The following is a 56059-nucleotide window of genomic DNA, read 5'->3' on the forward strand; positions in this document are numbered from 1 at the left end:
CAATCAGCCTGGCAAAGAGGGTCCAGGACCGATGTCGTGGCTGACATCGGTCCTGGAGGGACAAAACTCAACGCTGAGCTGAGCCGAGCTGGGCTGAGCTGAGCCGGGCCGAGCCGAAGTGAGCTGGGCTGAGCCGGGCCGAGCCGAAGTGAGCTGGGCTGAGCCGGGCCGAGCCGAAGTGAGCTGAGCTGGCTGAGGTGGGCTGAGCCCAGCGAGCGCGGCGGGGCCTGCGGTGCGCTGCCCCGCCCGCGCAGGGTCAGAGGGTGGTGGCGAAGGGGTCGAAGTCGGCCGGCATGGGCTCGACCTCGGCGAAGGTGGAGCTGATGTCCACGATCGAGCCCTCGGAGATCGCGGTCTCGATGGCCACCATGACGTCCAGGACATGCGCGGCGATCTCGCCCTGGGCGCGATGCGGGACGCCGGCGCGGATCGCGCGGGCCATCTCCAGCACGCCCAGGCCGCGGCCGGTGGTGGCGCCGGTGGCGGGGACCGGCGTGGGCTCTTCGCCGCGGTATGCGGTGAGGGCCGAGTCGCCGTCGAAGACGTTGGGATCCGGGAACGCGAGGGTGGCCTCGGTGCCGTAGACCTCGACGAAGCCGGTGCGCGTGTGCGGGGAGTCGAAGCTCAGCAGCACGGTCGCGTTCTGGCCCGACTCGAAGCGCAGCAGCGCTGCGACCTGGGTGGGCACGGTGACGTCGAAGACCTCGCCGGCCTTGGGGCCCGAGCCGATGGTGCGCTGCTCGCGAGCCTTGGAGCCCACGGCGCTGACCGCGCTGACCGGGCCGAGGGCGAGGACGAGCGTGGTGGTGTAGTACGGCGCGATGTCGTACAGCGGCCCGGCACCCTCCTGGAACAGGAAGGCGGGGTTGGGGTGCCAGCTCTCGGGACCGGGGGACTGGAACAGGGTCAGGGCGCTGGCCGGCGTGCCGATCGAGCCGTCGCGCAGAGTGCGCAGACCGGTCTGGATGCCTGCACCGAGCACGGTGTCCGGGGCGCCGCCCACGCGCACGCCGGCTGCGTCGGCCGCGTCGAGCAGGGCCTTCGCGTCGGCCGGAGCGGTGGTGATCGGCTTCTCGGTCCACACGTGCTTGCCCGCGGCGACGATGGCCTGGGAGACCTCGGCATGCGCAGTGGGGATCGTCAGGTTGATGACGATCTCGACGTCCGGGTGGTCCAGCACGTCCTGGGTGGTCCCGGAGTCGGGGATACCGAACTCCTCGGCGCGCTTCGCGGCGGCCTCGGGGTAGAGGTCGCCGATGATGTGCACCGTCACGTCCGGGAAGGAGGTGAGGTTCTCGAGGTACTGGCCGGAGATGGTGCCGGCACCGATGATGCCGACGCCGACGGGGCCGGTCGCGTTCTGAGCGGTCATGAAGAAGATCCTTTGTCGTGCGGAGTGCGGAGTGCGGAGTGCGGAGTGCGGAGTACGGGGTACGGGGTGCGGGTACGGGTGCGGGGTACGAGTACTGGGTGCGGAATGCGGGTTCTGGGTTCTGGGTGCTGGGAGCTGCGGAGTGCGTGGCGCGCGAGCCCGGGAGCGGACGCGCGTGCGGGAGCGGATGTCGAGCGAGCGTGGATGTCGTGCGGGTGGGACCGAGGAGATGGCCGCCGGGAGTCAGGCCGCCGTGTCGACCGTCCTGTTCAGATAGGCGAGCGAGGCAGCGATGCCCTCGAACATGTCTCCTGCGTACGCGTCGAACTCGATCACGCCGAAGGCCGCCTTCGCAGAGGCATCCAGAGTCTGGGCGAGCGGCATCTTCCCCTCGCCCAGCGGCAGCTGCGCTGCAGGGTCCGCCGAGAGGTCGCCGTCCTTGAGGTGGACCAGCTGCACGCGGTCGCCGAGGGCGTCCAGCAGGGAGGGGACATCGGCGCCGCCCACGGCAGCCCAGTAGGTGTCGACCTCGAGGATGACCTGCGGGTCCAGCTCGTCGGCGAACAGCTCCAGAGCGCTGCGGCCCTCCAGACGGGACTCCAGCTCGAACTGGTGGTTGTGATAGCCGACGCGGAGGCCCGCCTCGGCGGCCGACGCGGCGCGCGCGTTCAGCGTCGCGGCCAGCTCGCGCACCGCCGCCGCATCGGTCCAGTCCTCGGGCTTCCAGTGCGGGTCCACGAGGTACTGCACGCCGACGGCCTGGGCGGCCTCGAGGATCTCGTCGAAGTCGACGTCGCCGAGGAAGGACTGGTGGGCGCTGGGGAAATCGATCGCGAACTGCTCGCGGGCACGCACCAGCTCCTCGCGGAACTCGACGAGGTGGTACGGCTCGGCGTGGGTGAGCCCGAGGTCGACCAGGCGCGACACGGTGCCCTGGAAGTCGGAGGCGAGCGTCTCGCGGACGCTGTACATCTGGACGGAGAACTGCATGGGTGTCCTTCAGCGGGAGTGGTGGATCGAGGTCACTTCACGGCGCCGGCGGTGAGGCCCGCGACGAAGTTCTTCTGCATCATGAGGAAGCCGACGACCACCGGGATCGACACCGCCAGCGAGGCGGCGAGGACCTGGTTCCAGTAGACGTTGGTCTGCGTGGCGTACTGCCGCAGCCCGACGGCGAGGGTGCGGGTCTCCTCCGTGGTGAGCACGGAGGCGAACAGCACTTCGCCCCAGGCCGTCATGAACGCGTAGATCGCGACGGCGACGATGCCGGGCCGGGCCGCAGGCAGGATGATGCGCAGCAGGATGGTGAGGTTGCTGGCGCCGTCGACCTTGCCGGCCTGGTCGAGCTCCCGGGGGATCCCGTCGAAGTAGCCCACCAGCATCCAGATCGCGAAGGGCAGCGAGAACGTCAGGTAGGTGATGATCAGGCCGATGCGCGTGCCCACCAGCGGCACCCCGAAGGTGGCGTCGATGTTCACGAAGATCAGGTACAGCGGCAGCAGGAACAGCACACCGGGGAACATCTGGGTGGACAGCACGGTGGTCATGAACGGACCACGGCCGCGGAAGCGCCAGCGCGAGACCGCATAGGCGGCGAGCGTCGCCACGCCCACGCTGAACAGCGTCGCGACGGTGGTGACGATCAGCGAGTTCATGAAGTACTTCGCCAGCGGCACCGTCGACCACATCTCGATGAACGGGGTGATGGTGAGTCTGCTGGGAATCCAGGAGAACCCGGCCTGCACGTCGCCCAGGGGCTTGAGCGAGGTGGTGACCATGACGTACAGCGGCACCGCGACGAACACGGTGAGGCCGGCCAGCACGATGATGCGGAAGATCTTCTCCCCGACGGTCTCACGCATTGTTCTTCTCCTTCTTCCACTGGGTGAAGTAGAGGTACACCAGCGACACGACCAGCAGGAACAGCAGCAGGAGCACGCTCATCGCGCTGCCCACTCCGAAGTCCCAGGACAGGAACGAGGCGTTGTAGATGTGGAAGCTGATCAGGTCGCCGGCCGGAGGCTGGGCGGTCCCGAACAGCACGTACGGGGTGTTGAAGTCGTTGAAGACCCACAGGAACATCACCAGCAGCAGGGTCTGGTTGACCGGGGCCAGCATCGGCAGGGTCACCGAGCGCCACTGGCGCATCGGACTGGCGCCGTCCACCGCGGAGGCCTCGTAGAGCTCACCGGGGATCGACTGCAGGCCGGCCATGAACATGAGGAACGCGAACGGCCACATGCGCCAGATCGCGACGACGACCACCGAGATGAAGGCGTTGTCGCCGATCAGCCAGAACGGGGCGCCGTCGAGCAGGCCCAGCTGGTCCACGAGCACGTGGTTCACGGCGCCGGTGTCCCGCTGGAGCATGAAGTTCCAGGTGATCACCGCGGCGTACAGGGGCAGCGCGTAGGGGATCAGGAACAGGGTGCGGAAGATGCCACGGCCGGCGAAGGGACGCTGCAGCGCGACGGCTGCGGCCATGCCGAGCCCCCAGCTGAGGCCCACCACCAGCGCGGTGAACGCGAGCGTCACGACGAAGGAGTTCAGCAGCTCCTGGCCGACGGGAGTGTTCAGGTCGACCGCGATCCGGTAGTTCTCCAGGCCCGAGAAGGGTGCTTCCGTCCAGCGCCGGATGAAGAACTTGGTGAGCTCGATGAAGCTCATCCAGAACCCGGTGGCCATCGGGATGATGTGGATCAGCAGCTCGAGCAGCACCGCCGGCGCGATGATCAAGTACGGGAACAGGTGATGGCGCGGGCGCCGCGGCGTCGGCCGATCGGGACGCTTCGGGGGCGTCGCGGTGCCCTCCGGGGCGGTCAGGCTGGTCATGTGGCTCTTCTCGTCGAAATGGCGGGCGCACGAGGGCCGACGGGGGCTGAGCCCCCGTCGGCCGGACGCACCCTCAGGCGCGGATCGAGTCCTGCGCGGTCTGCATGGCGGTCATGACGTCGTCGCGGGTGACCTTGCCGCCGGTGGCGATGGTCGCGAACATGTTGTTCATGGCCTGGCCGACGGAGGTCTCGAACTGGTCCTCCCACGGCACCAGCGGCAGCGGCTCGGCGCGCTCGCCGTAGACCTCCATGAACATCTCCGCCTGCTCGGTGTCATCGGTGAAGGTGGGCTTCCCGTCCACCAGCACGGGCAGCGAGGCGAAGGGCTTGCCCAGCTCCGACTGCGTCTCGTCGGAGGTCATGTAGTTCAGGAACTTCAGGGAGCCGTCGACGTTCTCGGTGTCCTTCATGATCGCGAGGTTGATGCCCGCGAGGTGCGAGGCGCAGTCGCTGACGGCATCGGCCGGGGCGGGGAAGGGGATCGCCGCGAACTGCTCCGGGTCCATGCCGTTGTCCTCGATCGTGGCGTTGGCGTTGTTCTGGTTGATGATCATCGCCGCCTCGCCGTTCGCGAAGGCCGTGACCGACTTGGTGCCGTTGTCGAACTGCGCGTTGGAGGGGTTGACGACCTTGTGCTCCTGCATGAGGTCGAGATAGCGCATGATGCCGTCGACCACGCCGTCCTCGGTGAAGGAGGGCTTGCCGTCCTCGGTGTTCAGCGCAGCACCGTTCTGCGTGGCGTTGATGAACGCGAAATGGTTGTTCTCCGTGTAGGAGCCGGCTGCCAGGGACATGCCGTACACGCCCTCGTCCTCGTCGGTCAGCGCCTTGGCGGCCTCGACCATCTCCTCCCACGTGGTGGGCGGCTCGATGCCGGCGTCCTCGAACATCTGCACGTTGTAGTACATGCCGTAGGCGAGCCCATACAGAGGGATCGAGGTGGGATCGGTGCCCTCCGCGCCGCCGGTGGCCAGCGCCGCGGGGACGTAGCGGTCGCGACCGCCGAGGGCTTCGAACTGCTCGTCGCCCAGCTCCAGGAGGCCACCGGTCGCCTGGAGGCTGACGCCCCAGGTGTTGCCGATGTTGACCACGTCGGGCCCCTGGCCGGAGGTGATGGCGGTCTGGATGCGGGTCTGCAGATCGGCCCAGCCGATGACCTCGAGATCCACCTCGATACCGGTGTCCTCGGTGAACTTCTCCAGGACCGGGGTCAGCACCTCCTTGTCGTTCTCGAGGCTGGTGCCCTGGTTGGAGGCCCAGTAGGTGAGCTTGTCCGGGCTCTTGTTCGAGCCGCCGGAACCCGAATCGGAGCCGCAGGCGGCGAGGCCGGTCAGGCCCACAGCGGCGAGGGGGGCAGCGGTCAGAAGAGTGCGACGTCGCATCGGAAGACTCCTTGGCGCGCCATCATCGGTGCGCCGTCGAGGGAACGGGAGATGCGCGGGCTCCGCAGGGGAGCGACGCGCGGCAGAGCTGCTTAATCGATTCGAACTTAATCGATTCGGTGAGTATGGCTCGATGGAGAGCCGGGTGTCAACGGGATTGAGTCACGGAGCGGTCACGTTCTCAGAGGCCGCCGGTGGACTCCCGGATGATCAGCGAGGCCGGCTCCACCTGAAGCTCGGTGCGCGGGGTGCCGGCGTCCTCGATCTGGCGCACCAGGAGGTCCCCGGCGAGCCGTCCCATCTCGAACGGCCGGCGCGCCAGCGCGGTGACCGAGGGGACGGTGAGCTCGGCGATCAGCGAGTCGTCCCAGCTGACCAGCCCGAGCTGCTCCGGCACCGCGACGCCCCGACGCTGGGCCCCGCGCAGCGCGCCGATCGCGATCAGATCGCTCGAGGCGACCACGGCCGGCCGACTGCTGAGCAGCAGGTCAGAGGCCTCGAAGGCGGCGAGCCCGGAGTCGATCGTGTACGGGCCCGACGCTGTGGAATGGGGGATCCGGTACTCCTGGCACAGGCTGCGCAGCAGTTCGAGACGGCGGCGCTCGTGGGCGTACTGCGCGGGTCCGGTGAGCTGGATGCAGCCGTCGTAACCGCGTTCGATGATGTGCTCGACCACGGTCCTGGCGTCGTCGGCCTCGGCGGTCATGACCTTCGCGAACGACTCCGGGCCGCTGTAGTGGCCGAGCACGGCGAAGTCCATGGTCAGCGCCTCGAGCACGGCGGGCCGGTGGTCGTCCTCGGCGAGGTCCAGGAGCACGACGCCGTCCACCCGACGCTGATGGGACCAGGTGCGGAAGACGTCGCTCTCCGCGTCGGCCCCGCCGCGCACGAAGCGGATCATCAGCTCGTAGCCGTGCACCGAGGTGGAGGACTCGATCCCGGCCGTCACGGCGGAGTAGAACGGCTCGCGGGAGACCTCCTCCGGGTCCCTGACCAGGACCAGCCCGATGTTCCCGCTGCGGCCGCGACGCAGTGCCTGCGCGCCGGAGTGCGGGGTCCAGCCCACCTCCTGAGCATGCCCGACCACTCGCTCGCGCATCGCCGCGCTCACGCCGGGCTTGTCGTTCAGGGCATAGCTCACCGTCGCGGGCGAGATGCCGAGATCGCGAGCGATCGTGGCCACGGTCGGTCGGGAGGGTTTCCGCGTCATGAGCTGCTTCCGGGTCTGGGTGGCGATGACGCCGGGGAAGGGGGCTCCACCGCCGCATCGCCGCGGGCGGGCGAGGCGGGTGGATGCGCACATGATAGGTCCCGGATCTGCGCAGCTTCGGGCACGGGTTCGTGCGCAGGTCCGCTCACGGGCTCTGCGAGCGCCGTGCTACGCGCGACGCCGAGGGAGTGCTGCGGGACGTCCCCGTACGGCCCAGCCCATGGCATACGCCCAGGCCAAGCGGTGTCGCAGCGGTGATCTCAAGACGGCACGGATCACGGCGTCCCGTCCGCGGGCGAGCGGTCCGGACCGGGGCCGGCCGAGCACCATGTTCAGCTCGGCGAGTCGGCTGGCGAGGCGTGCCGCACGAAGACGACGACGCGCGGCCTCCCGCAGCAGCGGCATGTCCTCCAGTCGATGGCGCAGGTCCCGGGTGATGACCTGCTCGAGCAGCGGCGCCAGGGCCAGTGCGTCGAGCCACCCCAGGGTGATGCCCTGACCGCCGATGGGGCTGATCTCGTGGGCGGCATCCCCGATCAGCACCAGGCGGCCGCTCAGCATCGTCCGGACGGTCCGTCGGCGGACGGTGAAGGCGCTGACCATGGAACAGGTCAGGGGGTCGATCCGCTGCCCGGTCCGGGCTCTGACCAGGGCGGCGAGGTCCTCCGCGGAGGAGGCCGAGGGAGCGGTCCCGGTGTGCGCGACCCATCGCCGTCGCCCGTCGGGAAGGGGGAAGGACTCCACGACGCCGTCGGGGCCGAGGTGGATCGTGGCGGTGCTCGAGGTCCCGACGGGCGGTCCGGTGCCCGGCGGGTCCGCGGTGCGGGCACTGCCTTCGCTGCGTCCGTGGTCTTGGCTGCGTCCGTGGCCTTCGGAGCGTCCGGGAGGTGCGGGGTCGGCGACGTCGCCCATGAGGTAGGTGTCCGGGTAGGTGCGCAGCGCGGTCTCCACACCCGCCAGGGCACGGACCGTGCTGTGGCTGCCGTCCGCCCCGACCAGCACCGATGCGTGCCATCTCGTGACGCGGGCACGGGCCGCGGTCGCGTCCGTGCCGTCGCTCCGGCTCGAACGGGTCCACACTCGCATGCCGGTGGGCGCGTCCTCGAGGCCGACCACGTCCTCGCCGTGGCGCAGGGCATCGGGCGCCAGCTCCGCGAGCCGCGAGGCCAGCAGCTCCTCGGTGAGACTCTGCGGGAGCGAGAGCACGAAGGGGCGCGCAGGCCAGGAGCGCTCGAAGCTCAGCCAGCCCAGACTGTGCTCGTGCTCGTGCTCGTGCTCCCGACCCCGGTACTGGCCTCGGTCCTGGTCGTGCTCGCGGTGGTGGCTGGTGCTGCTGCCGTGGCGACGTGCGGTGCCGTGCGCGATCCGCGCGCCTCGGGCCAGAGCGATCTCCTCGAGGCCCACGGCCTGCAGTGCGTCGAGCGCCGGGGGATGCAGGCCGATGGCGCGGGAATGGGCCCCGGGCCGTTGCCGGCGCTCCAGCACCACGGCCTCCACGCCCCGCTGCCGCAGCAGGATCGCCAGCAGGAGTCCGGTGGGGCCGCCGCCGACGATCAGGACCTCGCACGACCGGCCGAGGCTGTCAGCAGCATCGGTCAGCATGCGGCTCACCGTGGATCCGGATCGTGGATCAGCAGGGCTCGCGAGGGGCGCTGCGGTGCGACGCGCCAGGTGGGCGGGACGGCAGCCCGCAGCTCGGGAACGGTGTAGCTGCGGCGGATCGAGATCAGCCCGTCCTCCCGGATGAACGAGCGGCGGAAGAACGGTCTGGTCCCGGCGGAGAAGAGCAGGTAGCCCCAGCGCTCGCGCCGGATGTCGCTGTGCACCGCACGGACCCTCGCGAGCTGCTGAGAGTCCGCCAGCAGCGCGGGGAACTGCTGCTCGTCGAGATGGTGGAGCAGGTGGTTGGAGAGCACGAGGTCGAAGGAGCGGCCTTCGTCGACCAGCTCGCGGCTCAGCGCGGGACGGAACGTGAGCTCGGGCACCGGCGGCCGACGTCGTGCCCAGGCGAGTGCCCGCGGGTCCGGATCGATGGCGGTGATCTGCAGGGAGAATCCGTCGCGCCGGGCCCAGCGGATCAGGTTCCGGGCCACGTCCCCGCCGCCGCACCCGATGTCGAGCACCGTGGCCGGTCGGTCACGGGGCAGCACCGGGCGCAGATGCCGTCGATAGGTCGCATGCCACCCGGCGACCAGGGCATTGACCACCCGGAACTGGGAATAGGTGCGGTCCAGGGTCTCGCGATCACAGCCCGGGTCATCCATCCACTCTCGCGCGTCGCGGTCCCGATGGGCCAGGGACGGGAGGATCACCGATCCGCCGCGGTGGCGGCGGCCGGCCCCACCGGGGCGATCCGCAGGGCCGCTGGCGAGACGGTGCGCCGACCGGCCCCGCGCGGGCTGCCGGGAACCCTGGTCATCAGGGCGGTCTCGACGGTCAGTCCCGGCCCGAAGGCCATCGCGCAGACGCGCTCATCGGCGTCGGCGTCGGCCGCACCGCCCTCGAGGATGTGCTTGAGCACGAACATCACGGTCGCACTGCTCATGTTCCCGTAATCGCGCAACGTGTCGCGGGCCGGCAGCAGCTGCTCGGTGCTCAGCCCCAGGCGCGCCTCGACCTTGTCCAGGATGCTGCGGCCGCCCGGGTGGATCGCCCACTGCTCGATCTCGGCGTGGGGTCGCGTGGCCAGGGACGGCTCGTGCGCGAGGAGGGGCTCCAGGGCGTCCGTGATGTGGTCATCGATGATGTGGGGCACGTAGGTGCCCAGCACCATCTCGAACCCGTGATCGCCGATGTTCCAGGCCATCGCTTCCTCGCCGACCGGGGTCAGGACGGTCTCGAAGTGGTCCAGCGTGAGCACCGGACGGTCCGAGGGGAGATCGCGGCCGGTGACCACGGCGGCCGCGGCGCCGTCGGCGAACAGGGACGAGCCGACGATGGTGTCCGGGTCGTTCGAGGTGCGCACGTGCAAAGTGCACAGCTCGACGGTCGCCACCAGTACCACGGCGTCGGGGTCCGCCCGGCAGATGGTCTGGGCCTGGCGCAGGGCGGGAAGCGCCGCGTAGCAGCCCATGAAGCCCAGGTGGTAACGCTGCACCGAGGGGTTCAGACCCAGGGCCCGCACGATGCGGTAGTCGGGGCCGGGGGCGAAGAACCCGGTGCAGGAGACGGTGATGACGTGCGTGACGTCCGCCGCCTCGAGACCCTCGCAGCCCTCCAGCGCGGCCTCCGCGGTGCGCACGTAGAGCTCGGTGGCCTCGCGGGCGAAGACCTCGTTGCGGGCACCGGTCGTCGGGTTCAGGAAGTCGTGGGTGCCGGCATCGAAGAACACCGGGTCCTCGTCGGCTGCTCCCTCTCCCCATTCGGTGAGTGCGGAGTAGCGGCGCTCGATCCCGGAGTTGTCGAAAGCGGAGGTGACCAGGCGGGACCCGAGCCGGCTCAGGTTCGGCTGGGCGAGGAAGACATCGCGCAGCTCCTGCTGGGCGAGTTCCGTGCTGGGTACCGCGAGTTCCAAGGATCTCAGTGTGACCGTCATGCTTCATTGTCTCGACGTGCCATCCGGCGCACAACGGGTCGCGCCGAGGGGCGTGCGCCTGGGAGGGCGTGAACCAGTGCCCGGCCGGGCCACCTGCCTGCGGGACGCGTCGGGAGGGGACGGAGGCGGAAGGGGACCGATCGGTCGAGGGTCGAGGGTCGAGGGTCGAGGGTCGAGGTGCGAGGTGCGAGGTGCGAGGTGCGAGGTGCGACGGGTGACGGGCGACGTGCGACGTGCGACGTGCGAGGGTCAGCCGCGCAGGACGATCCAGATCAGCAGCTGGGTGAGCAGGAAGCCGGTCAGCAGGTTCAGCACCAGGAAGCGCCGCCATCCGGGATGGGCCCGGTCGCCGTGCGCATCGGGCAGCGAGCGGTACCCCCAGATGCTCGCGACATACGGGATGACCAGCAGACCGGCCAGAGCGGCGGGCCATCCGGTGAGGAGCATGGTCAGTCCGGCGGCGAGGTACAGCGCGATCGCGAGGCGGACCGTCGTGCGGGCTCCGAGCTCGGTCGCGATCGACCCGATCCTCGCCTCCCGGTCGGGCACGATGTCCTGCACGGCCCCGAAGGCGTGCGAGGCCATGCCCCAGAGGAAGAACGCCGCCAGCGCCGCGAACGCGGTGACGCCGAGCGGTGCGCCGGACAGGGCGAGGCCCACCGCAGCGGGGCCCACGAAGTGCGTCGACGAGGTGAGCGAATCCAGCACCGGCCGCTCCTTGAGGCGGATCCCCGGGGCGGAGTAGCCGACCACCGCGGCCAGCACCACGGCGAGCACGAGGGTGGAGGCCACCGAGCCGAGCACCACGAGAGCGACCACGAAGGGCAGTGCGAGCAGGCCGGCGGACCACAGCGTGAGCGCGTGCCAGCGTCGGTCCAGCACGATCCCCTCGACGCCGCCCTTGCGCGCATTGCGCAGGTCCGATTCGTGATCGAAGACGTCGTTGATGCCGTACATGAGCAGGTTGTAGGGCACGAGGAAGAACACGGTGCCGAGCACCAGCGCGAGAGTGATCCCGCCGTCGGCCAGCAGGTACGCCGCCGCGAAGGGGTAGGCGGTGTTGATCCAGCTCAGCGGACGGGACGAGCCGACCAGTTGGCGCACGGCGCCGGGGGCATCAGTCACAGCGATCATCGGTCCTCCGGAGAGTCGAGCAGCAGGGCGAGCGAGGGCAGCAGCAGTCCGGCGGCGACCGGCCAGGCGAGGTCCTCCAGGGGGACGATCCCGATGAGCACGCCGCTCAGCTGGTCCTCGTCGTAGCGGAACAGATCTGCCGCGATCATCGCGGTGTCGAACACGATCGTGAGGAGCAGGAGCCCCGTGATCGTGGCACCGGTGATCGCCCACCAGCGCGGTCCGGGCCGTCGCACCACGACGGCGAGCACCGTCACCAGTACCGGGGGCAGGAGGAAGAGGGCGGCGAGCAGGCCATAGGTCATGGTGCCCTCCGTCCGCCCCGGGGCCCGCCGTGCGTGCGCCGACGGCGTGCTGCGAGATCGAGCAGGCCCCACAGCACGAGCGTCGTATAGGCGAGGAAGCTGACGAACACGAGCTCCTCGAGAGGCAGCTCGGGGGCGAGATGGACGCCCGTCATCGCCGGGCTCTGTCCCATGCGGTAGTGGCCGGAGGCGATCGCCGCGAGATCCCAGAGCAGGAAGAACCCGATCCCGATCGCCAGGGCGAGGGCGGAGCGCCGCGGCGCCCTCCACAGCACGAGGTGGAAGCGACGGTCCAGCAGCGCCATGCATCCCGTCGGGACCAGCAGCGCGGCGAGGTAGAGCCCGGGCATCAGGTCTCGTCCCCGACGCCAGCGGTCCGGGCCGCCGGTTCCGGCAGCGGCGCGGACGAGCGGTCGCCCCGCAGCCTCTTGGCGACCAGCTCCGCGCTGATCAGGCACATGGGCAGTCCGATTCCCGGGAGGGTGCTGGAGCCCGCGTAGAGCAGCCCGCGCACCCGGCGGGATGCGTTGCCGGCGCGGAAGAACGCGCTCTGCCGCAGCGTGTGGGCAGGGCCGAGCATGCTGCCCTGCCAGGCGCCGAGGTCCTCGGAGAACTCGGCGGGGCCCACCGTGCGGCGCACGACGACGCGCTCGTCGAGATCGGGGATCCCGGCCTGCTCGGCGATCCGGGCGATGGCCTCGTCGGCGATGCGCTCGATGGCCGGGGTGCCGGCGCCGTCCACGCCGCCGTGACCCAGCGACGGGTCCGACGGCACCGGCACCAGCACGAACAGATTCTCGTGACCGGCAGGAGCGACCGAGGGATCGGTCGCCGAGGGCCGGCAGACATAGGTCGAGGCCGGCGACGGGACCCGGCCCGCGCGGATCGCCCCGAAGTTCTCGCGCCAGTCCTCGGTGAAGAACAGCGTGTGATGCTCCAGCTGCGGCAGCGGACCGCGCACGCCGAGCATCACCAGCACGGCGCCGGGGCCGCTGGTGCGCCTGCGCCACCACGACTCCGGATACGTCTGCAGCGTGCGCGGCAGCAGAGTGGTCTCCACGTGGTGGAGGTCCGCGGTGGCGACGACGACGTCGGCGCGGAGGGTGCGGTGGCCGCCGTCGGCGGTCCGCACCTCGACCCCCTGCACCTCGGCGTCGCGCGCCGGCAGGTCGGTGCCTCGAAGCGCCCCGGGTCCCGATCGGCGCCGCCGGTGCCCGGCCGTGTCCCGCTGCGTCGTGAGGATCTCGGTCGCGCGGGTGCCGGTGTGCAGGCGCACGCCCTCGCGCTCGGCGAGAGCGACGATGGCATCGATCAGTCGGGCGAACCCGCCCTGCGGGTACTGCACACCGCCCGTCAGATCCAGGGCGCTCATCAGGTGGTACATGCTCGGGGTGCGGTCCGGGGAGGAGCCCAGGAACACCGCCGGATAGCCGAGCACCTGCCGCAGCCGTGGATCCTGGAAGCGTCGCGCGACGAATGTCTCGAGTGGCTGGAGGAGCAGGGTCAGCAGTCGGGGCGCTCGCGCGATCACGGCGGGATCGAGGGACCCCCGCAGTGCGCTGAACGAGGTGTACAGGAAGTGCGCGAGTGCCAGATCGTAGGTGGTCGCGGCGGAATCGAGGTACTCCACGAGCCGGTGCCCCGCGCCCGCTTCGATCCGCTCGAAGGCATCGGCGTTGCGGGCCGCGGAGGCGTGGACGTCGAGCGGTTCCTCGTAGCCGTCGTAGAGCACTCGGTATCCCGGGTCCAGGAGCCGCAGGTCCAGCTGCTCGGCGGAGGACGTGCCGAGCAGACGGAAGAAGTGGTCGAAGACCTCGGGCATCAGGTACCAGGAGGGTCCGGTGTCGAAGCGGAACCCGTCCTGCTCCCAGGAGCCGGCGCGGCCCCCGAGCTCGTCGCGGGCCTCGACCAGGTCCACGCTCCATCCGTCGTGAGCCAGCAGCGCCGCCGTCGCGAGACCCGAGATGCCGCCGCCGATCACGACGACCGCGGAGGCATCGGCGGGAGCGTCGGCGGGGGAGGCGGTCGGGTCGGTCCCCGGGCGAGGCATGTGCGCGGATCCGCTCATGGCCGCCTGCCCAGCAGGACGCCCGCGAGGATCCGCGCCTTCTCACGATCCGGGACCCGCACCCGGGTGCGGCGGATCTGCGCGGCGGGGGTCGCACGCAGCCTGCGGGACAGTGCGCTGTACAGCCCGTGCGCGGCGGCCACGGCCCGACGGCTGTCCGCGGGCAGGTGGGGGATCGCGGTGGCCGCTTGACGGAGCTCCGCATCGATGTCGTCGAGCAGCTGGTCGCGGTGCGCATCGGAGAAGTCCGAGGGGTCCAGGCCCGGGAAGTAGGTGCGCCCCAGCTGGTCGTGGTCCTCTGCGAGGTCACGCAGGAAGTTGACCTTCTGGAAGGCGGAACCCAGGCACTGGGCCGGTGCCCGCAGCCGGGAGTAGGCGGTCTCGTCCCCGGCGACGAAGACGCGCAGGCACATCAGCCCGACCACCTCGGCGGAGCCGTGCACGTACTCGTCCAGGCTGGCCTGATCGTGCTCGGCGACGGTGAGATCGGCGCGCATCGAGGCGAAGAACGGGTCGATCAGGTCGGCGCCGATCCCGTGGCGCCGCGCGGTGATCGCGAAGGCCTGCACCACGAGGTTGGTGGAGCGCCCTCGCTGCACGGCCCTCCCGGTCTCGGCGGCGAGGTCATCGAGCATCTGGGTGCGCACGGCGCGAGACAGCTGCGGGTCCGGATCGTCCACCGTCTCGTCGGCCACGCGCACCAGGGCGTAGATGCTGCGCACGTGGGTGCGCACCGGCTCCGCCAGGAGGCGTGCGGCCCAGCCGAACGAGGTCGAGTAGCCGGCGATCACAGTGCGGGCGCTGGCCTGGGCGACGTGGTCGTAGCGGGCATCGTCCGTCGCCGTTCCTCGCAGGATCATCGGCCTGGTCCCTCCGGTGCCGCCCGGCCGGATCCCGGTGCTGCCCGGCGGGTTCCCGGTGCTGCCCGGTGGGTCCCCGGCGTCGGCACCGGGTCAGGGCGCGGCCGCGGGTCCGGGCCCGCGGGTGAGCGACGGCCCCGGACCGCACCGATCACCGCCGCCACCGCGATCACGAGGGCCGCGACGACGGCGGCGATCGCGACGACGGGGGAGTGCGGGGCATCGGTCGCCCGGCCGACGGCGATCCAGGCCAGCCCCCAGATCATCGCGGCCGGTGCGGCGAGCGGGCGGCGCCCCAGCACCGTCAGCGCGATGCCGATGGCGGCGACCGCCGCGAGCACCACGACGGCGAACAGCTCGGGGACCCCGAGCCCCAGGAAACCGGAGCCCTTCAGTGCTGCGGCGATGTCTGCGCAGGTCGCCACGCTCACCCAGCCGAGGTACAGCCCGAAGGTGCCGTCGACCACGAGACATTCGACGAGGCTGCGGGGCGGATGCACCGTGATCCGGCGGAACAGAAGCGCGAGCACCGCGAGGAGCAGGGCGATCACCGGCACGCTGACCCACACCCAGCCAGCCTGGATCACGAGGATCCAGGCGGCGTTGAGCAGCATGGAGGCGATGGCCGGCATGGCGATCCCGCGGTCGTCGCGAGGATCCCACCACTGCCACAGGGTGTAGGCGCCGAGGCCGGCGTAGATCAGCGTCCAGATCGAGAACGCCGAGGAGGCAGGGGCGAGATGGGTGGAATCCGCGGCGAGGAGGCCGCCGGCGGCCTCCTCGATCGGGTCCCCGCCGAAGGCGCCCACGCCGACCGCGGTGCCGGCCATGGCGGCCAGGAACGCGATCGTCACCGCCGCGCGCCGCAGCAGGATGCGGGAGCGGCCGTCGGCGGCACGTCGGCGTCTCGCGGTGTCGGCTCCCCGAGGTGGGGCGGTCCGGCGGTGCGGGGTGGTCATGTGTCCGGCTCCTGGTCGTGTCGTCGCGTGGTGCCCTGCCCGGTGGGGCGGGTGGTGAACGGCGTGGGGGACGGTGAGGTGCGCCCGGGCGGGGGCTCGGCCGCGGCGCCGTCGGCGTTCTCGGCCGCGCGCGCGATATTGCGCTGCATGCCGCCGAAGACGATGCCGTGGAAGGGCCACACGGCCCACCAGTAGGCGTCCCCGAGCAGACCGCGAGGATGGTAGACGGCGCGCTGGTGCAGGATCGATCCGCCGTCGTCGGCGGACTCCACGCCGAGCTCGAGCCATGCCTCGCCGGGGACCCGCATCTCGGCGCGCAGGCGCAGCAGGCGGCCTGGTACGAGGCGCTCGACCCGCCACCAATCCAGCGCGTCGCCCACGGCGAGACGTTGAGGATGGCGACGGCCACGACGGAGGCCGGGACCGCCGACGATCCGGTCCATGAGTCCGCGGGCGACCCAGCCGAGCCGCCAGGAGTACCAGCCGTTCGTGCCCCCGATCCCCTCGATGACCGACCACAGCGTCTCGGGGGCGGCCGCGACGTGCCGACTGCGCTCGTCCCCGCGGACGATGCCGCCGGTCCACTCCGGGTCCTCCGGCAGCGGGGCCGACGGGGCCCCGGCCGGGGCGGCGGAGTGCCAGGCGGTGCTTACGTCGAGATCCCGGATCCGGGTCAGGGCGAGGGAGATGGCACGGTCCACATCGGTGAGTCCGCCCTCGGGGTCGGGGACGAGATCGCGGAGGTCGGACTCCGCGGCGACCGATTCATGGATCAGCGACTCGACCAGGGGGCGGGCGATCCCCGTGGGGACCGGGGTGACCAGGCCGATCCAATGGCTCGCCAGGCGCGGGGTGAGCACGGGCACGGCCTGGATCCGCCGCGGGCGGAGACCGGCGACGCGGGCGTAGGCCCGCAGCAGACCGGAGTAGGTGAGCACGTCCGGGCCGCCGATGTCGAAGGTGCGGTTCGGTGCGCCCTCGAGCCGGGCGGCGCCGACGAGGTAGTGCAGCACGTCGCGCACGGCGATCGGCTGGATGCGGTTGTGGATCCAGCGCGGGGCGACCATGACCGGGAGTCGTTCGGCGAGGTGCCGCATCACCTCGAAGGACGCGCTGCCGGAGCCGAGGATCACCGCCGCGCGCAGGACGACGGCGGGGACCGGGCCCGCCAGCAGGATGTCGCCGACCTCCTTGCGGGAGGCCATGTGCGGCGAGAGCTCCTCGTCGTCGGGGTGGATGCCGCCGAGGTACACGATCCGTCGCACCCCGGCTCGGGCGGCGGCGTCGGCGAAGTTCTGCGCGCCGGCGCGGTCGTGCGCGGCGAACCCCTTCCCGCCGCCCATCGCATGGATGAGGTAGTACGCGACGTCGACGCCGTCCAGGGCGTCCTCCAGCGTCGCGGGGTCCATGACGTCGGCCTCGACGACCTCGATGTCGCCCCGCCAGGGGCGTCCGTCGAGCCGGTCGGCGTGGCGGGCCATCGCCCGCACCCGCAGACCGGCGCGCAGCAGTTCGGGGACGACCCTGCCTCCGATGTACCCGGTGGCGCCGGTGACCAGGGCCAGCGGCGGGTCCGAGGGGTCGTCGGCGCGGATGTCGGGGGAGCTCATGAAGGGCGTCCTGTCGTCGCAGGGGTGCGGGCATCGGTCCGCTCGGCCGACGGGGCAGCCATGGAGTCATGGTTCGGGTTCGGGTTCGGGTTCGGGCTCGGGTTCGGGTCCGGTTTCGAGCGCGAGGCAGGGTTCGAGGTCGGGTCCGCGGTCGATCGGGACGCCGCGCTCGCCTTCTCCGTCGCCTTCTCCGTCGCCTCCGCCGTCACTCCGGCGTCCGTGTCCGTCGTCGCCGTCGACTCGGGTGGGAGCAGGAGGTCGGCGGTGCGGAGGATCTCGTCGGTCACCGTGCTCAGCGCATGCACCAGGGGGCTCGGCAGTCCGTGCTGGGACGCGGAGGAGACGGCGCTGGTCAGGTGCCAGCGGGCGAGCTCCTCGGTCCAGGCACGGGATCCGCTGTCGGTGAGCAGGGCACGGGCGCGTCGGGCATCGGCGGCGTCGAGGTCCGGCTCGCCCAGCAATGGCCGCAGCTGGGGCCACTGGGCGGTGGTGGTCGCGTGCGCGATGAGTGCGGTGCGCTTGCCCTCGCGCAGGTCGCCGAGGGCGCTCTTGCCGGTGAGTCGTTCGTCGCCGAACATCCCCAGCAGGTCGTCGACCAGCTGGAAGCCGATGCCGAGCAGGCCGCCGATCTCGTCGAGGACGCCGAGGGTCTCGCTGTCGGCGTCGGCGAGCAGCGCGCCCGCGTGGAGGGGGAACTGGAAGGAGTAGACGGCGGTCTTGAACTCGGCGACGGCCAGCGCCTCGCGGAGGGCACCAGGCTGCTCGGTCGGGCCCAGCTGCAGGCGCACATCGGCGAGCTCGCCGATCGCGGAGGAATGGACGGTGGTCTCGAAGAGGTCCAGGAGACGCTCGACCACGGGGGCGGGCGCGTCGCAGCGCGCGATCGCCCGGAACGCGGTGAGCAGGCCGAGATCCCCGGCGAGGATGCCCGCCGCATCTCCATAGCGGCGGGCCTCGGCGGCCGAGGTGCCGTGCTGCTGGACGTCCTGCGCGAAGCGGCCGGGCAGGCTCGGCACGCCGCGGCGCATCAGATCGCCGTCGATCACGTCGTCCTGGACGACGAAAGCCGTGTGCAGCAGCTCCAGCGCTGCGGCGACCTGCACTGCGGCTTCGCCGCGGAGACCGCCGAGGGCGCGATGCGTCGCGGTCAGCAGCGCCGGACGGAACCGCTTGCCGTCGTCGGTGGCCTGCGCGAAGGCTGACCACAGGTCACGCCGACCCGTGCTCGGGGCGGTGCCGTGCGCGGAGACGGCGCCGGTGAGCAGCCGCGCGATCTCGCGATCCACGGCGCGGTGGTCCGGGGTGCTCATGATCCGCTCGCAGGTGCAGGTGCAGGTGCAGGTGCAGGTGCAGGTGCAGCTGCGGGCGAGAGTGCGGGGGCGGACGCGGCGTCGGTGCCGCTCGCGGCGTGGGCGGCCGGTGCGGTCGCGGTCATGTCGCCTCCTCGAAGCTGCTTAGCCTATCTACGTAGTTTGACTGTAGCATCGGAGGATGGTCAAGAGCGCGGGGGAGCCGGGCGGTTCGTACTGGTACGACGGTGAGGATTCCGCCGTCGATCTCCTGTCGGCCCTGAGCGGGTTCCGCGCGGCCGATCACGAGCTGCGTCGGCGCCTCAGCGCCGGCATGGAGATGAACAGCACGGACCTCTCCGCGCTCCGCTATGTGATCGCCCATGAGGTCGGGGAGGACCCCGCGACGCCGCAGGCGCTCGCCCGCCACCTGGGGATCTCGGGCGCGTCGACCTCGAAGCTGCTGGACCGCCTCACCGCCTCCGGTCACCTCGAGCGCGTGCCCCACCCGCGCGATGGCCGCTCGCGCATCGTCGTGGCCACGGACCACGCCCACGCCCAGGTGCGCGAGCGACTGGGCGGGATGCACGAGCGGATGCTCGCCATCGCCCGCGAGGTGCCTCCGGCGGCTCGGCCGGCGATCATCGAATTCCTGCGCGCGATGGCCACTCACCTGGACACCGAGGCGCCGCCCGAGGAGCTCACCGCTCCGGAGGTGTGAGACCGTCAGGTCATGGTGACCTCGGTGCAGCAGCGTGCGCGGACCCTCTGGAGCGCTGCGGTGCAGCCCGAATCGGTCACCGGATGGCTGCAGATCGCCAAGGCCGTGATCGCGGGGACCGTCGCCTGGTGGCTGTCGAGGGACGTGCTCGACTCCCAGATGCCCTTCCTCGCGCCGTGGACCGCGCTGCTCACGGTGCAGCTGACCGTGTACCGGTCCGTCTCCCACGGCCTGCAGACCCTCGTCGCCTCGATCCTCGGGGTCGCGCTGTCCTTCGTCATCGGCGTCGGGCTCGGGGTGAGCGTCGGGACCTTCGCGCTCGCCCTGGCCGTCGGGATGCTCGTGGCCCTGGTGCCGTGGATCCGTGATGAGGGGATCGCGATCGCGACCACCGCGATCTTCGTGCTGGGCGCGGGCTTCGGGGAGCAGCAGCCTCTCCTGCTGGACCGCATCGTGGAGATCGCCCTCGGCGTCGGGGTCGGCGTCGTCGTGAACCTCCTGATCGTCCCGCCGCTCCGGGAGAAGCAGGCGTCGCGATACGTCGACAGCATCAACCGCAGGATGGGCGGTGTGCTGGTCGACATGGCCGACGAGTTCGCCACCGCCTGGGACATGGAGCGGGCCGACGCCTGGGTCGAGGAGACCCGTGCGATGTCGGAGGAGCTCGGCGGCGCCTGGCAGATGGTGCGGTTCGCGCGCGAGAGCGAACGCGGGAATCCTCGTACCCGGCGTGCGACCGGCCGCTCCCGCCGTGGACAGGGGGCGACGGCCGACCATGCCGAGGAGGCCTCCTACGAGGACATCCTGGCGCGGGTGGAGGAGGGCATCTCCCACCTGCGGCATCTGTCCCGCACGCTGCGCGAGGGGGCCTACGCGGACGACGAGTGGGACGACCAGTTCCGAGAGCGATGGGTCGCGGTGGCCCGGGACGCCGGCCGCGCGATCGCCGATCCCGATGCCGAGGTGGAGCCGATCGCGGACCGCCTCTCCGCGCTCGCCGTCGACCTGGCGGATCACACCGAGCTGCCGCGCCGCTCGTGGCCGCTGTACGGCTCCTTGATCGCGAGCATGCAGCACATCGCCGTCATCGTGGACGACGTCGCCTCGGCGAGGGCCGCTCGGGAAGCGCCGACGGACGGGTGAGGCATGAGGCGCGGACATCCCGGCGGTCCCGAGGTCGAGGACGAGTCGCCCTGTCGGTCGTCCGAATCGTCGAGTGGACCCGACTCCGACTGAACGCCCCATCACCCAGCCACCCACCGCGGGCGTCTGTCGCCCCGAAAGGACACACCATGCCTCGCACGTACGTCATCACCGGAGCCGCCTCCGGAATCGGCCGCACGACCGCCCGGATCCTCATCGACCGCGGTGAGAGGGTCATCGGCGTCGACCTCCAGGGCACCGACGTCTCCGGAGATCTCTCGACGCCCGAAGGCAGGGCTGCAGCGGCCGAGGAAGCGGGACGTCTGGTCGACGGCGCCGTCGACGCGGTGATCGCCTGCGCCGGTCTGTCGATCCCTCAGCCGATCACCGCGTCGGTGAACTTCTTCGGGATGACGGAATTCCTCGAGGCCCTGCAACCGGCACTGACCCGGTCCGAGGCTCCGCGCGTCGCGCTGGTCTCCTCGATGGCCTCGATGCAGCCCGTCGTCCCTGCCTTGGTGGACGCCCTGCTCGCAGGAGACGAGGGGGTGGCCGGCGAGATCGCGACCCGCATGGCGGATGACCCCCGCACCGCGAACGTCATCTACCCCTCGTCCAAGCGCGCCATCTCCCGCTGGGTGCGACGCGAGGCCCCCACAGCTCGCTGGGCGGGAGCCGGCATCCCGCTGAACGCTGTGGCGCCCGGCACCGTGGTCACTCCGATGACGGAGGATCTTCTGGCCAGCGATGACGGACGCGCGATGACCGACGCGTACGTGCCGATGCCGCTGAACTCGCACCAGGGGCCGGAGAGCATCGCGCACCTGCTGATCTGGCTCACCTCGGTCGAGAACACCCACTGTGCGGGCCAGACGATCTACTGTGACGGCGGGGCGGATGTCGTGCTGCGGGGAGACGACGTGTGGTCCTGGAACGATGAGGCGATGCGCGAGACCTTCGCGGAGATCGGCGCCGGACTGCAGGAGTGAGCGCTGCGCATACCGCAGGAGGGGCCCGATCGGTGATCGGGCCCCTCCTCGTCTGATGCGCGACCGGCGTCAGCGGGTGGCGGTGGCCGCTTCGGCGATCGTCTTCGTGTTCTGCGCGGTGCGGACGGTCGCGACGCTGAACTCGAGGCCGAGACGCATCGCGATCAGCGAGATCACCGAGGGGATCCAGCCGAACACGATCGCGAGGACCAGGGGCACGGCGTTGAAGCTCGCCTCGTCGAAGTAGCTGTTCGCACTGCCCAGCGCGACGCCGAACAGGATGGCCATCAGGATCTGGCCCAGCCACATCAGGATCGCGACGAGGAACGCCACGATGTAGAGGAACGCTGAGAACTTCACCGTGATGAAGTGGGTGAACGTGAAGTCGAACAGGGCGCGGAAGAATCCCGCCTCGCCCTGCGCCGTGGGTGCAGGGGCCCCGGGGGTCTCCTGCGGAATCTGCGGGCCGGAGGCCGGAGAGCCCTGCCCATAAGCGGGGGAGCCCTGCCCGTAGGTCGGGGGCCCCTGTTCGTAGGGGGTGGAGCTCTGGTCGGCACCGGGCACCTGGGCATCCCCGTGCGGTGACTGGGGCTGCTCGGAAGCGGCCCAGGGCTGGTCGGCGGAGCTGTTCTGCTCCGGGTGCGGCGATGCGAACTGGTCCCCGTCGGATGGATGCGTCATAGCGCGATTCACGTCCTTCATGCGTTGATGGCTGGTGCGCGGTGCGCGCGACGAGGGCCCGGAACGGCTGCCGATCCCCTCGTACTGTCCCCACCGGAACCATAGTGCGGATCCGTGCCCGCAGGCGACGGAACTCCGCAAGCCGAGATCAGCGACGGCATGCGGCAGCTCGGTGCGCGGTGGGCCAGCATCCTGGGGTCGCTCAGGCCTCGGGGATGTCCATCCCGAACGACTCGAGCGTGAGGTCCGCGGGCTCGGGGCCGCCGCGGGTGCCCGTCTCCAGTGCATCGAGGCGGGCGAGCTCTTCGGTGCTGAGCTCGAACCCGAGCACGTCGAAGTTCTCCGCGATCCGCTGGGGCCGGACAGACTTGGGGATCACCTGTCGGCCCTCCTGGAGGTGCCAGCGCAAGATCACCTGGGCGGGTGTCTTCCCGTGTGCGTCGGCGATCTCGGTGATCGCAGGATCCTGGAGCGGGCTGGTGGCTTCGGTGCCGTAGGCGACGATCCCGCCGATCGGCGACCAGGCCTGAGCGAGAATGCTCCGCTCCGCGCCGAACGCGATGACGCCGCGCTGCTGGAAGTAGGGATGGATCTCGATCTGGTTCACGGCGGGAGCGACCTCCGTGGCTGCGAACAGGCGCTGCAGATCCTCCACCATGAAGTTGCTGACGCCGATCGCCCGGACCCTGCCGTCGGCGTACAGCGTCTCCAGCGCCTTGTACGCCTGGATCGTGCGCTCGAAATCGCTCGTGAGGGGCTGGTGCAGGATCAGCAGATCGATCGTGTCGAGCCCGAGCTTGCCGGCCGCCTTGTCGAAGGCATGCAGCGTCTCCTCGTACCCGTAGTCGGAGATCCAGATCTTCGTCTCGACGAAGATCTCGTCGCGCGGGATGCCGGAGCTCACGATCGCCTCGCCGACACCGCGCTCGTTGCCGTAGGCCGCGGCGGTGTCGATGTGCCGGTAGCCCACGCGCAGGGCTTCGCCGACGGCCTCCTTCGTCTGCTCCGCCGGGGTCTGGAAGACGCCGAAGCCGACGGACGGGATGACGACGTCGTTGTTCAGGGTGAGATCGGAAGTGGTCATGCGGCCACGCTAGGCGCGGGACGGCGCATGAGGGAGGCACTGGGAGTACGTGGAATGACGGGACCTTCCGCTGCACGATCCGGCCCAGCACTATGAGGGCGTGGTCGGCGCTCTCGAGGAGTTGGACAACGCCCTGGTCGCGTTCTGGCCGCTCGCTCGACGCACTGCCCGAGCCGATGACGTCCGGCGGCTCGCTGGAGCCGACGGGGCCGCAGGCTCAGGCGTCGTCGACCGGACCCAGCACGTCGTACCGCAGCCAGACGCTGCCGTCGTCCAGGGCTTCGACGTTCTTCAGGGCGAACTGGATCGGCACGGGCGCGGAGTACTTCTCATTGGCCTCGAACAGGGAGTTCGTAGGAGTCTCCCCGTCCGCGGTGGGCATGAGCACCAGGCTGATCTCGTCGCACAGCCCGTCCCGGACCATCGACCAGTTCAGGGTCCCGCCACCGCCGAGGATGAGCTCATCCATCTCGAAGATCTCGCCGATCCTGCGTACGGCCTGCGCCATGTCCAGCTGCTCCTCGCCCGCGAGGATGTAGGACACCCCGACCGACCTCAGGTGCGCCTTGAAGGCATCGCTGACCGAGGCCGGGATCAGTTCGACGATGTGCGCCTCGACGTCGAAGTAGTTGAAGGAGCTCCGGTCCCATGCGAGCGTCCCCGAGCCGTCGACCGCGAAGTAGAACATCCGGGCATCGGGAGAGGCGAGGAAATCTCCGGCCGGCACGGGCTCGGTCGGCTCGGGAAGATCGGTGCCGGGTTCACTGCCCAGCAGCGCCCGGCTCGTGCCGCTCCCGCTGATCCACCCGCGGTGCTTCGTGTAGAACCGGTCCTTGCCGAGGAACAGATCGAAGTACAGCTTCTGGGAGCGCATCCCCACCGACGTGGGATTTGCGATCCCGTCGATCTTCCCGTTGAGCAGCGTGTGCATGTGGCAGATGATCCTGGGACGTGACATGGCTCTTCCTTCTGGTCAGCGGTTCTCGAGGTGGGGTGGTTCTCTCGAGAGGGGGTGGTCTCCGAGATCGCGCAGCCGGGCGGCATGCCGCTGCGCGGGGAGGACGGGGCGTCACTTCTCGCCGGGAGCCGTCCTGCTGCGCTCGGCGACCGTCGTCGCCTCCTCCTCGGTGGCGGCCCACGCGGCGAGCATCCGCAGGGCGTCCGCGCTCGGGGTGTGCGGATCGGCGGTGTAGACCAGCAGGGTCAGGTCCGGGTCCGACGAGAGCGCCATGGCCTCGAAGTTCAACGTCAGATCGCCGACGACCGGATGGTGCAGCCGCTTCACGCCGGTGCGATGGAATCGCACGTTGTGCGTGGCCCAGCGCCGCCGGAAGTCCTCGCTGCACGTGGAGAGCTCTCCGATGAGGTCCTGCAGGTTCTGGTCGTGTGGGTGGCGACCGGCCTCCGAGCGGAGCATGGCGGCGATGTCGTCGGCGGCACGCTCCCAGTCGACGAAGAAGTTCTGCGCGGCAGGATCGAGATAGATGAAGCGCGCGGAGTTCGCAGGCCTGCGGGGATCGGTGAGGACCGGCGAGTACAGGGCCCGACCCAGCTGGTTGTGGGCCAGATGGTCGTGCCGGGCGTTGCGCACCCACGCGGGGGCGCCGGTGATCGAATCCAGCACCTGCTGGACCACGGGGCGCACGGTGTCGGGCCGTGAGGGCTTGCGGCGCGCGGATCCGCTGGACGCCGAGCGGCGGGCCAGATCGAACAGATGGACCCGTTCCGCCTCGTCCAGCTGCAGGGCATCGGCGAGGGCTTCGAGGACGGAGTCGCTGGCCCCGGAGATCCTCCCGCGCTCGAGCCGGTTGTAGTAGTCCACGCTCACGCCCGCGAGCATCGCGACCTCCTCACGGCGCAGCCCGGGCACACGACGGTTGCCGCCATAGGCCGGCAGTCCGGCCTTGTCGGGGGTGAGTCGTGCTCTGCGCGAGGAGAGGAACTCGCGGATATCGCCCTGGGAGTCCATGCCTCGAGCCTAGCCGCGGGCCCTCGAGCGAGACAGGTACTGGCAGTGCACGGCATCGCAGGGCCTGCCGCCTGCGCCGGTGAGCGCGTGGACCGTCCTCATACCCTCGGCCGGGGACGAGGTGCGCCGGGCCCGCTGATGATCCCCGACGCCCGACGCCCGACGCCCGACGCCCGACGCCCGACGCCCGACGCCCGACGCCCGACGTGACCGCGCGTGGCCCGGTGCCGGGCGACGCGCAGTCCGCGCACGACGGTCAGCGGTGCGGGTAGGCCGCCTCGCGGTCCTGGAACTCGAGGATGGCAGGGTTCCGGATCACGCCGTCCTGGATCTCGATCGCGCTGTCGATGGTCTCCTCGCTCGCCCAGGCAGACGGACCCGCCATCACGGTCTCCAGGAAGGGCAGGAGCGCGGAGCTGTTCTCCCAGCTCGCCGAGTTCCAGAGGTACGAGGGGCTGTGGTCGACCGCGTAATAGTACACGCCGTTGTCCAGGCGGAGCATCGGCTCGACGAAGGAGGTGGGCCGGGCGAAGGAGAAGCCCATCCCCTCGTCGCAGGAGACGTCGATGATCAGGCTTCCCGGCGTGAACTGCTCGAGGTCCCCCTCGTTGAGGTACAGCAGCGGGGCGTTGGGGTCCTGCAGGGTGCAGTTGACCACGATGTCGCTCTCGGCGAGGAACGGCGCCAGCGGGACCCGGCCCTCGTCGGTGATGGCCTCGCTCATGTACGGCTCGTCCTCATGGGCGAACTGCACGATGTCCACCGAATGGATCGGGGAGGCGACCGCGGCGACGGCGCGGTTGGTGAGCACGCGGATCTGGGTGATGCCGTGGGCGCCCAGTGCGGTGATCGCCCCGCGCGCGGTGGCGCCGAACCCGATGACGGTGGCGGTGAGGCGGCGGCCGTAGTTCCCCGTCGAGCCCAGCAGCTGCAGGGAGTGCAGCACCGAGCTGTAGCCGGCGAGCTCGTTGTTGGTGTGGAACACGTGCAGGTTGAAGGAGCCATCCGCGTTCCAGTGGTTCATCGCCTCGAACGCGATCAGCGTGAGGCGTTTGTCGATGGCCAGCTGGGTGAGGGTGCGGTCCTGCACGCAGTGCGGCCAGCCCCAGAGAGTCTGGCCCTCGCGCATGGAGCGGATGTCCTCGTGCTGAGGCTTCGGCAGCGTGAGGATGTCGGCCTGCTCGAACAGCTCGGCGCGGGTGCACACCCGGGCCACGTGCGGGGCGAGCTCGGAGTCGGGGACGCCGAAGCGCTCGCCGTAGCCCTCCTCGATCAGCACCCGGCCTTGCAGATCCGGGGGGATCCGCTCGAGATGCGCCGGATGCAGGGGCACCCGCCATTCATCCGTCTTCCGGGAGAACCCGAAAAGTCCGAGGGTGGGTGCGGGGCTGGTCATCGACCCGCTCTGGTCGTGGTGGTGTGGCAGCACGTGCTTCCGTTCCTGGGTGCCCGGTGGCGCCCTGGCTCTTGACGATAGAGCATGGCGCTTCCCGGCCCCTGCCGCGGTGAGACGACGGGCCCTTACCGGCGTGAGACGACGGGCCCCTGCCGCGGTGACGCGATGGGTCCCCGCCGCAGTGAGGCGACGAGCTCTTGCCATGGCGAGGCTGTGGGCCCCTGCCACGGTGGAATTGGCAGGGGCCCGCAGGCGGTCGGCGTTCCGGATGCCGAAGCGGTCAGCCGATCGCGGGCTCAGCCGAGCCCGGGCTCGGCTGCTGACGCGCTCAGGCGCGGAGGCGGGCCACCAGGTCGATCTCGACCCGGATGTTCGCCAGCTGCGAGCCGACGGTGGTGCGCACCGGGAACGGTTCGGAGAAGAACTCGCGGTAGGCCTCGTTGAACTCCTGGAAGTCGGCGAGGTCGGCGAGGTGAACGGTGGTCTTCAGAGCGTCGTCCAGGGTGGCGCCGCGCTCGGCGAGCACCGCCTGGATGTTCCGCAGCACCTGGCGTGTCTGCTCGCCGACGTTCTCGGAGACCTCCCCGGTGGCCGGATCCTGCGGCCCGAAGCCGGCCGTGAACAGCAGGTCTCCGCTGACGATCGCCTGGCTGTAGGGGCCTGCGGGCTGCGGGGCGCTGGTGGTGTGGAGGGCTTCCTTGTGGCTCATCGTTCTCCCTGATGGGTTGTGCTGATAACTGCAGGTGCAGGGGCTGCGCCCTGCGGGGCCGACGGAGCGGGGACATGCCCGCCGTCGGAGCTGGGGTCGCGCCCGCCACCGGGTGCGTGAGGGGCCGCAGCGCTGTCGGGGCTGGGGGCGGACGCGGCGCGCAGGCCGCGGCCGGGATGCTCGCCGGTGAGGCGGCCTCCGGCGAGGACGGGTCTGCCGGCGACGAGCACGTCGTCGATGCCACGTGCGAGCGCGGTCGGGTCATCGTAGGTGGCGCACGCACCCACAGCGTCCTCATCGACCAGGACGATGTCGGCGAGGTGACCGGGACGGAGGCGGCCTCGGGCGCCGAGCCGGAACCGCTCTGCCACTCCGGTGGAGAGATGCTGGGCGGCCTCTGGCCAGGTGAGGAAGCCGTGGTCGCGCACATAGGTCGCGAGATAGGTCGCGAACGTGCCGCGGGAGCGCGGATGGGGGTGGGCGCCGACGAAGATCCCGTCGGACCCCCCGAGGTGTCCCGGATGGGCGATGAGGCGGCCGAGGTCCTCGACGGGGCGCTGGTCGCGCACCGCCATCACCACGTTGACCTCGAGCGCGGAGGCGGCCAGCAGATCCAGTGCCGCATCGATCGGATCGGTGCCGTGGCGCGCGGCGACCTGGGCGAGGGTCAGGCCGTGCGTCCAGGCGAACTCCGGGGCGACGGTATGGGCGATGGTGATCAGCTCCGGCCACTCCGGCCCGAGGCTCGGGTTGTGGGCGACCTGCGGGAACCACTCTCGGCGCAGCTGCTCGCGCCGGGTCGGATCGCGCAGCAGCACGGTCGCCTCGGCGGGATCCATGGCGTTGACCGCCGGGGGCAGCAGCGTCATCCCCAGGATCGAGCAGCCTCGCGTGTACGGATAGGCGTCGAAGCTGGCGTCCAGCCCCTGCTCCTGGAGCCAGGCCATCAGCCGTGCGGCCTCGTCGGCCCGGGTGTGGAAGTGGGAGATGTGCACGGGCACGCCGGCGTCGAGGCCGATCCGGGCCGCTTCCTCGATCCCCACCTGCGAGTTCTCCTCGTAGCCGCCGCGCATGTGCGTCACGTACGGCAGGCGGGCCGCCGAGAGCGGGCGGCACAGGGCCGCGATCTCGTCGGCCGCGGCGTAGATGCCGGGGGTGTAGTCCAGCCCGGTGGAGAGGCCGACGGCCCCGTCGGCCACCGCCTCCGCCACCAGCGCCGTCATCTCCTCGATCTCCGCCGACGTCGCAGGGCGGTCCGCGCTGCCCATCACCTGGTGGCGCACGGTGCCGGCGGGCACCAGGTAGGCGACGTTCAGGGGAGAGGCGGCGTCGTAGGTCGCCAGGAGATCGGCCACCGAACCGCCGCGGAAGGTGGGGTGCGGGCCGTTGATCGCCGCGAAGTACCTGCTGCCGTGGGCACCGTCGCCGGGGGCGTAGGAGACGCCGTCCTGCCCGCCGATCACGCTGGTCACGCCCTGGCGCAGCAGCGCGAGCTGCACGTCCTCGTCGAACACGGCGCCCTCGGCATGGGAGTGGGCGTCCACGAAGCCGGGCATGACCAGGCGACCGTCGGCCTCGAGCACCTGCGCGCCCGCGGCACGCTGCGGGGCGATCCGGCCGACGGTGGTGATCTGCTCGCCCTCGACGAGCACGTCGGCCGGTGTGACCATGCCCCCCTCGACGACGCGGCCCCCGCGGATCAGCAGGGCGGTGGGACGGAGGGGATCGGGAACGGCCATGGTCATGATCCTTGCAGAGCGTTCAGCCGGCCGGGGTTCGCGACATCGGGTCGCAGGCTCGCCGCGGCGGTCGCGATCGCGCCGACCGCGCAGATCACGGCCACGTAGACGATCACCGGCCAGATCGATCCGCTCGCCCAGCCCACCAGCGCGGTGGCGATCAGCGGGGCGAAGCCGCCGCCGAAGGTGTTGGAGAGCTGGTAGCCGATGTTCACGCCGGTGGTGCGCTGTTCGACGTCGAACATCTCGGTGAGCATGGTCTGCAGCGTGCCCTGCATGGCGATGCCGGGGATCACGAAGCCGACGATCATGCCCAGCCAGATCAGCACGGGGACGTGCGTGCCGAACAGGGCGAAGGCCGGCCAGACCAGCAGAGCGAAGCCGATGCAGCCCGCGATGTACACGCGGCGTCGGCCGATGCGGTCCGAGAGCATCCCGTAGGCGGGCGCCATGACGATCTGCAGGGCGCCGACGATCATGGTGCCGATGAACCCGACCTGCGGCGGGACCCCGCCGGAGACCATGAAGGCGAGGCCGAAGGTGAGCACCACGTAGCCGGCGATCGACTGGGGCAGCCCGATGAGGATCCCGAGGATCGCGTTCTTGGGATGGCGGATCACCTCGCGCAGCGGCGACGGGGAGGCGATCTTGTCGTCGGCGATGTCCTGGCTGTGCTGGGTGAACTCCTCGGATTCTTCGAGGTGGCGGCGCAGGAACACCGCGATGATCGCGAGCACCAGGGCGAACAGGAACGGGATGCGCCAGCCCCAGGTCATGAAGAACGACTCCGGCCCCAGGCCCAGGCCCGCCATCATCCCGGCCGAGACGACGTTCGCGACGCCGGCACCGCTGATGAGGAGCGCTCCGTACAGGCCGCGGCGGCCGACGGGGGCGTGCTCGACGACCATGGTCGCCGCGCCGCCCATCTCGCCGCCGACGAACAGTCCCTGGAACATGCGCGCGATGACCAGCAGGATCGGGGCGGCCAGACCGATCGCGGCGTCCGACGGGATGAGGCCGATCGCGGCGGTGGTCAGACCCATGCCGATCACGGTGATCAGCAGGGTGAGCTTGCGGCCGAAGCGGTCGCCGATGTACCCGAACACCAGCCCGCCGATGGGGCGCAGCAGGAAGCCGACGGCGAAGGTCGCGAAGCTCGACAGCTGCGCGACGAAGGCGGAGTCCGACGAGAAGAAGACGGCGGGGAACACCGCCGCCGAGGCGAGCCCGTAGAGGTAGTAGTCGAAGTACTCCATGAGCGTGCCGATGGCGCCGCCCGCGATGGTGCGCTTCTGGGTGCTGCTGAGCGTGGCGGCGGGGCCCTGATCTCCGGGGATCGGGGCGTCCGGCTGCACGGTGACGCCTGGTATCGACGACATGCTGTCCTCCTCGACGCGCATTGATTGACTGACTGTATACATGGTTGACAGAGATTATGTCTACTCCGGGTGTCATGATGTGGAGATGACGGCCGAGCGCACCAGACCGAGCACCCCCGCACGCACCACGTCGAGCGCCGGGCCGAGCACCGGTGCCGCTGCCGAGTCGGGGACGGGGGCGGGGGCGGGCATGGCTCCGAGCGCCGGGCCGGGCGCGGCGGCGAGCACGGCTGCCGGCGGGCTGCCCCGGGCCCGTTTCGCGACCTTCGAGGATGCCTACCGCGCGCTGACCCCGCTGATGGGGGCGATCACGTCGGTGGTGGGCTCGCACTGCGAGGTGGTGCTGCACGACCTGAGCCGGGGCGACCTCGACCATTCCGTCGCCGCAATCGTCAACGGGCACCTCAGCGGTCGCACCGTCGGCGGGCCATCGACGAACCTCGGTGTCGAGGTGCTGCGTGACCAGAGCACCGACCACGACGCCCACGGCTACCGCGGCCGCACCGCCGACGGTCGCGAGCTGATCAGCTCCTCGACCTACTACCGCGACCACGACGGAAACGTCATCGCCGCCTTCTGCATCAACGTCGATCTCACGCCGGTCCAGACCGCGATGACCGCTCTGGACGCCCTGCTGCCCACGGCCCGCGAGGACGTCGCCGAACGGCCGAAGGAGCTGGTGGGGCCCGATATCTCGAGTGTGCTCGAGGAGATGGTCGACGAGTCCATCGCGCATGTCGGCAAGCCCGTGCCGGCGCTGACCAAGCCCGAGCGGATCGAGGTGCTGCGCCTGCTCGAGGAGCGCGGCGCCTTCCGCATCAAACGCGCCGCCGATCTCGTCTCCGCCCGGCTCGGGGTCTCCCGCGTGACCGTGTACGGCTACCTCGACGAGATCCGCCGCGGCTGATCCCGGGGGAGTGGGGCGGGCATGACGGGGTGTGCCGTCCGTACGTCCCGGTCCGTGCACTGCCGGCTCGACCATCCGATCAGCTGATGCACGAGCAGCTGCGAACCCGCCACGCGGCCGATGCTGAGCAGGGAGCGCCCCGAGGGGCCGGTTCGCCGACCGAGTCTCCCGATGGCCGCCGACGGGCCCCGATCTGGATGGCGATCATCGTGGGTCTCGTCGCCGGGCTCGTTCCGGATCTCATGCCGCCGACGTGGCTCGGGACCGCTCTGTCGATCGCTGTCACTGCGGCGCTCGGCACCGGGGTGCTCGTGGCCTCCCGACGGCCCTGGTGGACGGGGCGGCAGATGGCGGCCGTCGCGTTCGGACTTCTCCTCGAGCGCGGGCTGCTGGCCTTCACCTACTACCCGCTGGCGGGCGAGGTGACGGCAGCGGCGAAATACGGCCACAACCTCGTCATGCTCCTCGCAGTGCTGCTCGCCGGCGTGCTCGCACTCCTCCCACGAGGCCACGAGCAGGAACGCTCACGCTGACCGCCTGTCCGTCGGCGGTGTTCAGGTGCGGAGCGCGCAGGATCGCGCAAAGGTCATCGCATGAGGCTCTGGTCGTCGTACCAGATCGGTCTCCACGGCGACGTGCTCGCGGGACTGGTCGGCGGGCCGGCACGCCATTCCACGGCCGGCTCAGAAGAAGGTCTCGACCGCCTCGAGCACGGTGCTGCCGTCGGCGTCGACGACGGGGATCAGACGCCACTTGTCGAAGGCTGTGCAGGGGTGGGACAGCCCCAGGGTCACCACGTCACCGATCGCGATGCCCGGATCGCCCGTGTAGCGCAGGAAGGTGTGCTGGTCGTTCAGCGCGGTGATCTCCGCGGAGGCCTCGGGTGCGAACGGGCGCTCCGCGCCGCCGAGCCGGCTTACGACGGCGACCGGCGTGGGCAGGCCTTCGTCGAAGGGGACGTCGCGCTTGCCGGCGTCGAGCAGGGCGAGTCCCGGCTCGGGCATCGAGACCACCCGGGCATAGGCGCGCATCGCGGGCAGCAGGGCCTGCTCCGTCGCGACCTCGCGCGTCGTGTCCAGCGGGGAGATGCCCCGGTAGAAACCGGAGTCGTGCACGATGTAGGCGCCCGAGCGCAGGATCGCCCGCACGTCGGTCAGCGGCTCGAAGCTCGCGGCGACCAGATCGAAGTAGGCACTGCCACCGGCGGTCACCCACGGGATCCCGTCGATCAGCGGGCGCAGGCGCTCCACCAGCGCGGCGAGAGCGTCGCAGTAGGCGCCGACCACCCGCAGGGACTCCTCGGCCCGGTCATGGGCGAGCGCGCCCTCGTATCCCGCGGCCCCGTACAGGGTCAGCCTGGTGGAGGCGGCGATGCGCTCGGCGATCGCGACGGCCGTGGCCTCGTCCCGGGTACCGGTGCGGCCTCCGTCGGCCCCGAGCTCGACCAGCACGCCGAGGCGGGAGCCATCGGGCAGCTCACGCTCCAGCAGGTCGACGGTGGCGAGCGAATCCGCCCAGCACACGAGCTCCTGCTCGGGATGCTCGGCCAGGTGCGCGGCGAGCCGGCGCAGCAGTGCCGGATCCGTGCAGGCGTTCGCGAGCTGCACGGTGGGGATGCCCTCGCGCAGCGCCACATCGGCCTGCCAGCCGGTGGCCACGGTGATCCCGGTGCAGCCGGCGTCGAGCTGACGACGCCACAGCACGGGGGCCATCGTCGTCTTGCCATGGGGCATCAGCTCGAGCCCACGCTCGCTGGTCCACGCGGCCATCACCTGAAGGTTGTGCGCCATCGCCTGCTCGTCGAGCACCAGCAGCGGGGTGGAAAAATCCGCCAGCGGCGCCTCCAGCGCGGTGATCGGGCGGCCGACGAGGCCCGCCGGGAACGACTTGTCGAGCAGTTCGACCGTGCGCTGGACCTGCTGGGACATGGGGACCTCGTTCGGCTCGACAGTGATGAACTGCGAGTCTCCGAGCTTGGCCAGGATTATGCAAGGCGAGGCAGGCCGTCCGGATGGCGGGGCCCGATCGGGACAGGGACCGGGCTGCCGGGCAGGACCGGCAGCCGTCGTCCGTCAGCGCCCGATGTCCAGGCGTCCCACCGAGGTGATCGGGGCGACGCGGCCCTCCTCGAGCTGGTACTGGCAGCCCACGATGCCGAGCTCGCCGGCGGCGACGGCGTCGCTGATCACGCGCGAGGAGCGCATGAGGGCGTGGATGGTCTCGTCGAGGTGGCGGCGGCCCACGGCGTCGGCGTCGATCTTCGTGATGTCGACGTACGGGGTGTCCTGGTGGCTGGCGAGCCACTCGCGCTGCACGGCGGGCTGGATCAGCTCGAGCTCGCGCAGGATCGCGGGGGTGACCGTGCTCGGGTGGGCGGTGGTCTGGTCGATCGCGGCCTTCACCGCGCCGCACGAGCCGTGCGCGAGCACCACGATCACGGCGACACCGAGCTCGGCGACGGCGAACTCCATGGTGGCGACGGTGTTCTCGTTGGCGATCTGGCCGATGTTGCGCACCACGAAGAGATCGCCGAGACCGCAGTCGAAGAGGATCTCGGCGGCGACACGGGAGTCCGAACAGCCCAGGAACGCCGCATCAGGGGCCTGGTAGCCGGTCAGCTGACTGCGTCGCGCCGCGTCCTGCTCGGGGTGCCGCAGCTCGCCCTGCATGAACCGCTCGTTGCCTTCGGCGAGGGCATCCCACGCCTCCTGCACGCTGACGCGGGCTGTACCCATGGTCGACATCCTTCCGGGTGGTCATCGGACGATCGGCGAGGCACGCCTCGTCGATCGAAATCTCGCTGCACACTACTCCGCGCCGCGCGGTGGGCCCGCGCCGAACACCGCTCGTGAGATGGCCGCGACACGGCCACGGAGGGCGTGAAGAGGTGCTTCGCACGCGGCCGGGTCCCCTCGGAACGACCCCCGGGAATCTGTCTCAGTGAGCAGCATCGGCCCAGGTCAGGAACTCTTCTGCGTCCAGCACGGGCTTGCCCCATTTCGCCGCGTTCTTCGACTTGTTGGACTGGGTTCCGCGCTCGGCGACGACCAGCACATCGGTCTTCGTCTTGGTGACGTTCGCGACGGGATGCAGGCCGCGCTGCTCCGCCAAGCGCTCCATCGTCGACCTGTCGAGATAGCCGTGCTCGGGGTGGACCACCTCTCCCGTGAAGCACACGCGCACGCCGGGCCGGAGCACGTCGGCGGCGGTCGGCGGGCCCTCGAGCACGAGGTCCTCCGGGAGGACGCGCACACCGAAGTGCTCCTCGGCGCCGCGCAGCCTCTCCACCACCGCGTCGTCCCGATCGATGACCCGCTCCCAGGCGGTGCGCAGGGCATCGGCCAGCACCTGCGCGGGGTCGTCGTCGGCCGAGAGATTCCCGCCGACGACGAAGCCCTCGGGGCCGGCGGTCCCGCTCTCCCCGTGCGTGCGGGCCAGCAGATAGCCGGTGCCGTGGGTGAACGGCGGGAACGCGGTGCCGGCCGGCGGCTGCCACGCGGAGGGGCCGGTGGCCCCTGCGCGGAGCCGCTGCACCGCGTCCCGCACGGCCCGGGCCCGCTCCAGGGCCGACGGGGCATTCAGCGCGGAGCGCTCGTCGGCCGTGAGCTGGGCGGTGGGCAGGTCGATGCCCAGCGGCATCGGGTCCACCACGCCGTTGCGCTTGAGCTCGAAGTCGATCCAGGCCAGCTGCTCGTCGACGCGGGGGCCCACGGGCACACGCCCGGCCAGCAGGGGAGCGAGGGCGGGCCAGGCCTCGGCGAGCACCGGGGCGAGCTGCACGTCGCGGGTGGTCAGCCCGAACTCGGTGCGTGCCGCATAGAGGTCGCTGGTGGGGTTCACGACGGTGGTGGCCTCATCGCCGTCGTCCGTCACCACCGCGAGCTCCACCGGTCGCGGGCGGTATTTGTCGCCCATCGTGCCCACCGTCAGCGCCGCCAGGTACACCTCGCCGAGCGCCTCGGCCGGCGCGCTGGGATCCGTGGGGGAGGCGAGGAAGCGCCGCACCCGGGTATCGGATTTGAGGTCGCGCGGCAGCACGTCCCGTCGCAGCACCAGGCCCTCCAGGCTCGTGCACCGTGACAGCGCCACGTACAGCTGCCCGTTGGCGAAGGTGCCGCCGGTGAGGTCCACGACCACACGATCGAGGGTCTGCCCCTGGGACTTGTGGATGGTGATCGCCCAGGCGAGCTTCATCGGCAGCTGGGTGAAGGTGCCGATGACCTCGTGGATCAGATGCCCGCCGTCGACCGAGGGGCGCGTGACGTCCCACGTGTGCGGGCGCACCTGTTCGCTGCGCCCGTCCCGCAGGAGCACCTCGACGAGCGGCCCGTCGGAGTCCGTGCCCAGAGCGGTGATCCGACCCAGGGTGCCGTTCACCCAGCGGTCCCACGGATCGTTGTTCAGCATCATCACCTGCGCGCCGACCTTCAGCTGCAGCTGCACGTCCGTGGGGTGCTCGAAGCCGTCGGTCTCGCCGCTGATCTGGGCGGTGAGGGTGTGCACCGGATCGGGGAGGCGCTCGAGCATCTGGCGATTGCGGGAGGTGACGATGCGATTCGTGGTCGCCAGCGTCAGCCAGAACTCCTCCATCGGTGGCTCGAAGTCCTTGTCGGTCCGGGCGTTCAGCTCCGCTCGCGCGTCCTCCAGCAGCGCGCCCTCGCGCACCGCGTTCAGCAGGTCCACCAGGCGGTCATCGCCCTGCTGGCGGAAGACGGTGGTCAGCTCGACCACTTCGACTGCGGAACGGTCGAAGGCGTCGGCGGAGAAGAAGAACGGGGTGCCGTAGCGCTGCTCGAGATGCGCGGCCTCGCTGTCGTGCACCACCGGCGGCAGCTGGTACAGATCGCCCACGAGCACCAGCTGCACCCCGCCGAACGGCTCGCCCGGCTGCGGCCCGAAGCGCTCGAGCGCGGCGGCGAGAGCATCGAAGAGGTCCGCCCGCACCATCGAGGCCTCGTCGATGATCAGCACATCCAGCGCGGCCAGGGTCGCCGCGAAGCGCCCGGGGTAGTAGCGCGGGGAGCGCACGAACTCCTCGTTCGCCCCGATCGGGAAGGAGAACAGACGATGGATCGTGTAGCCGTCGACGTTCAGTGCGGCGATGCCTGTGGGAGCCACCGTGATCGCAGCGCTGTCGGTGGTCTCCAGGAAGTGCCTGATCAGCGTGGACTTACCCGTGCCTGCGCGGCCCGTGAGGAAGAGGTGGCGGCCGGAGCTGAGGGCGTCCAGGGCGCGCTGGAAATCCTCGGTGATCGTGAGCGGAGCAGGCATGGGGAGATTCTCCCGCATGGCGCTGAGGATCGCCGACGCCGACCCGTTGCCGCCCGTTACGGCCCGTGGGAGTCTTCTGGCATGTGCAGGAACATCAGGCCGCTTCACAACTTCGCGCCCGAGGCCACTTCGCAGGAGGTGCATGATGCAGCGCTGCAGTACGTGCGCAAGGTCAGCGGGATGACGAAGCCGTCGCAGGCGAACACCGAGGTCTTCGACCGGGCCGTCGCCGAGATCGCCCACGCCACCGAGCATCTGCTGGCGGATCTGGTGACCTCCGCCCCGCCGAAGGACCGTGACGTCGAACGGGAGAAGGCCCGAGCCCGCAGCGCCAGGCGGTTCCCGGCGGCCGACGCGTCCTGAGATCCCAGGGGGCCGGCCCCACGGGAGGTCGGCTGACTCTCGGCGGGGGAGCACGGCTCCGTATGACCCCGCACTGATCTGGCGTACCGCACTGTCACCATTCCCTCACGGAAGAGAGAACCCTCCATGCGCGACTCCTCACGGTTCGACGCCCTCCCGCAGCGACTGCCCGACTGGTTCCGCGATGCCCCGCTGGGCATCTTCATCCACTGGGGCGCCTACTCGGTCCCCGCCTGGGCGGAGCCCACCGCCGAGCTCGGAGCGGTCGAGAGCGACCTCGGCTGGTTCGCGCACAACCCCTATGCCGAGTGGTACTTCAACACCATCCGCATCGAGGGCTCGCCCGCCGCCGAGCATCATCAGGAGGTCCACGGCGGCGCCCCCTACGACGACTTCCTGGACCAGTGGGTGCCCACCGAGTTCGACCCTGCCGCGTGGGCGGATCTGTTCCGCCGGGCCGGTGCCGACTACGTCGTGCCCACCACCAAGCACCACGACGGGATCACCCTGTGGGATGCGCCGGGCACGGGGGACCGCAACACCGTGCAGCGCGGCCCGCGCCGGGACCTCGTGGGCGAGATCGCACGCGCCACCACGGATGCCGGGCTGCGCTTCGGCGTGTACTACTCCGGCGGTCTGGACTGGCACGTGCGGCCGACGGATCCGCTGGTGAGCGGGGACGATGTGGGCGACAGGCTGCGACCGCGCGATGACGAGTACGGGACGTACTGCAGCGCGCACGTGCGGGACCTCATCGACCGCTATCAGCCTGACGTGTTCTGGAACGACATCGGCTGGCCCGACGAGAACTTCCACTTCGACGAGGGTGGGCTCGGGGAGCTGCTCGAGCACTTCTACGCCCAGCGGCCCGAGGGTCTGATCAACGATCGGTTCGCCGGCGCCCACCAGGACTTCGTCACCACCGAGTATCAGGCCGGGGAGATCCCGGAGGGTCAGCCGTGGGAGAACTGCCGCGGCATCGGGCTGTCCTTCGGCTACAACCAGGTCGAGGACGCCTCCCAGTACATGTCCGGTGCGCAGGCCGTTCGCCACGTGGTCGACGCCGTGTCCAAGGGCGGCCGCGTGCTGCTGAACGTCGGCCCGCGGGCCGACGGCACCCTGCCGGAGCTGCAGGTGAAGGCGCTCGAAGCGCTCGGCGAGTTCATGGCCGAGCACAAGGCGCACCTCGCCGGATCGCGAGGTCTCGGCGAGCTGGAGATCCCCGGCGTGAGCTGGGCTCGCGCGGTCGAGCAGGAGGGCACGTGCTACGTGTTCCTCTCCGGGCCGCAGGGACGAGTATCGCTCAGCGGCGCTGACCTTCCCGTCGGCTACGACTGGCCGGCCGAGGGCGTCGAGGTGGACCTGGCCGGCGAGGAGTCCGCTCCGATCGCGGTCAGCGCGCCGCGCACGGCGGGAGCTGCTGCGCAGGGATGATCCTCGGGCGTCGGGCGTCGGGCGTCGGGCGTCGGGCGTCGGGCGTCGGGCGTCGGGCGTCAGGCGCGCGGCTCGGCGTTCCGCGTCACGGAGACGTCGAGACCGTCGGCGATCATCGTGAGCGCCTTGGCGAAGCTGTCCCCGTCGCTCGTGGCGGCGACCGCATCCTCGGGGTTCAGGGAGTCCGGTGCGTCCAGGAGTCCGAGGGAGTCCGCGGTGCGGCGCTGCTGCTCGTGGAAGACGTAGCCGACGGTGAAGTGCACGAGCACCTCGGCAGCCACCTCGGACAGCGCATCGGGCACGCCGTGGCGTCGTGCGACCTCCAGCAGCTGGGGTCGCACCGGTGACCCGACCAGCCCGAGGGACAGGGAGCTGGAGACCAGCTCCGAGGCATCCCGGTAGGTGAGCAGGCAGTCGCGCAGCCGTGCACCGAGCACGCGCACCGCCTCATGCACACCCAGGGCACCCAGGTCCTCGATCGGGAGCTCCGCGAGCGGTGCGAGGATCCGCGCGCTGACGGCGGCGAGCAGCGCCTGCTTGTTCGGGAAGTGCCAGTACAGGGCGCTGGGCTGCACGCCGAGCGCCGTCGCCAGGTTCCGCATCGTCAGGTCGGGGAGCCCGTACTCGTCCAGGAGCTGCAGGGCCATCTCGGCGACGTCCTCACGGCTCCGTCTGCGGGGAGTTCCTGAAGTCGCCATCTCTTCACTATAGTGATGAACGGCGTTCAGGTGAACGCTGTTCAGGAGAGAGGTGGTCAGATGGCCGACAGGACCCAGAAGCAGGACAGCACCGACGGGACCGACGGGTGGCGGTGGTCGCTGGACGCGCAGGACATCGCGCGGGTGGCGGTGTTCGCCGCGCTCGTGGCCGCGCTGGGCCTGCCCGGGAGCTTCAACGTGTTCGGCGGTGTGCCGATCACCGCACAGACCTTCGGCGTGATGCTCGCGGGCGCCGTGCTCGGTCCGCGCCTGGGCGCGCTGTCGATGATCGTGCTCCTGGCCCTCGCCGCCGCGGGCCTGCCGCTGCTGGCCGGTGGGCGTGGTGGGCTCAGCGCGTTCGTCGGACCGTCGGCCGGATACATGTTCGGGTGGATCCTGGGCGCGTTCGCGGTCGGTCTGATCGTGCACGCCTCGACCCGCAAGCCCTCCGCGCTCCGGGTCGCGCTCGCCGCGATCATCGGCGGCATCCTCGTGATCTACGCCGTCGGCATCCCCGTGCAGAGCCTCGTGACCCGCCTGCCGCTTGAGCAGACCGTCCTGGCGAGCCTCGTGTTCCTGCCCGGGGACCTGCTGAAGGCCGCTCTGGCCACCGCCGTCGTCGCCACGCTGCTGCGCGCCTACCCGCGCGCCTTCCGCCGCACGTGGCAGCCCGCCCGGCGCTCGATCCGCCGGGCCGACGCCGCGCCCGCGCAGAGGCCGCGGTGAGTTCGCAGATCGTGGTGCTGGGCGGCTCGGGGGAGGGCCTGCTGGACCGTCTCCGGGCGGTGCGCGCCGACGGCGACGTGCCCCTGGTGGGCAACGACCGCTGGCCGGCGGCGCACTGGGACGCGGTGCGCGAGCTCGCCGCGTCCCGGCCCGTCCCGGCGGAAGCCGGCTGGGCAACGCTGACCTCCGGGACCAGTGGGACACCACGGATCGTGCTGCGCAGCGCCGCCTCCTGGGAGCGCTCCTTCGAGGCCGTCTCCGCGCTCCTCGCGAGCCCCGGGGGAGCGGACGCCGAGCAGCGGATCCTGCTGCCCTCGCCGCCCGCCTCCTCGCTCACGCTGTTCTCGCTCGCGCATGCGCTCGGGGGCGGCCCGCGACCGGTCCTGCCCGACAGCGCGGACCGCGCCGAGGCGACCGTGCTCCACGGCACGCCGCAGGCCCTGAGCGCCGTCCTCGCGGCCGGCGATCTCCCGCACCTGCGCACGGCGCTCATCGGCGGCTCGCACCTCCCGGCCGGTCTGCGCGCCGAGGCCGAGTACCGCGGTGTCCGCGTGGTCTCCTACTACGGCGCGGCCGAGCTCTCCTTCGTCGCGCTCGACACCGGTGACGGGCACCGTGCCTTCCCCGGTGCCGAGCTCGAGATCCGTCAGGGCGAGCTGTGGGTCCGCTCGCCGTACCTGGCGCTGGGATACCTCGGCGGCCCGGGCCCGGTGCGCACCGCCGGAGACTGGATGAGCGTCGGCGACCTCGCGACCCTCGAGGACGGCGTGCTCACCGTGCACGGCCGCAGGGACGCGGCGATCCTCACCGCCTCGGCCACCGTGATCCCGGACGAGGTCGAGGCCGGCCTTCGCACGCTCCCCGGGATCGCCGACGCCGTCGTGCTCGGGCTGCCCACGGACGGTATCGGCGCGCTCGTCGCCGCGATGATCGAGCCGGAGCCCGGCGCCGCCGTCCCCACGGCCCGCGCGCTGCGCTCCCTGGCGGCCACCCGCTTCACCTCGTCCCACCGTCCCCGGATCTGGTTCGAGGGCCCGGTGCCCCGCACCGAGTCGGGCAAGCCGGCTCGCGCCGAGGCGCTGCGCCGCGTGCAGGCGGGGGAGGTGAGGCGCTGTGCGTGATCACGCCGTCGTCGTCGCTGCGCGGCGCACCCCGATCGGCACCCGCAGCCGCGCCCTCGCCGCCCACGGCGTCGAGCAGCTGGCCGCGCCGGTCCTGCGCGCCGCCGTGCATGAGGCGTCGGCCGCCCTCGGGACCGAGCCCGTCATCGCGGACGTGGTGCTCGGCAACTGCCTGGGCCCGGGCGGGAATCCCGCCCGGGTCGCCGCCCTCGCCGCGGGACTCGGTGTGAACGTGCCGGGGGAGACCGTGGACCGCCAGTGCGGCAGCGGCCTCGCCGCCGTGATCGACGCGGCGCGCGCGATCGAGGCCGGGGACGAGCGCGTCTTCCTCGCCGGCGGCGTCGAGAGTGCCTCGACCGCGCCGCGACGCTCCCGGGACGGCGTGCCCTACGACCGCGCACCGTTCACCCCGGACGGCTGGCCCGACCCGGACATGCCGCGCGCCGCGGACGCCCTCGCTGCCGCCGACGGGATCGGCAGGTCCCGCCAGGACGCGCACGCCGCCCGCAGCCACCGACGTGCACGCGCCGCCCAGGGCACAGGCCGGTTCGACGCAGAGCTCGTCCCCGTCGGCGGAGTGACCGCCGACGACTCCCTGCGCGCCTCCGCGCCGTCGTTCGGACGGCTGCCGCCGCTGTTCCCCGGCGGCACCCTCACGGCAGGGACCTCGACCCGGATCAGCGACGGCGCCGCAGCCCTGCTGCTCGTCCCGCAGCGCGCGCGGGGCCGTGCCCCGGGACTCGCGATCCGTTCTCACGCCGTCGTCGGCTGCGACCCCGCGCTGCCGGGCATCGGCGCCGCTCCCGCCGTCGAAGCCGCTCTCGTCTTCGCAGGCCTCGGTCTCGAGGACCTCACCGCGATCGAGATCGTCGAGGCCTTCGCCGCGCAGTCGCTCGCGGTGCTGGACCGCGTGGGCCTGGCCGAGGACGATCCTCGGGTCTGCGCCGACGGCGGGGCTCTGGCCCTCGGTCATCCCTGGGGCGCGAGCGGGGCGGTCGCCATGGTGCGGCTGTTCAGCCGGCTGATCAGGGGAGCCGCCCCGGCAGGGTCCCTCGGGGTCGCCGCTGCCTCGATCGGCGGGGGCATGGGCATCGCCGCCGTCGTGGAGGTGATCCGATGAGCGTCCTGGACCTCGAGAACGTGGGCGTGCGCCTGGGCGATACCGACGTGCTGCACGGCGTGACCTGCTCGCTGGATGCCCGCACGATCGCCGTGGTGGGGGAGAACGGTTCGGGCAAGTCCACGCTCGCGCGGCTCGCGGGCGGGCTGGTCACCGCCACCAGCGGCAGGATCCGCGTGCTCGGCCTCGATCCGGAGCGTGAGGCCTCACGGCTGCGGCGGGGCGTCTCGGTCGTCTTCAGCAACCCGGATGCGCAGATCATCATGCCCACCGTCGCGGAGGACGTCGCCTTCTCCCTGCGCTCGGAGAAGCTGCCGTGTGTCGAGAAAGCCCGTCGCGTGCAGGCTGCCCTGGAGCGCTTCGGTCTCGTCGAGCTCGCGGACCGCTCCGCGCACGACCTCTCCGGCGGCCAGAAGCAGCTGCTCGCCCTGTGCGGGGCATTCGTGCGGCGCCCCGGACTGGTGATCGCCGACGAGCCGACGGCCTATCTCGACGCCCGCAACGCCCGCCGGATCGCCGATCACCTCTTCGCCGATGCCGGGCACCGGCTGCTCCTGGTCACGCACGATCTCGAGCTCGCCCGGCACTGCGAGACCGTGGTGCTCGTCCGCGACGGCACGATCATCGCCACGGGCGCGCCCGACGCGATCATCGCGACCTACGAGGAGGCCCTGAGATGCTGACCCTGTACCGACCCGGCACCGGGCTCTGGCACCGCCTGCCGGCCGGCCCGAAGGCCGCGGTGCTCATGATGATCGTGCTCGGCGTGTGCCTGCTGCCCGTGAGCTACACCAGCGCTGCGATCGCCGCGGCGGTGTGCGTGGTCTGCTACGCGGTGCCGGGCACCGGGCCGCGGGAGCTCGTGCGGCAGCTGTACATCACCCGCTGGATCCTCGTGGTGACCGTCGCCGGGCAGCTGCTGTTCCTCGGGCCGGAGGAGGCGGCCGCGAACACCATGCGGGTCGCGGCGGCCGTGGTGCTGAGCGGTCTGCTGGCCCTGACCACCCCGGTCAGCGAACTGCTGGACGCGCTCGAGCGGGCGCTGGGCCCGCTCGCCCTGCTGCGCATCGACCCCCAGCGCGCGGCGCTCGTCCTCGCCGTCACGCTGAACACCCTGCCCGTGCTGGCAGGGCTGGCACGGGACGTGCGCGAGGCGCAGCGGGCACGTGGCGGAGGGCAGAGCCTGCGCCACTTCGCCATGCCCTTCCTCGTCCTCGCGCTCAAGCACGCGGACGCGCTCGGGGATGCGCTGACCGCGAGGGGCGTGCGATGACCCGGCGGGGCCCGGTCGACCCGGTCGACCCGGTCGAACCGGTCGGCCCTGTCGGCCCGGCGGGGCCGGTGGACCCGCCGGCGTCCGGAGATCGGGCGGATCCGGCAGAGGGCGAGGTGCCGGTGGTGCACGGGCCGACGGTCGATGCGCAGACGCGGTGCATCCACTATCGGACGCCGCTGGACGTGATCGCGCTCCGCTTCGCCTGCTGCGGCGAGTACTACCCGTGTCACCTGTGCCACGAGGAGACTGCCGGCCATGCTTCGCGCCCATGGCCCGCTTCGTCGCGGCACGAGCCCGCGGTGCTGTGCGGGGTGTGCTGGAGCGAGCTGACCATCGCGCAGTACCTCCAGGCGGAGGACTGCCCGTACTGCGCGGCCGCCTTCAACCCCGGGTGCGCACTGCACCACGAGCTGTATTTCGAGTAGGCCGGTCGTCAGCCGTCGTCAGCCGTCGTCAGCCGTCGTCAGCCTGATCAGGCCTCGTCTGCGAACTGCCCTCGAAGTCGGCCTGGAGGGCGGCGAGGGTCCGCGCGATGTTGCCGCGCTGGAAGTCGGAGAACAGCTGGCCCGACGTCACGAACCGGTCGAACCGTGCGGCCAGGACATCTGGCCAGCGCCTGCGCCCGTCGGTCCACGTCTCGGTGACCCGGGTGCCGCCCTCGACCGGTTCGAAGGTGTATGCCCAGGTCGCGATGCTGCCCTTCAGGAGGGGCTTGGTCGGCCCGATCGCGGTGACGTCGAAGGCGAACCTCTTCCCGGGGTCTGCCTCGGTGACGGTGCAGGACGTCACCCAGCGGGCCTTTCCACGGTGGTTCGAGCCGACGAACGTCATGCCCACGGTCGCCGGACGGCCGGGGGAGGGCACGCTGGCTCCGGTGTTCTCGGGGCTCCAGCGGCCCATCTGCGAGGGATCGGCGATCTGCTCGTAGAGCTCCATCGCCTCGGCGGCGACGACGATGCTGTCCTGGACCTGCATGATTCTGGCCATCTGCGGGATGCTACAGCGCGGGGTTGTGAGGCTTTCGGTCATACACTCGCCCGGTGCCAGACCACGATCCTTCCGCGTCGCCCGCAGGCGCCAGCGCGCCTGCCGAGTTCACCCCCGAGGAGCTCGCCACCGCCCTGCGCGTGCTGCAGGCCGCGCCCACCCTGGCCGACGGCAGCGAGGACCTCGTCGCCCTCAAGCGCGCCTCGCGCACCTTCGAGAAGCGCCTGGCGAAGTCGCGCCGCGGCACCAAGACGTGGGCGCAGCGCAAGGCCGACCGCGCCGTGGTGGAGGCGACCGCGACCGGTTCCCCGCTGCGGATCGACGACGAGACCAAGGGGATCCCGCTGGTCTCCACGGCGAAGGGTGCCTACGCCGGGGAGCTGAACAAGGCGCGCGGCTGCTACATCTGCAAGCAGGACTACACCCTGGTGGACGCCTTCTACCACTGGCTGTGCCCGCAGTGCGCGGCGATGTCCCACGCCAAGCGGGACCAGCACACCGACCTCACCGGCAAGCGCGCGCTGCTCACGGGCGGGCGTTCCAAGATCGGGATGTACATCGCGCTGCGCCTGCTGCGCGACGGCGCGCACACCACGATCACCACCCGGTTCCCCAAGGACGCCGCGAGGCGCTTCGCCCAGATGGAGGACGCGGCGGACTGGATCGACCGGCTGAAGATCGTCGGCATCGACCTGCGCGATCCCACCCAGGTGATGGCGCTGGCCGATGACGTCGCCGCCGCCGGCCCGCTGGACATCCTCATCAACAACGCCGCCCAGACGGTGCGCCGCTCACCCAGCGCCTATTCGGGCCTGGTCGAGCTCGAGGACGCTCCGCTGCCCACCGACCTCGCGCTGCCGGAGATGACGGCTTTCGACCGCATCTCCCAGGCGCATCCTGCGGCGATCGCCGGGGTGCTGGAGTCGACGTCGGTGTCCCAGCACGACGGGGAATCTCTCGAGCATGCTCGGGCGGCGCAGTCCGCGGCCTCGATGACGGCGCTCGCGCTGCGCGCCGGGAACGCGAGCCTCGAGCAGCATCGCGCCGGGACCGCGGTCGACGCGGGCGGCCTGCTGCCGGACCTGCAGACCACCAACTCGTGGACGCAGACGGTGGACCAGGTCGAGGCCCTCGAGATGCTCGAGGTGCAGCTGTGCAACGAGACCGCGCCGTTCCTGCTGATCAGCAGGCTGCGGGCTTCGATGCGCGCTGCCGTGCAGGCCGGGGCGAGGCGCGCGTACATCGTGAACGTCTCGGCGATGGAGGGGCAGTTCTCGCGCCGCTACAAGGGCGCCGGCCACCCGCACACCAACATGGCCAAGGCCGCCCTGAACATGCTCACCCGCACCAGCGCCGGCGAGGCCTTCGAGACCGACCGCATCCTGATGACTGCCGTGGACACCGGTTGGATCACCGACGAACGCCCTCATCAGGACAAGCTGCGCATTGCGGCGGAGGGGTGGCACGCCCCGCTGGATCTCGTGGACGGCGCCGCCCGCGTGTACGACCCGATCGTGCGCGGCGAGGCCGGCGAGGACCTCTACGGCTGCTTCGTGAAGGATTACAAGCCCAGCCCGTGGTGACCTGCCAGCGCACGGCCACCCGCTGAGCCACCGTTGGCCGCGCGCCGACGAGCCGGCACCGTGGGCGTCTGCCTCAGCCGTCCGAGCGCGAGAACCGGTTGGTCATGAGGTTGCTCGTCGTGTGCAGCACGGCAGCGAGCACCTGATCGGTCTCGGCCCGGATCTGCTCGGCGATCGTGGTGTTCGCCTGGGCCAGCCGTGCTGAGACGGAGGACGTCGAGTCGCCGTCGGCCGATTCCCGGGCAGAGGTTCCGATGGCCTCGTCCGTCGCGTGCACGGCGGCGCGGCCGAGTGCGAGGGTGGTGCGCTGGTACCGCTCGATGTCCGCGATGGTCTCGGCGTAGTGGCCGTCGGCGAGGGTCGCGAGCAGACGCGAGGTCCAGTAGAAGCTGTCCGTGCTGACCTGCCCGGTCGTCGTCGTGAGGTACTCGGGGGCTTCGTCGACGTTGGTGAACATCGGGATCAGCGTGGTGAACGGGTTCGAGGCGTAGGCGATCCACTGGAGTGCGCGCGAGCTCTCCGGCCGGTCGGGCCGGATCTGGAGGATCGCCAGCGCGTTGTGCCGGTTGATGCCGATCGGGCGGAACGCTCGACGCTCCGCCCGGGTGCCGTGCGGGGAGTACGGATCGAACGGGGTGCCCTGGTAGTGCGAGCTGAGCACGTCCTTGACGTCCTCGACCGTCAGCTTCCGCTCCGGCCGACGGCTCCAGGGAAGGTCATCCGAATCCGGCCGGCTGCCCGGCCCCGGACCGTCCCAGTCCTCGCTCGTGGGGTTCAGGGTGCGCTGCATGTACCAGGCGCGGGGCGTGTTGTAGCGGTGGTCGGAGTCCGAACGGGAGCCGAAGGCGTCGCGCGGGTTGAACACGTGCGTGCTCGGCGCGCCGGTGGCTGGATCGGCGGAGGGACCGGGTGACGGGGTGGCCGACGGGTCAGCCGACTCATCGCGCAGCGTGAGGTCGAGATGATGAGTCTGCACGAAGGCGCGCAGGTCCGGGCTCGCGAGATGATCGCGCCCCTCGCCCTCGGCGTCCTCGAGGTCGAAGGAATCGATGCTCAGCTGATTGGGGATCGCCGCGTAATGGTCTTCGGGCACGCGACGCGCGATCCAGTGGTGGCCGCCCACGGTCTCGAGCCACCAGATGTCCTCGACGTCGGAGAACGCGATCCCGTTCATCTCATAGGTGCCGTGCTCGGCGAGCAGCTCGCCCAGGCGCAGCACCCCTTCGCGAGCGCTGCGGATGTAGGGCAGGACGAGGGTCAGCATGTCCTCCTCGCTGATCCCGCCGGGCACCTCCGGCCGGTGGTCCGGCGACCCGGGGGTGCCGCTCTCGGGCACGTACTCCACCAGTGGATCCGCGCCGAGCACCCGGGGATTGCTGGTCAGGGTCTCGGTCGCGCTCATCGCGACATTCGCGGAGTTGATGCCGGCGCAGCCCCAGATCCCCTCATCGGGCAGGGCGTTGGGCACGGCGGTGTAGCGCAGCGGGTTCTGCGGCAGCTCGACCCGTCGGTGCGCGAGCACGCTGGTGTGGGTGCGGGGCTGATCCTCGGGACGGACCACGATGACCCGCTTGGGGTCGAAGGACCCGTTCGAGGAATCCTCCGTGCGCGCCACGAGCGGGGACCCGTCGGCGCTGGCCTTCCTGCCCACCAGAAGCGTTGTGCATCCCACCTGTGACCTCCTTGCGTCGTCCCACTCTCTGAGCGGTCCCGAGAATCCTGAGTCGCCTCGTCGTTCCACGGTAGTCGCTGGGCAGAGCATCCGAGTTCTTGCGAGCTGCTGCTAGTGATCCGGCCATCCGAAAATGCTCGTCGCCCATTTAGTCTGGTGGTCCGTCAGAAAGTGGCCGTCGCAGTCCAACGAACAGCAGGAGAGATGATGCGTGACTCGGAATCGCTCGCTAAGGGGGACGAGGCGCGGGGGAGTCAGCAGTCCAGTGGACCGCAGGGGCTCGCTGACGTCCGCCGCCTCAATCTGCAGCGCGTCCTCGCCGAGATTCGCGACCGACGCGCGGTGACCAGGAAGGATCTGGTGGCTGCGACCGCTCTGAATCGAGTCACCGTCCTGGATCTGGTCGCGGAGCTGCACGGACGACATCTCATCAGCGAGCACCCTTCAGTCTCTACGGGACGTTCGGGACGACCTGCTATGACGCTCGAGCTCGATGACGACCATCTTGCGGTCGCTGCACTGGAGATCAATGTCGACCGGATCAGGATCCTGTGCTCGACTCTGCAGCTGCGCGTCGTGCACGAGGAAGCCATCGACATGGTGGGGGAGGGCCTCTCACCCGACCATGTCCTGGAGCTCGCTGCCATGTGTGTGAACCGTGCCCACCGGGCGCTGCTGAGGAAGGGGCTGCTCCTGAAGCGTGTCTGTATCGGCCTGCCTGCATTCATTGATCACCGGAACGGGACCGTGCTGACCTCTTTGAGCTTCGGTTGGAACGGCGTGCCGGCGGTGGACATCCTCCAGCGGTCGGTTGACGCGGATCTCGAGTTCACTCTTGACCGACTGGCGAATCTCGCCATCCGAGAGGAGCGCGCACGGGCGGGGCTCATGCCCGATAGCGGCATAGTCCTGCTCTATGGAGACATGGGGGTCGGAGGTGCGTTCCAGAAGGGGGGAGTGATCCTCCGTGGCGACTCGGGTTCCGGTGCCGAGTTCGGGCATATCTCCGTAGATCCCGGTGGCCCGCACTGCTATTGCGGCAACCGCGGATGCCTGGAGATGTACGTGGGCATCCGCCCGCTCGCAGCAGCGCTCGGCATCGTCGACGACCAGGAGGGCGGTGTCATGCAGCGAGTGCTGGATCTTCTTGAATCGGGGGATCGGGCCGTAGCTGCTGCGGCCCGCGAGCAGGCGCCATGGCTCATGATGGCGCTACGGACGCTGCAGACGGTCTTCGACCCCAGGGCTCTCATTCTTGGGGGGCACCTCGGCTCGCTCGCGCGCCTGATGGGCTCCGCGCTGGAGGAAGGGGTTTCCGAGGTGGAGAACGGTCGGGCGACCGAGCTGAGAATCTCGATCACGGGAGCGAACGCCGTGCTCGCGGGTGGGGTGCGCGCTGCGCGTGATGACCTTCTTGCTGCGCCCTGGAGCGCTTGACGACCCTCGTGCCTCGGTCGTGTGAACCCTTGACAGGGTCCCACGGGGTCCATACGGTTTAATATTACGTTCGGTAAGCCGACTTAATCTATGCGGGCAGAGCGATCCGCCTTGTCGGAGTCCGAGGTAGACCCACGTTCGATGAGGAGCGAGGAATGACGATGACAACACTGAGCAGACGGCGACTCCTGGAAGCGTTGCCTCTCGGCGGGGTGACGCTCGCCGCGTCATTGACTGCCTGTGCTTCAGGAGGTACCGGGGCGCTCGGCGGGGGAGGCGGTTCGGGGAAGGTGAAGGAACTGATCGTCCCGACGGCGCGCACTCCGTGGCTGGACGCCTACAGGCGACTGGCGGCGGCGTACGAGGATGTCAGTGGGATCAGAATCGTGCTACGTGAATTCCCTTATGACGGGCTTTACACCCAGCAGGTCAATGCTATACAGAGCAATGCCCTGCCTTTCGATGTGTTTCAGATCGACGAGGCGGGGCTGTGGAACTTTTTTGAGAACGAATGGGTCGTGCCGTTCGGTGAGATCGACGAGAAGTTCGCCGTCGACGACGGAATTCTGACGTACGCGGGTCTCCCCTTCTGGAACTCTGCAACGAAGACGTCCAATAGTCAGGGTGAAGTTATGGGCTACCCGATCAACGGCAACATGGACCTTTTCGTCTATCGGAAAGACGTGTACGACGAACTCGGCCTGGGTGTCCCGACCACCTGGGACGAAGCCCTCCATAATGCGCAGGCTGCGAAGAAATCAGGCAAAGTTCAGTACGGTCACGTGCCCCGAGCACAGGCCACTCAGAACGGCCTGTCTATCACCTACGAGTTTATGCCGGTCTTCTACAGCTATGGGGGGTCGTGGTTCGCGGACGAGGGGAAAGACTGGACCCCGACGATCAACAGTGATGGAGGCATCGCCGCTGCGACGATGTTCCGCGACCTCGCGCTGACAGGCCCAGAAGAGACTATGACGATCGGGCAGGCCGAGGTGATCTCTTTGATGCAGGGCGGGCGGGCCATGCAGACGCACGCCGTCGCGGCGGCCGCCAACCAGTTCTTAGACCCAGACAAGTCGCAGATCGCTGAAGTCGTCGGATTCCAGGAGGTGCCAGCCGCGACGCCGAAAGGCAGGTCGGCGCCAACGAGCGGCACGTGGTCACTGTGCGTCCCTCGCGGGCTCGCCCCCGAGCGTGCGGAAGCCGCACTCGACTACATCAAATGGGTTCTATCGCAGGACGCCCAAAGCATGTTCATGGAGTCCGGAGGCATCCCCACGCGGCGCAGTGTCCTCGATCTGGGAGCGGAGAACGGGGAAGCGAGCCCTTATCTCGAACCGCTTGCGCGGTCCATGGACGATGTCCGGGCGCCGATCCGGTACTCCTTCGGTCCTGCCATGGCGAGTCAGACGGAGAAACATCTGAGTCGGATCGCTGCCGGAGAGGTGGAGCCGCGACGAGGAATGGGTGAGCTCCAGGACGCCGTCGTCCGTGTCGTGAGGGAAGCGGGATTCTTGTCATGAACGCATTGCAGGAGCAGACCGAGCGAGCAACGCAGATGGTCTCCGCCCCCCACCGTCGGAGGAGAGCTCGCCTTCCTTCTCTTTTCGGGGTCCTGGCCATCGCGCCGTTTGCGCTTTTCATGGCGGTGTTCGGCATCTACCCGGTCGTCCAGCTGATCCGCATGGCCTTCTCGGACGTCGGCCTTGTGCAGGGAGGGTTCACCTTCGACTTCACCGGCGGGCGGAACCTGCTGCGGATCCTCGACGACGAGAACACCCTGCCAGTGGTTACCGCAACGCTCATCTTCGTCGTCGGTGCGGTTGCCCTGACCGTCGTCCTCGGGACGGCGATGGCCGTACTTTTGGACCGGGCGAGATTCTTTCAGGCCTTCGCGCGCCGCGTGCTGATCTGGCCGACGGTCGTCGCGCCCGTGGTGGTCAGTGTGATCTGGCTGCTGATCCTGTCGCCGACGATCGGAGTGCTCAACACGGTCCTGACCGCTGTGGGGCTGCCAGCTCAGGGCTGGCTGGGTCAGCCTGTCGGTGCGATGGCCTCGATTCTCCTGGTAGACGTCTGGCACTGGACGCCGTTGGTGTTCCTGCTGGTGTACACATCGATTCAGTCCATGGACCGAGAGGTGCTCGAGGCTGCCAGTGTCGATGGTGCGGGCGAGGGGCAAACCATCTGGCGAATCATCCTGCCGATGAGCCTCCCCTCGATCCTCGCTGCAGCGGCCGTCAGGCTTGTCTTGTCCGTCAAGTCGTTTGACGAGATGTATCTGCTGACTCACGGGGGTCCGGGGAACGCCACGAATCTCATCAGCCTGCACATCCGGACCATTTTCTTCGACCAGCTGGAGCTCGGGTACGGGGCCGCTCTCGGTTTCTCCGTCATCCTCATCTACGCCGCCGTAGGAATCGCCTACGCATTCGTGCGGATTCTTGCCCGGAGAAAGGAGAGTACCCATGTCTGACATGGCCACCGGCGTACGCCGCAGTCCCGTGGGGACCGTCGCCGGCATCTTCCTCGTCGCGGCCGTCGCAGCGACGATCGCGCCGATCATCTGGATGGTTGTTCTCAGCTTCCAGCCTTTGAAGAACATCATCGGCACGGGATTGCAGCTCGACTTCTCGCTCAGCAATTATCGAGATCTGTTCGCGCCGGGCAATCCGTTATTGCAGCAGCTCGGCAACAGCCTGGTCATTGTGATCGGGACAGTGGTCCTCTGCCTCGTCTTCGGGTCACTCGCGGGATACGCGCTCTCGCAGCTCACGATCCCGCGGCCGGTCCTGTTCCCTCTGCTCGCGCTGACGGCTTTCATCCCGCTGGTGCCGCCGATGGTGGTCGTTCCTGGGCTCTACGCGCTCATGAACTCGCTGGGCATCATTGGCGGGTCGACTGGGCTCATCGTCCTCAATACCGTCTTCCAGCTGCCATTCGCCGCTCTTCTGATGCGCGTCTACTTCGACGCTCTGCCTGGGACGCTCCGGGAGGCTGCGCATATCGATGGCGCCACGGAGTTCGTAGTGTTCCGCTCCGTGATGCTCCCTCTGGTGACCCCGGGGCTCGCCGCCGTAGGCACATTCACCGGAATCATGGCTTGGAACGAGTTCCTGTTCGGACTAACGATGACCTCCGGTGGCGTGACCGCTCCGCTGACCGTGGGCATCGCCTCGCTCGTTCAGCCGTACGAAGTGGCCTGGGGCGAGATGGCGGCGGCGGGAACGCTCGCGGCGGTCCCGATCATCCTGCTCACCATCGTCGCCAATCGCTATATCGTCTCCGGCCTCACCTCGGGGGCCGTTAAGGGCTGACGCCCGCGAAAGGACCTATCCATGACCCGTCCTGACATCGTGCTGATACTCGCTGATGACCTCGGATACTCCGATCTCGGCTGCTACGGCGGTGAGATCGACACTCCCCACCTGGACTCGCTGGCGGCAGGTGGCGTGCGACTCACGCAGTTCTACAACACCGCGCGATGCAGCCCGTCGCGGGCTTCGCTGCTCACCGGGATGCACCCGCACCAGACTGGGATTGGGGTTCTCACCGGGGATGATTCTCCGACCGGGTATCCCGGAAACCTGCAGCCGGATGTGCCCACCGTCGCCGAAATGCTCTCGGCCGGCGGGTACCAAACGGCCGCGGTCGGCAAGTGGCACCTTGCTTCCGATGTTCGGACACCGAACGATTCCTGGCCGACACGGCGCGGTTTCGACAGCTTCTTCGGAACGCTCACCGGATGCGGCAGCTACTACGCCCCGCCGACGCTCGTGCGGGACGAGACAAACGTCGAGCACGAGTCGAACGATCCGTGCTTCTTCTACACCGACGCGATCTCGGATGAGGCCGTGCGCAATATCGAGGACTCGACGGGCTCCGAGCACCCCCTGTTCCTGTATGTCGCGTACACCGCACCGCATTGGCCCCTGCACGCCCCGGAGGAGGACGTAGCTGCATGTGCGGGACGCTATGACGTGGGGTGGGACCAGGTGCGCGAGGAGCGACTGCAGCGGCAGCGTGAGCTGGGGATCCTGCCGGAACAGACTGCGCTGAGCCCACGTGCTCCCGGGGAGCTGGCCTGGGACGAGACCCCGGACAAACCCTGGCAGGCACAGCGGATGGAGACCTACGCGGCCATGGTGGAGCGCATGGACCGAGGTGTCGGGCGGATCATCCAAGCGCTCGAGGCGAAAGGGACGCTACAGAACACCGTGCTGGTATTCCTCTCCGATAACGGTGCCTCCCCGGAGGAGCTCCCGCACTTCGAACGCGAGATGTTCGTCCAGCGACGCGACATCTTCTGTCCGACGACCCGTGACGGCACCGCGGTGCGTCTCGGCAATGAGCCTTCGATCCGGCCCGGCCCGGAGGCTAGCTACACCAGCTATGGCAGACCCTGGGCAAACGTATCCAACACCCCGTTCCGGATGTACAAGAAGTGGGCACACGAAGGGGGGATTGCGGCGCCCTTCATCCTGCATTGGCCGGAGCGACGACTCCCCGAAGGGACGCTGTGCCGGACACCTTTGCAATTGGTCCACGTGCTGCCAACCCTGTTGGAAGCCGCAGGCCTCGACGCTCATGACGTGCGCGCTGGAGGAGCCCCGGCGCTCGAGGGGGAGAGCTTCTTGGAGGATGTCGCCGAGGAGAAGGTCGCAGTCGGATCGGACCGCGATCTGTTCTGGGAACACTGCGGGAATGCGGCCATCCGTCACGGGGCGTGGAAGTTGGTGCGTGAACATGGGTCCCGGTGGGAGCTCTACGACCTTTCCGTCGATCCCACAGAGCTGCATGACGTGAGCGCGCAGAACACCGAACTCGCGCAGAATTTGCTTGCTGCCTGGTGCAGCTGGGCGGACCGTGTTGGCGTGCTCCCGTTCGGAAGGATCGAGGACCTCTACGAGCTCAAAGGACGCCCGGCCAGCGAAGCCGCAGGGTGAGGCATCAGGCTCGTCGCAAGCGGCAGGGCCTTGGTCTTGAGGCGATTCGCAGGTGCGGCCTGAGAGTCCAGCGACGAAACGGGGTACGCCGCGGTGGCAGGTCAGGTTAACGAGCTGCCGTTTCTCCAGACAGCTCACCGGCCTCTGGGCCTCGTAGTGCTGTCGATTCAGCGAACAGGGCAGCCTGTTCCTGGCCGACCGTCGGAAGAGTGAGCGCCTTGAATTCCGATCGGATGTGGGCGCCGACCGACGTCAGCTCGCTTCGAGGCTCGCATTGTCCAGGAACGCTCGCGTCCTCACACTGATCGACCGATTCCTCGATGCCTGGGTACTGAGCACGTGGCCCCGCTCGCCAGATGCTGATCAGCAGATGGCCTGCACGTTTGTCTCGGCCACGGCCGCCCCGGCCCGCGCCTGCTGACGCAGGTGCACGCGATAGGACCACGTCACGACGCCGAGCCCCAGCACCGCGAGCGCCACGCCGGTCCAGGCCGGGGCGAGCAGGCCCCAGCCCGCGGCGAGCACTCCGGCGCCGAGGGCGGCCCCCAGCGAGTTGCCGATGTTCAGCGCCGAGTGATGCAGTGCGGCGGACAGCGAGGGCGCCTCGGGGGAGGCGTCCAGCAGGAACACCTGGAGCGAGGGGCCCATGAACTGCGAGGTGACGGCGATCGCGAACAGCAGGAGCAGGCCGGCCCAGGCCTGGTGGGCGACGAGCGCGAACACGGCGAGGCTGATCGCCATGCCGATCAGGCCGAGGAAGATCGTCCCGTAGATGCTGCGGTCGGTGAGGCGCCCGGCCACGATGTTCCCGATCGTCATGCCCACGCCGAACATGAACAGCGCGACGGGCACCGCTCGCTCGCCCAGCCCCATGACGCCCGGGACGATCTCGCCGATGTAGCTGTAGACGGCGAACATGCCGCCGAAGCCGATCGAGCCGATGCCGAGGCCGAACCACACCTGGGCACGGCGCAGGCCGCGGAGCTCACCGCGGATCGAGCTCGCGATGCCGGTGCCCTCGGGTTCGGGGACCAGGCGCCAGATCGCGATAGTGGTGGCCGCGGCGAGCACCACCACGATCACGTAGGCGGAGCGCCAGCCCACGTGCTGCCCGAGCGCGGTCGAGGCGGGCACGCCGACCATCGTCGCGATGGTGAGACCCAGCATGACCAGGGAGACGGAGCGGGCGCGTCGGCCGGGCGGTGAGAGCCGGGAGACCACGAGAGCGGAGACGCCGAAGAACGCCCCGTGGGGGAGACCGGCGAAGAGGCGGGCGGAGGCCAGCACCGCGAAGCTCGGCGCGATCGCCGAGAGCAGGTTCCCCAGCCCGATCAGGGCGATCAGCAGCACCAGCAGTCGTGCGCGCGGCATCCTCACGGCGGCGATCGTCACCAGCGGCGCACCGATCACCACCCCCAGGGCGTAGAGGGTGATGAGCATGCCGGCCTGGGGGATCGACACCTCGAGGTCGCGGGCGATCTGCGGCAGCAGACCCATGCTGGCGAATTCGGTGGTCCCGATCGCGAAGGCGCCCAGTGCCATGGCCAGGATGACCAGCCGCAGGCGGCCGGGACTCAGCGGGGCGGACGGCGAGGTGGGATGCGAGGTCACAACAGCTCCAGCACAGATCGGGCGGGGAACGCTGCCGACGCTGGTAGCGGTGAGTACGCCTCGATCCTATAGGCGGGCTCGTGCCGGGGCCAGGGTGGGGTGAGGGATCTGCGGCGGCCGCCCGTGGATGGTCCGCGGTCGCGCTGGACGATCCCGGTACTGTGCTGTGGAGCCGGTCGCAGCAGCCCGGCAGGCGCGCAGGGACGTATCGCGCGCCGATCCTCGATACGTTGGGACGCACCATGGAACACATCACCGTCGCCGGCCACTCTGAGCCCATCCCTGCTTCCGCCGTCGCCGCCTCCCTGCTGGAGCAGCGCCTCCAGAGCGTTCGCGAGAAGCGGGGCACCGAGGCGGCCGAGACCCTCGAAGTCCTCGTCGGCGAGCGGATCGGGACCCTGCTCGAGGACGGCATGCCCAGCGTCGACTTCGCGACCATGCGCGCCGTCGTCGACTACGTGGAGCTGCCCGAGGAGGAGGACAACGCCTCAGGACTCGGTCGCGCACTGCGCGGGGTCAAGGAGAAGCTCGCCCAGCGG

Annotated in this window: 52 protein-coding genes (1 of these 52 cut by a window edge); 20 read left to right on the plus strand and 32 right to left on the minus strand. The window is 70.2% G+C overall.

From position 1 onward, the window contains the following. Positions 1-256: 256 nt before the first annotated feature. The 17 genes from CIK71_RS16020 to CIK71_RS16100 all read right to left on the minus strand — a co-directional run bounded on the left by CIK71_RS16020 (position 257) and on the right by CIK71_RS16100 (position 18579). Entirely contained in the window at positions 257-1372 is a 1116-nt protein-coding gene (locus tag CIK71_RS16020; protein ID WP_096166686.1) for a Gfo/Idh/MocA family protein, read from the minus strand. Positions 1373-1615: 243 nt separating this feature from the next. Continuing rightward, positions 1616-2362: a sugar phosphate isomerase/epimerase family protein gene (locus CIK71_RS16025; RefSeq protein ID WP_096166687.1), complete on the minus strand. Its 747-nt coding sequence runs from the start codon at positions 2360-2362 to the stop codon at positions 1616-1618. 32 nt (positions 2363-2394) lie between these two features. Then, a complete protein-coding gene (locus CIK71_RS16030; protein ID WP_096166688.1) occupies positions 2395-3234 on the minus strand; it encodes a carbohydrate ABC transporter permease in 840 nt (279 codons plus the stop codon). Further along, on the minus strand, positions 3227-4204 hold the full coding sequence (locus tag CIK71_RS16035; protein ID WP_096166689.1) for a carbohydrate ABC transporter permease: 978 nt from the start codon (positions 4202-4204) through the stop codon (positions 3227-3229). The genes CIK71_RS16030 and CIK71_RS16035 overlap by 8 nt, the downstream gene beginning before the upstream one ends. A gap of 73 nt (positions 4205-4277) precedes the next feature. Continuing rightward, a complete protein-coding gene (locus CIK71_RS16040; protein ID WP_096166690.1) occupies positions 4278-5588 on the minus strand; it encodes an ABC transporter substrate-binding protein in 1311 nt (436 codons plus the stop codon). Between the two features lie 181 nt (positions 5589-5769). Continuing rightward, positions 5770-6771, minus strand: a complete 1002-nt coding sequence (locus CIK71_RS16045) for a LacI family DNA-binding transcriptional regulator (protein ID WP_176485673.1) — start codon at positions 6769-6771, stop codon at positions 5770-5772. 195 nt (positions 6772-6966) lie between these two features. After that, positions 6967-8400 (minus strand): FAD-dependent oxidoreductase, encoded by a 1434-nt coding sequence (locus CIK71_RS16050; protein WP_096166742.1) that lies wholly within the window; start codon positions 8398-8400, stop codon positions 6967-6969. Between the two features lie 5 nt (positions 8401-8405). Further along, entirely contained in the window at positions 8406-9110 is a 705-nt protein-coding gene (locus CIK71_RS16055) for a class I SAM-dependent methyltransferase (protein WP_096166692.1), read from the minus strand. Continuing rightward, entirely contained in the window at positions 9107-10333 is a 1227-nt protein-coding gene (locus CIK71_RS16060; protein ID WP_096166693.1) for a type III polyketide synthase, read from the minus strand. The genes CIK71_RS16055 and CIK71_RS16060 overlap by 4 nt, the downstream gene beginning before the upstream one ends. 249 nt (positions 10334-10582) lie before the next feature. Continuing rightward, entirely contained in the window at positions 10583-11467 is an 885-nt protein-coding gene (locus CIK71_RS16065) for a prenyltransferase (protein WP_096166694.1), read from the minus strand. Further along, complete coding sequence (locus CIK71_RS16070; RefSeq protein WP_096166695.1) at positions 11464-11772, minus strand: lycopene cyclase; 309 nt, start codon at positions 11770-11772, stop codon at positions 11464-11466. The genes CIK71_RS16065 and CIK71_RS16070 overlap by 4 nt, the downstream gene beginning before the upstream one ends. Further along, complete coding sequence (locus tag CIK71_RS16075; protein WP_096166696.1) at positions 11769-12122, minus strand: lycopene cyclase domain-containing protein; 354 nt, start codon at positions 12120-12122, stop codon at positions 11769-11771. The genes CIK71_RS16070 and CIK71_RS16075 overlap by 4 nt, the downstream gene beginning before the upstream one ends. Next, positions 12122-13822 (minus strand): phytoene desaturase family protein, encoded by a 1701-nt coding sequence (gene crtI, locus CIK71_RS16080; RefSeq protein WP_096166697.1) that lies wholly within the window; start codon positions 13820-13822, stop codon positions 12122-12124. The genes CIK71_RS16075 and crtI overlap by 1 nt, the downstream gene beginning before the upstream one ends. Positions 13823-13836: 14 nt before the next feature. Beyond that, entirely contained in the window at positions 13837-14700 is an 864-nt protein-coding gene (locus tag CIK71_RS16085; RefSeq protein ID WP_096166698.1) for a phytoene/squalene synthase family protein, read from the minus strand. Further along, the gene (locus CIK71_RS16090; protein WP_245857702.1) at positions 14697-15659 is read right to left on the minus strand and encodes a tryptophan-rich sensory protein; all 963 of its coding nucleotides are present in this window, start codon (positions 15657-15659) and stop codon (positions 14697-14699) included. The genes CIK71_RS16085 and CIK71_RS16090 overlap by 4 nt, the downstream gene beginning before the upstream one ends. Continuing rightward, positions 15656-17269, minus strand: coding sequence for an SDR family oxidoreductase (locus tag CIK71_RS16095; RefSeq protein ID WP_096166699.1), 1614 nt, complete (start codon positions 17267-17269; stop codon positions 15656-15658). The genes CIK71_RS16090 and CIK71_RS16095 overlap by 4 nt, the downstream gene beginning before the upstream one ends. Beyond that, the gene (locus tag CIK71_RS16100) at positions 17266-18579 is read right to left on the minus strand and encodes a polyprenyl synthetase family protein (protein WP_096166700.1); all 1314 of its coding nucleotides are present in this window, start codon (positions 18577-18579) and stop codon (positions 17266-17268) included. The genes CIK71_RS16095 and CIK71_RS16100 overlap by 4 nt, the downstream gene beginning before the upstream one ends. A 181-nt stretch (positions 18580-18760) precedes the next feature. Between CIK71_RS16100 and CIK71_RS16105 the strand changes: the two genes are divergently transcribed. From CIK71_RS16105 to CIK71_RS16115, 3 genes are all read left to right on the plus strand, one after another. After that, positions 18761-19279, plus strand: coding sequence for a MarR family winged helix-turn-helix transcriptional regulator (locus CIK71_RS16105; RefSeq protein WP_096166701.1), 519 nt, complete (start codon positions 18761-18763; stop codon positions 19277-19279). Between the two features lie 12 nt (positions 19280-19291). Continuing rightward, the gene (locus tag CIK71_RS16110; RefSeq protein WP_096166702.1) at positions 19292-20422 is read left to right on the plus strand and encodes an FUSC family protein; all 1131 of its coding nucleotides are present in this window, start codon (positions 19292-19294) and stop codon (positions 20420-20422) included. Positions 20423-20571: 149 nt separating this feature from the next. Further along, positions 20572-21411, plus strand: coding sequence for an SDR family NAD(P)-dependent oxidoreductase (locus tag CIK71_RS16115; protein ID WP_096166703.1), 840 nt, complete (start codon positions 20572-20574; stop codon positions 21409-21411). Between the two features lie 69 nt (positions 21412-21480). Here the strand turns inward: CIK71_RS16115 and CIK71_RS16120 are convergent, their stop codons facing one another. The 8 genes from CIK71_RS16120 to CIK71_RS16155 form a co-directional block, all read right to left on the minus strand. Then, on the minus strand, positions 21481-22092 hold the full coding sequence (locus CIK71_RS16120) for a DUF4282 domain-containing protein (RefSeq protein WP_176485675.1): 612 nt from the start codon (positions 22090-22092) through the stop codon (positions 21481-21483). A gap of 202 nt (positions 22093-22294) precedes the next feature. Then, positions 22295-23176, minus strand: a complete 882-nt coding sequence (locus CIK71_RS16125; protein ID WP_096166705.1) for an aldo/keto reductase — start codon at positions 23174-23176, stop codon at positions 22295-22297. A gap of 217 nt (positions 23177-23393) precedes the next feature. Next, positions 23394-24134, minus strand: a complete 741-nt coding sequence (locus tag CIK71_RS16130; protein ID WP_096166706.1) for a dihydrofolate reductase family protein — start codon at positions 24132-24134, stop codon at positions 23394-23396. 111 nt (positions 24135-24245) lie between these two features. After that, the gene (locus CIK71_RS16135) at positions 24246-25145 is read right to left on the minus strand and encodes a helix-turn-helix transcriptional regulator (protein ID WP_096166707.1); all 900 of its coding nucleotides are present in this window, start codon (positions 25143-25145) and stop codon (positions 24246-24248) included. A gap of 256 nt (positions 25146-25401) precedes the next feature. After that, a complete protein-coding gene (locus CIK71_RS16140) occupies positions 25402-26541 on the minus strand; it encodes a N(5)-(carboxyethyl)ornithine synthase (protein ID WP_096166743.1) in 1140 nt (379 codons plus the stop codon). 328 nt (positions 26542-26869) lie between these two features. Further along, the gene (locus CIK71_RS16145) at positions 26870-27250 is read right to left on the minus strand and encodes a RidA family protein (protein WP_096166708.1); all 381 of its coding nucleotides are present in this window, start codon (positions 27248-27250) and stop codon (positions 26870-26872) included. Beyond that, the gene (locus CIK71_RS16150) at positions 27247-28989 is read right to left on the minus strand and encodes an N-acyl-D-amino-acid deacylase family protein (RefSeq protein WP_096166709.1); all 1743 of its coding nucleotides are present in this window, start codon (positions 28987-28989) and stop codon (positions 27247-27249) included. Before CIK71_RS16150 ends, CIK71_RS16145 begins: the two co-directional genes overlap by 4 nt. 2 nt (positions 28990-28991) lie before the next feature. Continuing rightward, the gene (locus CIK71_RS16155; RefSeq protein WP_096166710.1) at positions 28992-30368 is read right to left on the minus strand and encodes an MFS transporter; all 1377 of its coding nucleotides are present in this window, start codon (positions 30366-30368) and stop codon (positions 28992-28994) included. Positions 30369-30558: 190 nt separating this feature from the next. On the opposite strand from CIK71_RS16155, the gene CIK71_RS16160 reads away from it, so the two are divergent. Further along, on the plus strand, positions 30559-31275 hold the full coding sequence (locus tag CIK71_RS16160; RefSeq protein WP_141393737.1) for a helix-turn-helix transcriptional regulator: 717 nt from the start codon (positions 30559-30561) through the stop codon (positions 31273-31275). Between the two features lie 86 nt (positions 31276-31361). Beyond that, positions 31362-31808 (plus strand): hypothetical protein, encoded by a 447-nt coding sequence (locus tag CIK71_RS16165; protein WP_096166712.1) that lies wholly within the window; start codon positions 31362-31364, stop codon positions 31806-31808. A 150-nt stretch (positions 31809-31958) separates the two neighbouring features. On the opposite strand, the gene CIK71_RS16170 is transcribed toward CIK71_RS16165, so the two are convergent. From CIK71_RS16170 to CIK71_RS16180, 3 genes are all read right to left on the minus strand, one after another. Further along, positions 31959-33203: an alanine racemase gene (locus CIK71_RS16170; RefSeq protein WP_096166713.1), complete on the minus strand. Its 1245-nt coding sequence runs from the start codon at positions 33201-33203 to the stop codon at positions 31959-31961. 144 nt (positions 33204-33347) lie between these two features. Further along, positions 33348-34010 carry a carbonic anhydrase gene (locus tag CIK71_RS16175; protein WP_096166714.1) on the minus strand — a complete coding sequence of 221 codons (663 nt, stop codon included), beginning with the start codon at positions 34008-34010 and terminating at the stop codon, positions 33348-33350. Positions 34011-34212: 202 nt separating this feature from the next. Further along, positions 34213-36546, minus strand: coding sequence for an AAA family ATPase (locus CIK71_RS16180; protein WP_245857705.1), 2334 nt, complete (start codon positions 36544-36546; stop codon positions 34213-34215). A gap of 81 nt (positions 36547-36627) precedes the next feature. Between CIK71_RS16180 and CIK71_RS16185 the strand changes: the two genes are divergently transcribed. Then, positions 36628-36909, plus strand: coding sequence for a DUF2277 domain-containing protein (locus tag CIK71_RS16185; RefSeq protein WP_096166716.1), 282 nt, complete (start codon positions 36628-36630; stop codon positions 36907-36909). Between the two features lie 126 nt (positions 36910-37035). Then, entirely contained in the window at positions 37036-38343 is a 1308-nt protein-coding gene (locus tag CIK71_RS16190; protein ID WP_096166717.1) for an alpha-L-fucosidase, read from the plus strand. 59 nt (positions 38344-38402) lie between these two features. On the opposite strand, the gene CIK71_RS16195 is transcribed toward CIK71_RS16190, so the two are convergent. Beyond that, entirely contained in the window at positions 38403-39041 is a 639-nt protein-coding gene (locus CIK71_RS16195; RefSeq protein ID WP_096166718.1) for a TetR family transcriptional regulator, read from the minus strand. Between the two features lie 60 nt (positions 39042-39101). Between CIK71_RS16195 and CIK71_RS16200 the strand changes: the two genes are divergently transcribed. From CIK71_RS16200 to CIK71_RS16225, 6 genes are read left to right on the plus strand one after another with little or no spacing between them, the layout of a single operon-like run. After that, positions 39102-39767 carry a biotin transporter BioY gene (locus CIK71_RS16200; RefSeq protein ID WP_096166719.1) on the plus strand — a complete coding sequence of 222 codons (666 nt, stop codon included), beginning with the start codon at positions 39102-39104 and terminating at the stop codon, positions 39765-39767. Further along, positions 39764-40888 (plus strand): class I adenylate-forming enzyme family protein, encoded by a 1125-nt coding sequence (locus tag CIK71_RS16205; RefSeq protein ID WP_096166744.1) that lies wholly within the window; start codon positions 39764-39766, stop codon positions 40886-40888. The genes CIK71_RS16200 and CIK71_RS16205 overlap by 4 nt, the downstream gene beginning before the upstream one ends. Continuing rightward, positions 40881-42008 (plus strand): thiolase family protein, encoded by a 1128-nt coding sequence (locus CIK71_RS16210; protein ID WP_096166720.1) that lies wholly within the window; start codon positions 40881-40883, stop codon positions 42006-42008. Before CIK71_RS16205 ends, CIK71_RS16210 begins: the two co-directional genes overlap by 8 nt. After that, entirely contained in the window at positions 42005-42691 is a 687-nt protein-coding gene (locus CIK71_RS16215; RefSeq protein ID WP_096166721.1) for an energy-coupling factor ABC transporter ATP-binding protein, read from the plus strand. The genes CIK71_RS16210 and CIK71_RS16215 overlap by 4 nt, the downstream gene beginning before the upstream one ends. Continuing rightward, positions 42685-43281, plus strand: coding sequence for an energy-coupling factor transporter transmembrane component T family protein (locus CIK71_RS16220; RefSeq protein ID WP_096166722.1), 597 nt, complete (start codon positions 42685-42687; stop codon positions 43279-43281). Before CIK71_RS16215 ends, CIK71_RS16220 begins: the two co-directional genes overlap by 7 nt. Beyond that, positions 43278-43709, plus strand: coding sequence for a CHY zinc finger protein (locus CIK71_RS16225; protein ID WP_096166723.1), 432 nt, complete (start codon positions 43278-43280; stop codon positions 43707-43709). The genes CIK71_RS16220 and CIK71_RS16225 overlap by 4 nt, the downstream gene beginning before the upstream one ends. Positions 43710-43737: 28 nt before the next feature. Here CIK71_RS16225 and CIK71_RS16230 read toward each other — a convergent pair whose 3' ends face one another. After that, positions 43738-44271 carry an SRPBCC family protein gene (locus CIK71_RS16230; RefSeq protein WP_096166724.1) on the minus strand — a complete coding sequence of 178 codons (534 nt, stop codon included), beginning with the start codon at positions 44269-44271 and terminating at the stop codon, positions 43738-43740. Positions 44272-44324: 53 nt separating this feature from the next. Between CIK71_RS16230 and CIK71_RS16235 the strand changes: the two genes are divergently transcribed. Further along, positions 44325-45854, plus strand: coding sequence for an SDR family NAD(P)-dependent oxidoreductase (locus CIK71_RS16235; protein WP_096166725.1), 1530 nt, complete (start codon positions 44325-44327; stop codon positions 45852-45854). Positions 45855-45927: 73 nt separating this feature from the next. On the opposite strand, the gene CIK71_RS16240 is transcribed toward CIK71_RS16235, so the two are convergent. Then, positions 45928-47526, minus strand: a complete 1599-nt coding sequence (locus CIK71_RS16240) for a C69 family dipeptidase (protein WP_096166726.1) — start codon at positions 47524-47526, stop codon at positions 45928-45930. Positions 47527-47730: 204 nt separating this feature from the next. On the opposite strand from CIK71_RS16240, the gene CIK71_RS16245 reads away from it, so the two are divergent. The 5 genes from CIK71_RS16245 to CIK71_RS16265 all read left to right on the plus strand — a co-directional run bounded on the left by CIK71_RS16245 (position 47731) and on the right by CIK71_RS16265 (position 53909). After that, a complete protein-coding gene (locus CIK71_RS16245; protein ID WP_096166727.1) occupies positions 47731-48963 on the plus strand; it encodes an ROK family protein in 1233 nt (410 codons plus the stop codon). A gap of 155 nt (positions 48964-49118) precedes the next feature. Continuing rightward, positions 49119-50486, plus strand: coding sequence for an extracellular solute-binding protein (locus CIK71_RS16250; RefSeq protein WP_096166728.1), 1368 nt, complete (start codon positions 49119-49121; stop codon positions 50484-50486). Continuing rightward, positions 50483-51439: a carbohydrate ABC transporter permease gene (locus CIK71_RS16255; RefSeq protein WP_096166729.1), complete on the plus strand. Its 957-nt coding sequence runs from the start codon at positions 50483-50485 to the stop codon at positions 51437-51439. Before CIK71_RS16250 ends, CIK71_RS16255 begins: the two co-directional genes overlap by 4 nt. Next, on the plus strand, positions 51432-52280 hold the full coding sequence (locus tag CIK71_RS16260) for a carbohydrate ABC transporter permease (RefSeq protein WP_096166730.1): 849 nt from the start codon (positions 51432-51434) through the stop codon (positions 52278-52280). The genes CIK71_RS16255 and CIK71_RS16260 overlap by 8 nt, the downstream gene beginning before the upstream one ends. 21 nt (positions 52281-52301) lie before the next feature. Beyond that, positions 52302-53909, plus strand: a complete 1608-nt coding sequence (locus CIK71_RS16265; protein WP_096166731.1) for an arylsulfatase — start codon at positions 52302-52304, stop codon at positions 53907-53909. Between the two features lie 363 nt (positions 53910-54272). Here CIK71_RS16265 and CIK71_RS16270 read toward each other — a convergent pair whose 3' ends face one another. Then, positions 54273-55520, minus strand: a complete 1248-nt coding sequence (locus CIK71_RS16270; RefSeq protein WP_245857708.1) for an MFS transporter — start codon at positions 55518-55520, stop codon at positions 54273-54275. A gap of 242 nt (positions 55521-55762) precedes the next feature. On the opposite strand from CIK71_RS16270, the gene CIK71_RS16275 reads away from it, so the two are divergent. Continuing rightward, on the plus strand, positions 55763-56059 hold the 5' portion of the coding sequence (locus CIK71_RS16275) for a hypothetical protein (RefSeq protein ID WP_096166732.1). It continues 21 nt past the right edge of the window; only the first 297 of its 318 coding nucleotides appear in the window; its start codon is at positions 55763-55765; its stop codon lies beyond the right edge, outside the window.

The organism is Brachybacterium alimentarium (genome assembly GCF_002332425.1).
Classification (GTDB): domain Bacteria; phylum Actinomycetota; class Actinomycetes; order Actinomycetales; family Dermabacteraceae; genus Brachybacterium; species Brachybacterium alimentarium.

Excerpts from the sequence above, each read along its gene's own strand:
- CIK71_RS16185 (WP_096166716.1), top strand. The coding sequence starts at position 36,628 with ATGTGCAGGAACATCAGGCCGCTTCACAACTTCGCGCCCGAGGCCACT.
- CIK71_RS16200 (WP_096166719.1), top strand. The coding sequence starts at position 39,102 with ATGGCCGACAGGACCCAGAAGCAGGACAGCACCGACGGGACCGACGGG.
- CIK71_RS16135 (WP_096166707.1), bottom strand. The coding sequence starts at position 25,145 with ATGGACTCCCAGGGCGATATCCGCGAGTTCCTCTCCTCGCGCAGAGCA.
- CIK71_RS16175 (WP_096166714.1), bottom strand. The coding sequence starts at position 34,010 with ATGGGTACAGCCCGCGTCAGCGTGCAGGAGGCGTGGGATGCCCTCGCC.
- CIK71_RS16225 (WP_096166723.1), top strand. The coding sequence starts at position 43,278 with ATGACCCGGCGGGGCCCGGTCGACCCGGTCGACCCGGTCGAACCGGTC.
- CIK71_RS16145 (WP_096166708.1), bottom strand. The coding sequence starts at position 27,250 with ATGAGCCACAAGGAAGCCCTCCACACCACCAGCGCCCCGCAGCCCGCA.
- CIK71_RS16050 (WP_096166742.1), bottom strand. The coding sequence starts at position 8,400 with ATGCTGACCGATGCTGCTGACAGCCTCGGCCGGTCGTGCGAGGTCCTG.
- CIK71_RS16260 (WP_096166730.1), top strand. The coding sequence starts at position 51,432 with ATGTCTGACATGGCCACCGGCGTACGCCGCAGTCCCGTGGGGACCGTC.
- CIK71_RS16035 (WP_096166689.1), bottom strand. The coding sequence starts at position 4,204 with ATGACCAGCCTGACCGCCCCGGAGGGCACCGCGACGCCCCCGAAGCGT.
- CIK71_RS16065 (WP_096166694.1), bottom strand. The coding sequence starts at position 11,467 with ATGATCGCTGTGACTGATGCCCCCGGCGCCGTGCGCCAACTGGTCGGC.
- CIK71_RS16085 (WP_096166698.1), bottom strand. The coding sequence starts at position 14,700 with ATGATCCTGCGAGGAACGGCGACGGACGATGCCCGCTACGACCACGTC.
- CIK71_RS16030 (WP_096166688.1), bottom strand. The coding sequence starts at position 3,234 with ATGCGTGAGACCGTCGGGGAGAAGATCTTCCGCATCATCGTGCTGGCC.
- CIK71_RS16125 (WP_096166705.1), bottom strand. The coding sequence starts at position 23,176 with ATGACCACTTCCGATCTCACCCTGAACAACGACGTCGTCATCCCGTCC.
- CIK71_RS16255 (WP_096166729.1), top strand. The coding sequence starts at position 50,483 with ATGAACGCATTGCAGGAGCAGACCGAGCGAGCAACGCAGATGGTCTCC.
- crtI (WP_096166697.1), bottom strand. The coding sequence starts at position 13,822 with ATGCCTCGCCCGGGGACCGACCCGACCGCCTCCCCCGCCGACGCTCCC.
- CIK71_RS16165 (WP_096166712.1), top strand. The coding sequence starts at position 31,362 with ATGCACGAGCAGCTGCGAACCCGCCACGCGGCCGATGCTGAGCAGGGA.
- CIK71_RS16220 (WP_096166722.1), top strand. The coding sequence starts at position 42,685 with ATGCTGACCCTGTACCGACCCGGCACCGGGCTCTGGCACCGCCTGCCG.
- CIK71_RS16120 (WP_176485675.1), bottom strand. The coding sequence starts at position 22,092 with ATGACGCATCCATCCGACGGGGACCAGTTCGCATCGCCGCACCCGGAG.
- CIK71_RS16095 (WP_096166699.1), bottom strand. The coding sequence starts at position 17,269 with ATGAGCTCCCCCGACATCCGCGCCGACGACCCCTCGGACCCGCCGCTG.
- CIK71_RS16020 (WP_096166686.1), bottom strand. The coding sequence starts at position 1,372 with ATGACCGCTCAGAACGCGACCGGCCCCGTCGGCGTCGGCATCATCGGT.
- CIK71_RS16245 (WP_096166727.1), top strand. The coding sequence starts at position 47,731 with ATGATGCGTGACTCGGAATCGCTCGCTAAGGGGGACGAGGCGCGGGGG.
- CIK71_RS16265 (WP_096166731.1), top strand. The coding sequence starts at position 52,302 with ATGACCCGTCCTGACATCGTGCTGATACTCGCTGATGACCTCGGATAC.
- CIK71_RS16195 (WP_096166718.1), bottom strand. The coding sequence starts at position 39,041 with ATGGCGACTTCAGGAACTCCCCGCAGACGGAGCCGTGAGGACGTCGCC.
- CIK71_RS16230 (WP_096166724.1), bottom strand. The coding sequence starts at position 44,271 with ATGGCCAGAATCATGCAGGTCCAGGACAGCATCGTCGTCGCCGCCGAG.
- CIK71_RS16070 (WP_096166695.1), bottom strand. The coding sequence starts at position 11,772 with ATGACCTATGGCCTGCTCGCCGCCCTCTTCCTCCTGCCCCCGGTACTG.
- CIK71_RS16090 (WP_245857702.1), bottom strand. The coding sequence starts at position 15,659 with ATGACCACCCCGCACCGCCGGACCGCCCCACCTCGGGGAGCCGACACC.
- CIK71_RS16040 (WP_096166690.1), bottom strand. The coding sequence starts at position 5,588 with ATGCGACGTCGCACTCTTCTGACCGCTGCCCCCCTCGCCGCTGTGGGC.
- CIK71_RS16250 (WP_096166728.1), top strand. The coding sequence starts at position 49,119 with ATGACGATGACAACACTGAGCAGACGGCGACTCCTGGAAGCGTTGCCT.
- CIK71_RS16025 (WP_096166687.1), bottom strand. The coding sequence starts at position 2,362 with ATGCAGTTCTCCGTCCAGATGTACAGCGTCCGCGAGACGCTCGCCTCC.
- CIK71_RS16160 (WP_141393737.1), top strand. The coding sequence starts at position 30,559 with ATGGCTCCGAGCGCCGGGCCGGGCGCGGCGGCGAGCACGGCTGCCGGC.
- CIK71_RS16140 (WP_096166743.1), bottom strand. The coding sequence starts at position 26,541 with ATGACCAGCCCCGCACCCACCCTCGGACTTTTCGGGTTCTCCCGGAAG.
- CIK71_RS16060 (WP_096166693.1), bottom strand. The coding sequence starts at position 10,333 with ATGACGGTCACACTGAGATCCTTGGAACTCGCGGTACCCAGCACGGAA.
- CIK71_RS16190 (WP_096166717.1), top strand. The coding sequence starts at position 37,036 with ATGCGCGACTCCTCACGGTTCGACGCCCTCCCGCAGCGACTGCCCGAC.
- CIK71_RS16170 (WP_096166713.1), bottom strand. The coding sequence starts at position 33,203 with ATGTCCCAGCAGGTCCAGCGCACGGTCGAACTGCTCGACAAGTCGTTC.
- CIK71_RS16155 (WP_096166710.1), bottom strand. The coding sequence starts at position 30,368 with ATGTCGTCGATACCAGGCGTCACCGTGCAGCCGGACGCCCCGATCCCC.
- CIK71_RS16110 (WP_096166702.1), top strand. The coding sequence starts at position 19,292 with ATGGTGACCTCGGTGCAGCAGCGTGCGCGGACCCTCTGGAGCGCTGCG.
- CIK71_RS16105 (WP_096166701.1), top strand. The coding sequence starts at position 18,761 with ATGGTCAAGAGCGCGGGGGAGCCGGGCGGTTCGTACTGGTACGACGGT.
- CIK71_RS16150 (WP_096166709.1), bottom strand. The coding sequence starts at position 28,989 with ATGGCCGTTCCCGATCCCCTCCGTCCCACCGCCCTGCTGATCCGCGGG.
- CIK71_RS16130 (WP_096166706.1), bottom strand. The coding sequence starts at position 24,134 with ATGTCACGTCCCAGGATCATCTGCCACATGCACACGCTGCTCAACGGG.
- CIK71_RS16215 (WP_096166721.1), top strand. The coding sequence starts at position 42,005 with ATGAGCGTCCTGGACCTCGAGAACGTGGGCGTGCGCCTGGGCGATACC.
- CIK71_RS16075 (WP_096166696.1), bottom strand. The coding sequence starts at position 12,122 with ATGCCCGGGCTCTACCTCGCCGCGCTGCTGGTCCCGACGGGATGCATG.
- CIK71_RS16100 (WP_096166700.1), bottom strand. The coding sequence starts at position 18,579 with ATGAGCACCCCGGACCACCGCGCCGTGGATCGCGAGATCGCGCGGCTG.
- CIK71_RS16180 (WP_245857705.1), bottom strand. The coding sequence starts at position 36,546 with ATGCCTGCTCCGCTCACGATCACCGAGGATTTCCAGCGCGCCCTGGAC.
- CIK71_RS16115 (WP_096166703.1), top strand. The coding sequence starts at position 20,572 with ATGCCTCGCACGTACGTCATCACCGGAGCCGCCTCCGGAATCGGCCGC.